We start from the raw sequence: 53,960 nt of genomic DNA, 5'->3' as shown, positions 1-53,960 counted from the left end.
AGCGGACGCCGTCGGGTGTCTCTTCGAGGGCTTTCCGGAGCATCTCGTGGGTCCCGACGATGGTCGTCCGGAGGCCACCCTGGTCGGTGTACTTCAGCGGCGTGTCGATGATGAGCGCGTACTTCTGGGCCAGTGCCATCAGGCCGCCCGCGGGCTGGCCCGGCGGGACGTGGAGGTAGAGATGGAACACGTCGTCTTGCACGTCCAGCACGTCCCAGGCGAGGACCTGGTTCGACTCGTCGATGACCGCCGTCAGCGACTCGGGGTGGCCGTAGATCCGGTAGAGGAGGACGCCCGTCCCGTCACCCAGCGAGTTGACGTGCATCAGCGCGTCCCGCGTCACGTCGGGCTGATCGGCGATCAGCTTGTCTGCGGGATGGATTGCCCCGTCTTCCGGCGAAATTGTGAAGTCGAAATACCTCATGTGAGGGTCCTGTTAACGAACGAATGTCATCGACCCTTTCGTACACGGCACATTATGTGTTTCGGCACACACCTCTTCGACGTGGATCGTCCATCCCGAAGCCGTCCCTCGAAACCTCAGTCGCACGTGACGGTCACTGTCCTGGTTCGGGGCCCGTCACACTCGACGAGCAGGACCGACTGCCAGGTGCCCAGAGCGAGTGTGCCGTCGACGACCGGCACCGTCACGTCCCGGCCCAGCAACATCGACCGGAGGTGCGCGTCAGCATTGCCATCTAACTGATCGTGATCCCAGCCCGTCTCGGGGACGATCGCTTCGAGCACGCGTTCGATGTCGTCCAGCAGGCGCGGCTCGGCCTCGTTGACGCTGATCCCCGCCGTCGTGTGCTCGACGAAGACGGTGCAGGTCCCGGTGGCGTCTGTCGGCAGTTGACTCGCTACCCGGTCGGTGATGTCGACGGTCGTCACGCGCTCGTCGGTCGAGACTTCCAGTGCCGTGTGGGTGCCCATGTTCGGACGGACGGCCGACGCCCGCTTGAAACCCCCTGTCAGGCGCGGAGTCCCTCGAAGAGATCGCGGTCCTGGGAACGGACGTGGAACGCGGCCGAGCCGGTCAGAATCAGCAGGTACGCGGCCGCGACCGTGGGGGTCCCGATGGCCCCGAGTAGTGGTGTGCCGATGCTCGCGGCTAGCACGGTCCCGAACCCGAGGATGCCGAGGACGAGGTAGTACTCCGCCCAGGTGATCCCGTAGCGGGGGACGACTTCCATGTACGTCGTGATCTCGGCCGCGCGGTCGCACAGCCGAACCTCCTTGGAGTCGGTGTCGTAGTCGACGATCCCGAGTTCGTCGAGTTTGGGGAGGTGGGTCTGGTGGAGCGAGACGTAAACGCTCCGACGCTTGTCCCGTGGCGCGGGCGACTCGCCTGTCTCGCGTGTCGCCACCTGCTCGGAGAGGTCACGCACGCTCAGCGCGTCGTCCCGTTCCCGGAGACACTTGATCGCCAGTCGCCGCCGATCGTTCCGTAGGATGTCGTGAATCTCACCCGCGTCGAGGGTCGCCCGTTCTTTCGTCTTCGCTCCCATGATCACCTCCTGGCTCCGTCCGCGTCCGCCGGGACGCGGCACCCGCCGTCTCTGTACGATAGCATTCTCGGTTCGAAGACCGTTCTCTTCGCTGTTAATGGCTCCTAACAACTCATTACGCTACACGAGGGGCAGATTAATATGTAGGAACCGACGCCCGTCCCGTCCCGGATTACACATATGATAATTGGGGGTAACGCACCCCGATCGCCGCTTCCATTCCCGAGAACGAGTCGCGAGGGAGCGCGCGATCAGGCCAGCCACTCGTCGGGTTTGGTGTCGTAGTCCACGTCGGTCGCGGCGAGGTGTTCGACCTCCTCCCAGTCCAGGTCGCGGGTCGTGATCTCTTCGCCGTCGTACCGGACGAGCTTGCCCTGTTCCTCGGGTTCGGGTTCGCGGTCCCGGCGCTTGGCGACCTCGATGTCGTGTTCGTCGAGTTCCTTGACGATGGTCTTGAGGTTGACTGGCCGACCCCACAGCTCGAACACCCGTTCGAGGGTGTCTTTGGCCTGCCCGAGGTCGAGCATCACGCCGTTGTACTTGTGGCTGAGGAGCAACTCGTTGCGGTTGTTGTAGTTGCCGTCTTCGACGACGATCGTCGGCTTCCCGAAGTTGGTGAACCGGAGCATCAGCTTCTTTTTCACGTCCTCGTAGTCCGTCGAGGTGACCCGGTAGTCACCCGTCGACTGGGTGTACTCGTACGTGAAGTAGTCGTTCTCGTCGACGAACTCCTGGGTGAGGAACTCGTCGAGGAAGGTCACGTCGTTGTGACTCTCCCGGATCTCGCGCATGCGGTCCCAGCCGCGGGTGTAGTCGATGTCCGCGAGCGCCTCGGCGACGCTCTCGTACCGGGCATCGTCGAACATGTACCGCGAGACGCGTTCGAGTTCCTCCTGGCCGACCCGGGAGACGAACCCGCGGTTCTGGGGCTCGACCAGCGAGTAGTGACGTTCGGCCAGTCCCTCGTAGGTCAGCACCTTCCAGGGGTACTTCGCCACGTCGAACTCACCGTTACGAGCGCGGTCGAGCGCGTCGGCGTCGACCCGCGGATCCTCGGGATCGAGGTCGTCGAGGTGGCTCGGAACGTCCGTCAGCGCCTCCTCGGGCGCGATCAGGTCCTGCACCTGCTCGAAGTCGACGCGGTCGTGGAGGTTGCGCCAGGTGATGTCCTCGACCCGGAGGAGGCGTTCGACGATCTCACGGCGGTTCTCCGTGTTCTCGACGTACTGCCACAGTTCCAGCCCGAGTTTGTACGGGTTGAAGCCGGGCGAGCCCAGCACCTGCGCCATGTGGTCGGCGTACTTGACGAACTCGTCGCTGTCGGCGAAGGCCTCCTTGGACATCATCGCCGACTCCCAGTAGGAGGCCCACCCCTCGTTCATTACCTTCGTCATCTTCTGGGGGGCGAAGTAGTAGGCCTCCCGGCGCAGGATCTCGAGGATCTCGCGCTGCCAGTCGGTCATCGCGACGGCCTTCTCGGCGTCGCGGTCGTAGGCCATCCCGTGCTGGCGGAGGAACCCGATCACGTCCTTCTCGGGTTCGTCCGGGAACGTGATCTCGCCGTCGTCGTCGCGCTGGGCCTCCAGCCAGTCCTCGTCGAACACCTGCCCGACGACCTCCTCCGAGAGGTCGAGTTCGTCGAGTTTCGCCTCGATGTCCTCGAAGTCCTCCTCGCGGTCGCGCAACTCGTCGCGACCGTCGGTCTCGACCGGCGCGAACGGGCGGTGCTGGTCGATGTTGTCCTCCAGACAGAGGACGTGGTCGATCCACTTCTCGACCGCGGCACGCTCGATGTCGGGGTCCTGCATGTACTCCTGGATCGTCTCGGAGTGCCGGGCCAGCATCGCGGCGGCGTCGGGGTCGTCCGCGAACATCCCGAACCACTCGTTGTTGGCGAAGAAGTCCGCGTGGGCCTCGACGTGGGTGATGACCGCCTTCTGGTCGGCCATGGAGTTGGACTCCTGCAGGAAGGCGTGGCTGGGGTTGTCGTTGTTGACGATCTCGAAGGCTTTCCCGCCGAGGAACTGGCTCTGTTTCTGTTGCTGGTCGTACTGCATGCCCCAGCGCCAGTGCGGGTAGCGCTGCTGGAACCCACCGTAGGCGATCAACTCGTTCATCTCGTCGTAGTCGACGATCCAGTAGTTGACCGCGTATGGGTGCAGGCCCAGTTTCTCGGCGAGGTTCGAGGCCTCGTCGACCGGTTCTTCGAGGTCCTCGGCGATGCGTTTGGCTTCGTAGCGATCCGAATTCATGCTTCTGCCTCCTCCGTGCTCAGGATCTCGTAGATGGCGTCGACCACGTCCTCCGGGCTCGAGACGTAGGCCACGGCCACGTTGTCGCTGCCCTCGAAGTGGCGCTCGACCTCCTCGGCGTGGGTCGCGTTGATCGCGTTCCCGCTGGGCTGAGTCTCCACGTACGCGTGGAGGTTCGCGGGAATCTCTTCCATCATCGGTATCACGCGCTCTTCGGTGTCGTTGCTGGAGTTCTCGGAGTCGCCGGCCGCGAACACGTACCGGTTCCACTCGTGCCAGGGGTACTCCTCTTCGAGGACTGCAGCGGCCAGTTCGTAGGCGCTGGAGATGCGCGTCCCGCCGCCGGACCGGATGCCGAAGAACTCGTCGCGGTCGACCTCCCAGGCCTCGGCGTCGTGGGCGATGTAGACGAACTCGGCGTTGTCGTACTTGCCCGTGAGATACCAGTCCAGCGGGGTGAACGTCCGCTCGACCAGCTCCCGCTTTTTCTCCCGCATCGACCCGGACACGTCGCGGATGTTGACGACGACGACGTTTTTCTCGCGCTCCTCGATGATCTCGGGGTAGCGGTAGCGCTCGTCCTCCCGGCGGTAGGGGATCTGGTCGACGCCCTCCCGGCGGATGCGCTCGGCGGTGGACTGGCGCTCGACGGTTTCGTCCATCTCCGCCATGGAGGCCCACTCGGTCTTCTCCTCGCTCGTCAATGCGTCGTACTCGTCCTCCAGCCAGGCCTTGGCGACGGGGATGTTCTCCCCGCGGGCCCACTCGAAGACCGACGCCGGCCCCATGCCGTCGACCTTGAGCGCTTCCCGGAGGTAGTTCCGGTCGAAGTCCATCGCCAGCTTGCGCTTGAGCCCCTTCTTGAACAGCGACTCGAAGTCCAGCGTCGAGGTGGGACCCGTCCGGGTGATGTCCGTGAAGTCACCCTCTTTCTCCTCGATGACCTGCTTGCCCTTGGGCTCCAGATCCAGGCCGAGTTCCTCGTCGAGTTCCTGGGCGAACTCCTCCGGATCCATCTCGTAGTACTCGTGCTCGCCGCCCTCTTCGCCGGGTTCGCCGTCCTCGTCGCCGTCGCCGGGCTCGGGCTGTGGCTGGCCGACGGGCTGGCCTTCCTCGGCGTCTTCGCCCTGGCCGACGCCGCCCATGTCGCGCTGGTCGTAGGCGAACTCGGGGAGGTCGACGATCTTGATGGGGATTTTCACTTCGTCCGGTCTGGACTGGCCCAGATCACCGTACTGAATGAAATCCGCGAGGTCCTGTCGGCGCTCTTCACCGACTTCCCGGTACCGGTCGAGGTCGTCTTTCAGTCCCATTTGTAACTCACCTGGCTCATGACGTGGCGGCTGGTCAACTCGGCGGAGGCCTCGGTGTAGTCGAACATCTCGGTCATGTTCTCCAGGGTGGCCTCCTTGACGGTCGCCGTCTCGGTGCCGCTCGGCGGATTGTCCCACTGCCTGGGGTCGAAGTCCTCGTAGGTCCGCCGCACGTCCTCCCAGTCGTGGGTGCCTAACACGGACTTGATGACGGGGATCTCCTTGGGGTTCACGTCGGAGATCTGGAATTCCTCGTCGCGGTTGTGCCAGGCGTGCCGATTGAGGGCGGTGATGATCTTGTTCGTCCGGAACTCCTCGACGGCGTCGTCGGGATCGTTGCCGTCGTAGTTGTCCTCGGAGAACCGCCCCAGATGCTCGATCTCGAAGATCTTCATCTTCAGTGGATCGGGGTCTTCGAGTTCGCCGCGGTCGTTCTCGATCTGTTCGTCGGCCTCCCAGGCGTAGACGTGTTCGATGTACTCCTCGACGGTCTGCTCGTCGACCCGCTTGTCACGCATGATCGCCCGGAGGACATCGTCTTCCTGCTGGCTGAACACGTGATTCTTGACGGCGACCACCTGGTTCTCGAACTCGACGCGTTCGCTCCCCGAGAACACGGGCGCGTCGACTAGCCCCTCGGCCATCGCGTTGAGGATGTCACGGGGCATGATGACGTGTTCGACGGGCAGGTCGGCGTGGTAGCGGTCCTGTTCCTCGTGGAGCAGGTCCGCGATCGCGTCCCGCGTGTAGGTGACGGGGATGCCGCCCTCACCGTCGTCGGCTTTACCGTCCCACTCGAAGTCGTCCATCTCGATGCGCTCGTCGCCCTCCTGCAGGTAGCCCCGGTCGAACAGCATGGCCTTGTCCACGAGGTCGAGTCCGCTGGGCACGTCCTCGTCGTCGAGCCGAGTGACGACGGCGTACAGCCCGGCGGCCTCGATGGCGTGGGGTGCCAGTTCCTTCTCGTTGACCTCGGAGTCGGAGTCGCGAACGTGGATGTGCAGGGGTTCGCGGATCCATGCCTCGAGTTCGTCCCAGGACTGGGCGGTCCAGACCGCCGTCTCGTTGGTGAGTTCACGGCGCAACAGCTGGGCCTCGAGCGAGAGATTCGTCAGGTACGTGAACTCGTGTTTGTCGAGGCGGCGCTTCAGCGCCTTCAGCGGGTCCTGGCCCTCCCGGTCGGCGTGCTGGTTGAGCCGCGCCTCCAGGTCGGGGTTCGAGATGATGATCATCTGGGTGTCGATGTCCATCCCGATGCCCTTGTCCAGTTTCACCTTCCCCTCGTCGGGGACGTTCAGGAGTTTCTGGAGCAGGTCGGCGTGCTGGGCGGCGTCCTCGACGATGGTCAGCAGGCCGTTGCCCTGTGAGAGGACACCGTCGTAACTGAACGCCTGCGGGTTCTTCCGGCCCCGCGAGTCGAGTTCCCGGAGCATGCCGGCCATCCAGGACCCGACGAGCCGTTCCTTGGGACTGCCGTCGTCCTCGCTGTGGAGGACGCCGATGCCCCGACCCACGTCGACGACGAAGTTCTTGATCCGGAGGTGTTTGGGGTCGGTCACCGCCGAGAACAGGTCCTCGATCTCCTGGCGGCGGTACTGTTCTTCGAGGAAGTCGTAGGCCTCCCGGCAGAACGGGTCGAGGTCGCCCTCGACCCGGATCTGGACGTGGTCGTCGAGGCGGTCGTTGATCTCCGCGATCAGGTCGGCCCGGACTTCCTGCGGGAAGACCGTCAGCGGGTGGGACTGGACGGGACTCTCGTACCAGTCGTCCTCGTCGCTGACGGGTTGATCGCCGTAGGTCATGCTCGAGGACCCCCCGCCGGCCCCGGCGACGTTCCACTCGACGGTGTAGCGCCGGCCGTCGTCGGTCTTCGAGAACTCCCGGAGTCCGTTGATGAGACACCGCTTGAGCTCCGATTTGCCCGTGGCGGTCGGCCCGTCGAGCCAGATTATCTTCTCGTCTTTACCACGCGACGCCGCGATGGAGCGGAGGTCGTCGACGAACTGGTTGAGCGTGTCCGTGTTGCCCAGGATGGCGTGTTCGCCGTCGTTGTGCGGGTCGTCGAAGAAGCGGTAGCGCTCCTTCTCCTCGCCCTCCTCGATCACCGTCCGCGTGCCGGCGGCCTCGATGGCCGACAGCAGGTACTTCGAGGCGTGAGAGGCCAGGTGGGGCTTCTCCAGTACCAGGTCCACGTACTCGCCGAGGCTCATCGGCTCCTGATAGGTCTCCTCGAGGGCGGTGTCCGCGGCGTCGATGTAGTCGTGTCCGGCCATTACTCTTCCATCTCGGCTTTGGCGACCTCGGCGCCGGCGAACTCCAGCACCTCCTTGGCCCCTTCGCGGGTGTAGCCCTGTTCGATCAGCGCGTCGACCCAGGCGTTGCGTTCGTCGTCGTCCATCTCGTTGCTGGAGACCAGTGCCGAGAAGTTGATGTTGTGTTTCTTGTCCTCCCAGAGCTTCCGTTCCAGGGCGCGGCGCAGGCGGTCGTTGTCCTGCGGGTTGAACGTGTCACCCTCGCGGGCGCGCCGGGAGACCCAGTTCGACACTTCCTGCCGGAAGTCGTCCTTGCGGTCTTCGGGGACGTTGAGTTTCTCCTCGACGCTCCGGAGGAAGGTTTCGTCGGGTTCCTGCTCGCGGCCCGTGATCTCGTCCTCGACGGTGTCGTCGTCGATGTAGGCCATGACGTGGTCCATGTACTTCTCGCCCTGGCGCTGGATCTCGTCGATGTCGTAGGCCAGCGCGTGGCGCACGTCCTCGATGGCCCGGTCCTTGTACTCCTCGCGGACGAGTTCGAGGTAGCGGTAGTAGGTGTCGAACCGGTCTTCCGGGATCGACCCGTGGTTCTCGAGGTTCTCCTCGAAGTGGTTGAACGTCGTCAGCGGCGAGAGGAAGTCACGGCTCCGGTGCATCGAGTCCATGATGGCCTCGGCGATCTCGTCGCCGATGAACCGGGGCGAGACGCCCTCCATACCCTCGCCGATCTCGGCCATCTCGGCGGCCTCTTCGCGGAGTTTCTTCACGTCGACGTCCTCGGCCTCGTCGACCTCGCCGTTGTAGGCCTTGGCCTTCTGGACGATGTCGACAGTCCCGGAGTCGGGTTCCTCGATCCGGGTGAGGACGCCGAAGAGGCCGGCCATCTCCAGGGTGTGGGGTTCGACCTGGATGTCCGGGAGGTCGGCGTTCCGGAGCATCTTCTCGTAGATGTGGGCCTCCTCTTCGTACTGGAGGACGTACGGGAAGTCGATCCGCTTGGTCCGGTCGTTGAACGCCTCCATCTTCTCGTCGCCCTTCTTGTCCTTGTACTCGGGCATGTTCGTCCGGCCGACGATCACCTGGTCGATGTCGATCCGGGGGTTGTTCTTGGGCTTGATCGTCTGTTCCTGCGTGGCGTGCAGGAAGTCGTAGAGGAACTCCCGCTGGAGTTTCAGCAACTCCTCGCCCGAGAAGATCCCCCGGTTGGCGTTACAGAACGCGCCGGAGTAGTCGAACGCCCGGGGGTCGGACTCGCCGTAGATGGCGATCTTCGAGTAGTTGACGTCGCCGGTCAGTTCCGTCTCGTCCTGATTTTTCTTGTCTTTGGGCTCGAAGGTCTCGATGGCGCGGCGCTGGTTCTCGTCGGCGACGATGCGGACGATCTCGACGTGGTTGTCCAGCACCGATTCGAGGTCGTCGTCGTAGTAGGCCAGCAGGCGGTCCATGTAGAATTCGCTGGCCGGATCGAGTGCCTGTTCGTTGCGGATGGTGTAGGGGGCGTCGAGTTCCTCGTTGAGGTCCTCGATGACCTGATCGCGCTGTTCCTGTGGGAGCAGGACCATCGGATCCTGGTTCATCGGCGACCGGACGGTGTCGTCGGCGGGGTCCTGGTCGCCGATGATGTCACAGAGGTTCGTCCACCGGAAGGTGTACATCCGCCCCTCGTCGGTGCGAGTGTAGTGTTCGTAGTACCGTCGGATCTGCCGGTCGAAGTCGGACTTCCCGGACCCGACCGGGCCCAGCAGGAGCTTGATCCGCTTTTCCGGGCCGAGACCGCGAGCGCCGGACTTGACCTTGTTGACGAACTCGTGGATGGCTTCGTGGATGACCCGGCCGTAGAACGTGTTCTCGCCGCCGTTCAGCGGGTCCTCGGCTGCCAGGGCGTACTCCACGACGCCGGCGTCCTCGTCGTAGTCGGTCCCGTAGTAGTCGAACATGTCGGCAACGCGCTGGTGGGCGTTGCGGGCGATCCGCGGGTCGTCGTACAGCTGGTCCAGATACCAGTCGAACGTCCGGGTCTCTCTGAGGTCCGCTGGAATCGAATCCTGGTACTCCCGACTCAGCTCTGCGAGGGTTTCCTTTGTATCGGTCATGCTATCACGGACAGGTTGTACGTGGGGTCGCCGCGGCGGTCGCGGCTACCCATGCTGCCACGGGTGTGAACCCGCAGGTCTCGGTGGCGTCCACCACAACAGCCCACACTCCGCCAGCGACTGACGAAAACGGACCACGCGCTCGCGCGACGCGAGCAACCGCGCGCCCGCCCGGCGACGGGTCGGATCCGTTTGCGTGTCATGTGCATTCATACCACTCCCACGGCCCAGAACGCCCGAAGTCGGAGATTCCCGAAAAATACCGGGGTGCCTGGGCGGCGAGAGCGGGGGCGGTGGTGGGGGTCGTGTATGGGTGGGCTTACCACCGATACTATTTATTTAATGAGAATCCCAGCGTCATAAGGCTTCTCCCCATCACGGCTTTCCCGCCCGTTTTTTCCAGCCGTGTGAGTGCCCGAAACTCGGACACGCAGGCCGGGGTGGCGGCTCAGTTCACCGCAGGTGCAAACTCACGTTTATATACGGGGTGGACAGATGGGCACGACTGGGGCCGCCGAGACCGCGTCACTCAAGACCGGCCGGCCGGAACGACGCGTATGGACTTCGCGGATCTCCCGGCCGGGTGGGAAATCTGGTCCGAGGGCGAGACGCGGTACGTGCTGGCGTACCGTTCCGACGTCTTCGACAGCAGCGAGTTCCCCGCGCCCTGTCTGCCGACGATCTACCTCACGAAGGGCCAGCGGGGCCGCCGACCGGGGCATCATCAGCCCGCGCCCGACGACCCCTGGCACGTGACGCTGTCACTGGAACCCGAGATCGAGGTCGCGTCGGCGCGATACGACGATTCCAACGAGGCCGTCGCCGGCGTCCACGACCTCGCCGCCCGGTTCGCCGACGGCGAGTTCGACCTGCGGGACGTCTACCAGGTGCCCCGCGAGGACTACCTCGACCAACTCGACGCGATGCTCGGCGACTGACGCGACGACCGACGAATCGGGGGCCGGCGGGTTGCGCTCGCACCCGCGAAAACGGTGGGACTTAACCGCCGGCCGGGACTATGGGCAACCATGACGACGGTCACGCTCGTCGGGACCCGGCTCGCCGAAGTCGGGACCGAGTTCGTCTATCACGGGGAAGCCGACGCCTGCGAGGGCTGTCCCTACCGGGACCAGTGTCTCAACCTCGCCGCCGGACAGAAGTACCGCGTGGCCACGGTTCGGGAGAACGCGTCGACGCTCGACTGTGCGGTCCACGATTCGGGCGTGACGGCCGTCGAGGTCGAACCGGCGCCCGTCCTCGCGAACGTCGACGCCCAGGGGGCGTACGCCGGGAGCAAGGCCGCGCTGGAGGGCCCCTGTCCACACACGGGCTGTCCCTCACACGAGTACTGCGAACCGGCCGGCGCGGAGTTCGACGTCGAGTACCAGATCAGCGAAGTGGTCGGCGAACCACCCCACGACTACTGCATGCTGGACCGGGACTTGACGCTGGTGGAGTTCGCGCCATCGACCGAAGAAGACTGACCCTCAGGATTCGAGCGTACCGACGTGGTCGGCGGCGTACCCGAACACGTCCTCGTAGCCGTACGGCGACATCAGGACGGGGTAGAAGTCGCTCTCGGCGACGTACTCCTGCCCGTCGGCCGCGGCGTACGTCTGCCCCGACTGGACCTGGCGGAAGTTCGTCGCGAACACGTCGTAGGCCTCCGCGGCGTCTTTGGGTACCGAGTGGGTGAGCCGGTAGACCGGCAACTGCTCGCGGTGTGGGGCCTCGTCGTCGGGGAACGCACCCACGGCGGCCAGGAACTCGCGGGTCACCTGCACGGCGTTCTCGGCCGCGGTGGCGGAGCCCTGGAAGCCACACTCGACCTCGATCAGCCGCCGCGTGACCTCGAACAGTCGGCCCTCCGTGAAGTCACAGGTCTCGACGACGGCGTCGACCGACAGGCGGGGACAGATCCGGCGTTCGTACTCCCGGACCTCGTCGACGAGCGCGAACAGTCCCTCGTAAGACTGGGTGGAGTGGAGCGCGAGGACCTGGCAGTCCGCCACTTCCATCGAGAGTTCGTGGGCGAGACGGGACTCGTGCGTGTCGCCGTCGGGGTCGCCCGGGAACGCCCGGTTGAGGTCTTCGTCGACGTAGCGGACGTCTCGCTCCTGGGCCCTCTCGTTTGCGATCACGAACGTGACGGGGCGCTGGAACTCGACGTCGGCGGACAGCAACGTCTCGACGGCGTGGACACCACAGGGTTCGTCGCCGTGGATGCCTCCGATGACGGCGATCTCGGCGGGGCCGTCGCCGACGGTCTCGACTCGCATCGATTCACAGCAACAGTCGCCTCGTCTTAGTACCCACGAAACCGTGACGGGTCACCGCCGAGAACGGTCAGTGCTCCAACGATTCGGCGTACGCGAAGTCGGTTTCGGTCGCCTCGGGTCGACGCTCGTCCAGCCGCACCTGCCACCCTTCGATGGCCGTGGGATCGGTGAGCGCGTTGTTCAGCACCGTCCGCACGTCGAGCAGGTCGACGCCGTAGTAGTCGTTGGGCACGTTCTGGAAATACTGCAGGGCAGTGCGAAAGAGCGAGCGCATCCCGTCATCGTCCTCGAAGTCGACGTGCTTGTACGCGCCGGCGGCGACCTGGACCATCCCGTGCAGGAACTTGCTCTCCGTCGACCCGCGACCGTAGTTGTACCACTCGTCCTCGAAGCAATCGTGTGATTCGTGGTACTCGCCGACGTTGTACAGGCGAACGCCGTGGACCGTCGCGCGCCGGAGCGTTCCGTGTTCCCACCGGCCTTCGGCGGGACGCCATCCCGTCGGCGACCCATGGATCGGCGGCCCCACCGAGTCGTCGCGCGTGTGTTCGTCCATTGACGCCACTTGCACCGACGCGTCCGTCAATCCGTCGGCTCGGGTCGACTCGGCACCGATCTCGTCCGGGCGTGTCCCCACGGCGAACGGACGGACGGGGGACAATCAGGGTACGGACGGCGTCGACGACCGAGACGGCAGTCGCGTGAGGCCCGGGATCGGGTCACTGATTGGCTGTGGACCGACGGCCGCGTGATTCAGTGATCTCCGAGTAGCCACACGCGGGACAGTTGAGGCGCTCGCGGTCGAACGACAGCGAGCAACCCCCACAGCGGTAAGTCGGGTCTGGGCGAAACCGTTCGCGGATCGATTCGATGATCTGTGGTGATCGGTCCATCGCTTCGACACCCGTAATTTGTGAATACACCACAATAAAACTTGTCCAGATAGTCACTTTCTGCCCGTAATTACGTTCAATAGATCGGCTATTCGGAGCAGAGTTAGAATATAGAGAAAAGAATGCCGAGATAGCTGGGTATACGGAACTTCGTCTGGGCCTGCCCGGTTCCGTGGAATCTTTATACCGGCGAGAGCCGAGTACAGGACGCGTGCGAGGGTAGCCAAGCCTGGAAACGGCGGCGGACTCAAGATCCGCTCCCGTAGGGGTCCAAGGGTTCAAATCCCTTCCCTCGCATGCCTGAGGGCGCCACGCCGGCGCGCTCGGCCTGCGACGAAGGGTTTGAACGCTGTCGGGCTGTGCCCGACCCAAGTTCAAATCCCTTCCCTCGCACTGTTGGCCACTACGGCCCCTCGCAAAACAGTGCAGGAAGATCCACTCGGCGAGGCCGCGATCGAGCGGCCTCGAAGCGAACGGGACGCGCCTGTCCCGTGAGCAGGAGCGATCTTCCCTCGCAAATCGTACTCCCGAACTACCGCCGGTCGAACTGGTGGCGTGACACCGACTGGAAATAAAAAGAACCGGCTCAAACCGGGACATTTTTAAATAGGATGAGGCCGGTTACTCTGGATTACTTTATGAGACGTCGCACATTCCTTGCGACGGCTGGCACGCTACTCACCGCAGGGTGTGGGGCACTGGAGAGCAGTGGGCGGGGGAACGGTCCTGGGGCGCACGTCGACGGGTTTCTGAACGAATCCGACGACGACGAGTTCAGCTTCGGCAACATGAGCGGCGAGCGGAACTTCTCCATGGGGGACTTCGAGGAGGTCGACTTCGAGTTCAACGAGAGTTCCTTCGAGGCGGACTTCGATTCAGGATTCGGCGAGGACTCGGGGCCGACACCGACACCGATCGAGACGGACCCGAAGGCGACCGAGCTGATGACCGAGGCGATGGACGGGATACGCAAGACCTACGCGACCTACGTCGGGTACGCCGGTCCCGACGCGACCCTGCTCGACGTGGACGCGACCATCGACTCGTTCCACGCGCCGAAGATACGGACGTCGGCACAGAACGCGCGCGAACCGCTGGAGGAGGCCACGCAGTACGCGCCCGAGGGGCAGAAGAACATCATCCTGTCGCTGGTACAGGTGACGGTCTTCCTGGAAGACCTGGCCCGTGTCCGGGAGAAGTTGATCGACGCCTACGACGAGTTCGAGTACGCGGTCGAACGACTCTACGCCGAGAGTACGCTCCGGGCCAAACAGACGACCTACAACATCGACGAGTATCGGAACGAGGCCCAGTCACTGTACCGTCCGTTGGAAAACGAGATCGACGAGGAGGCGGTCTCGGTGTTCGACCCTATCGGCAAGGTGTACGAGAAGAAGATGGATCAGATCCGATCCGAGTTACAGGCGTTCCGGGAGGTCCGGGGCGGCGTGAGAGAAGGCGCGAGGGGTATCAAAGCGTTCCAGAAGGGCGTTCCGGCGTTCTACGATCAGGAGTACGAACGAGCGCTCTCACCGCTCAGCACGGCCCAGTTCGGCTTCGGGTCCGCGAAGACGGGTTTCGGAATTATCGACGATTCGACCGGACTGCAGGAGAAGGGGAACGAAGTCGCCGGTGTCATGGAGGCACTGGAAGCCGCGGCGGATGCACTGCATCGGGCCGCCGAGGTAAAGGTCGACAACGAGACGCAGAAGAAATTCTTCGAGGGCCGGCGTGCGGCCGAACGGGCCGTCGAATCCAACGACATCGCGTCGGACATGCGGACCGCCGAACAGATCATCACCTAATTGTCCGCGGGCGGCGAGGACCCGGTATGGACGACCCGACAGCCCTCGCGACCCGTGCGGCCCGCGCCGGCGGGACGGTCGCGGCCGACCGATTCCGGACCGACGTACGGTTCGAGACGAAAGCACACAAGAACGACCTGGTGAGCGACGCCGACGCCGCGGCCCAGGACCGTGTCGTCGCGCACCTGGACGAGGAGAGCGGCGTGCCGGTCGTCGGTGAAGAGGCGGACACGCCGTCGACGGTCCCGGCGACGGGGCCCGCCTGGATCGTCGATCCCATCGACGGGACGGCCAACTACCTCCGGGGCCTGCGTCTGTGGGCGACGAGCGTCGCGAGAGTCGAGGACGGCGACCCGGTCGCCGCGGCGACGGTCATGCCGGCGATGGACGACGAGTTCGTGGCCGGCGACGAGACGCGACTGAACGGTGAGCTGGTCACGGTCAGCGACCGGACCGATCCGGAGACGTTCGCGGTCGCAGTCCTCGGGTGGGGGCCACACGGAGACCGGGAGGCCTACGCCACGCTCGCGGACGCGGTGGTGCGTGAGTGTGGCGATATGCGACGGCTCGGGAGTATGCAGTCGGCGCTCGCGTTCGTCGCCAGCGGTGGCCTCGACGCGGCGATCACGACGCGGCGGCCCAACCCTTGGGACTCGGTCGGCGGTGCCCACATGGTCCGGGCAGCCGGTGGGACCGTGACGGACCTCTCGGGTGATCGCTGGCGACACGACAGCCGGGGACTGGTCGCCTCGAACGGGCAAGATCACGAACGACTGGTGGAACTGGCTCGGGACGTGGCCGCACGCGTCGATGGTTGACGGGTAAGCACGCGCGATCGGCCGGACCGCCGGCCACGGTCGTGTTCGCCGGTCGCACAGGATCGGAACCCTGAAACGCTCGGCTCGCGCGGTGTCGAGCATGCAGGTGACCGAGCGGATCGACGCCGAACGCGCCTGGACGGCGACCGCCCTGGCCGGTGTCGCGGCGCTGGTCCTCGGCTCGCTGGCGTTCTCCGACGCCGTCTATCGCGGGTTCGTTTGGCACTACTTCTGGGGGCCGGTCTACGCCGACGCCAACAACGCGGTGTGTGCCGTTCACAGCGGTGGCTCCGTGGAACTGCTGTACAACCAGGTGGCGTGTCAGCAGGCCGTGACGAGCGGTGCCGTCGTCGCCGAGCCGGGATACACACTCGTGTCGGAGGTGGGGTACATGGTCGTCTTGCTGTTCGGACTGATCGGGGTCCTCCAGTTACTTCGCCGACTCGACGTGGGCCGGGACCGGGGCCTGTTCTTCGCGCTGGTGCCGTTCATGCTGTTCGGCGGCGCACTCCGTGTCGTCGAAGACGCCAACGACGCCGTCCCCGAGGGCGTGACACAGGCCATCGCGTACCCCTGGAACACGTTGATCATCAGCCCGATCATCTACTTCACCGTCTTCTTCGTGACGCTGGGCTCGCTGCTGGTGACCGTCTGGCTTCGCCGGGAGGGCTACGTCGAGACCTACATGTGGCCGATGGCGGCCGTCGGGAGCGCAGCCTTCCTCCTGACCTTCGGCTACCTGGTCTCGCTGGGGCTGACGGCCGATTACGTCGAGTTCTACCCGCAGGTACTCCTGAGCGTGGTCCTGATCGCGACGGCGCTGGCCGGTGGGATCTACCTCGGCGTCGACCGGTTCCGGCCCGAGATCAACGCCGGGACCGGCCTGATCGGCCTGGTCGTGCTGTGGGGCCACGCCATCGACGGCGTCGCAAACGTCATCGCCGCCGACTGGCTCGGCGCCCTCGGTGTCGACGCCGTCTACAGCCCGAAACATCCCGCCAACGCGTTCATCATCAGCACGGCCGAGACGATCCTCCCCACGTCGCTGTTGACCGCGCTGGGCTCGTCGTGGCCGTTCCTGCTCGTGAAACTGGTCGTCGCGCTGGCGGTCGTCTGGATCTTCGACCGGGAGATCTTCGAGGAGAGTCCCCGCTACGCCCTGCTCTTGCTGACTGCCATCGTCGCGGTCGGACTGGGGCCCGGGACCCGCGACATGATCCGCGCCACGTTTGGCATCTAGAGCTTCTGCAAGGCTGATTCCGGGTAGTACCGACCGCCGCAGTTCTGACACGCTGCCACGGTCACCGTCGCACCCGCGCGGTCGACCTGTCGCCGGACCAGTGCCTGGCCACAGTCCGCACACGGGAGGTCGAATTCGGTCGTCATGGATACACGGGCCGCTACCGGACGGTGCTGGCCTGTCCGCGAGCAACCCCGTGTGTGTATTTCACACACTGCGAGATAAAACTATCTCTCCCTAGGGATACGGGTGGTGGTCCCTGTCGAGTCGGGGCTCGAAGCCCATGCTCTCGGGGATCGACTCGGCACGCTCGCCGAAGTAGGCGTCGTCGAAGAACAGTGGCTGGGCGCTCGGGACGACGGCCCGGACGGCCTCGAACCCGAGCGCGTCCACGTCGCGGGGGGTGAGTCGCGAGCCGTACACGTCCAGATCGGCGTCCCGCAGGCGCTCCACGACGGCGTCGAGGTGGGCGCGGCCGTCGGGGACCGCCGCGGGGCCGACCTGTTCGGCGGGAACGCTACTGGAGACCGCGAGGAACGTCTGGGCCTCACCGGGGAAGTCCGCGAAGTGACCGATGGCACCGTTCTCCTCGGCGGCGTCCTCGGCCCCCATCCCGCGGAGTTCGAGCCAGTTCTGGAGTGCTTCGGCCAGGGCCGACCGCGCGGCGCGTGCGGGGTCGAGGTGGGCCGAGAGGCCGACGGCGAAGCGGGGCCACTCCTCGCGGTGGACCGCGGCGGCCACGACGGGCACGTCCACGTCCTGGGTGAGCAAGAGCGGTACCACGTCCAGTCCCTCCGACTTGGCCCGCCGCCGAAGGGTGCCGAACGTCTCGTCCTCGACCGAGAGGCCGAGCGGGTCGAACGTCGAGTACCACGAGAGCATCGCGGCGTCGCGCTCGATTATCTCGTACAGGCCCGACAGGAGCGCCTCGGTGGTGCTGTTTCCCAGTCCCAGTCCCGTGGTCACGGCCGGGCGGAACCGCTCGGTCGGCGGCGGGAACTGGACGAACTCCGCGGGGAGCCACACGGCGCCGTCGGTGTCGAGGTTCCGGCCGGGGACCCACTCGACCTCGGTGTGTTCGTCGGCGGTCGTCCAGTCGTCGCCGTCGGCACAGACGAACGTCGACGGTGGCACGGCGTCGTCGATCTCGGTGGCCGTCCCGGTCTCGAACTCGGCAGTGCGATAGATCCCGGCGCTGTAGCGCTCGTAGCCCTCCCCGAGTGCCTTCATGAACGCCGCGTTCCAGTCGGCGGCCACGCCGGCGGCCTGTCGGGGCGCCGTCGCGTCGCTGAACTCGCCCGTGTCCGCGACGCTCGCGAGGTAGTAGGGGGCCGGGAACGACTCGGCTTCGCCCACTTCGGCCACGACGCCGACCCGCTCGTCGAGACCCCGTTCGGCGCGGGTCAGCGCTTCCTCCAGGTCGCGGTCGACGTGGTCGTCGCCCAGCGTCCGGTCGCGCCCGCCGGCACAGACGCAGTTGGGGACCGGCAGGAACTGCCGCCGGGTGTGGGGGACTTCGATAACGCCGCCGACGATCGAGGACCGCTTGCCGGAGACGAGTTTCGCGGCTTCCCGGCCGGCGATGGCCCCGGCGAACCGGGCCGTCTCGGCGTCGGGTGCGGCCTGTGGCTCCTGGGCGGGGTCGGCGTTCGAGCGCACGCGGGACTGGAGACAGCGGTAACAGGCGGTTCCGGGGCCGAATCCGGACACGGCGGCCTCGACGACGGGGTAGCCGCCGACGCCGCCGATCTCGACCGCGAGCCACGGGATGCCCGACTCGCGGGCGCGCTCGTCGACCGTCTCGAAGGCAACGTCGCCGGCCTGTCCGACGACGATCGCCAGGTCGGCACCGCCGACGACCGTCGGATCGAGGTCCGTCACCTGCGCGTCGACGTCTCCCAGTGCGGCGGCGACCGCGTCACGTGCCGGTCCCGAACCGACGAGAGCGACTGTCATTGGTGGCCGAACGCGACCGGGGCTCAAAAAAGCGCAGGCCTCAACTCGACAGCAGGCTCTGGGCCACGTTGGCCAGCTGGTCCGAGTCGGCGTCTTCGAGGCGCTCGTCACCGAGCATCAGCCGGAGCCGCGGGCGGCCCACGTCGATGGGGACCTTCTCGGTGTCGATCAGGCCCATGTCTTCGAGCTTGGTCTTGGTGCGGGAGAAGGTTGCCTTCGAGGCGAGGCCGATGTCCTCGCCCCACTTGCTGATGTCGTACAGCAACTCGCCGTTTTTCGCGGCAACCAGGAGGCTGATCGTCACCTCGTCGAGGCCGTCCCCGTTGCCGCGTGCGGTCTGAAGAGAGGCGAGCACCTCGTCGAAGTCCGTCGCCGTGCCCTCGCTGATGTCGCTCGACAGCGTCTCCCGGACTTCCGTCAGCGGCGGGGTCCGGAGACCGAACTCGTCTGCGCTCTCCCAGATAGCGTCGTAGCGCTCACGGGCGCTCTCGACGAACTCGTCGTCGTCGGTCGTCAGCCCGGCCACCGTCTCGCCGGCCGCGACGAGGGCGACGACCTCGTCGTCGGTGACGAACAGGGCGTTCTCCGGGGGATTCTCGGCCGTCCGGATGGACAGCACGCCGTCGGCGACAAGGTTCGCCGCCCGGCTCGCGATGATGAAGTCGTCCATCACGTCCTTGAGCGGCCGTTCGGCCGCCAGCAGGTCGACGGCGGGTGGGGACTCCAGCGTACTCATTACCGATACCAGCTCTTCGATTGTCTCTCGCGAGGGGTTCACGAGATACGATTCGGTGGGGGCAGCCGACAACTCGGTCCTCAGTAGGTCCGCGATGCCGTCCGCAAGCAGGTTTTGGCTCATCGTCCTATGAATGTATATATTGTATTACGGTATTTAATTTTATCGTTGATAACGAGTTGAATTACGCGACCAACAATTATACATCTGAGTTTCGAGCCGGCTAATTATATGCCTTTGGTCTGAATATCAAAAGTGAATATCGAACTACTAGTTCGGGAGTAAAACCACCGGTAGACCTGCCGGCCGTGGGAAGATCGAGGTCCGGTGGGTCCTTTCGCCAGTGAAAACGGTCAGCGGCCCCGGCCGAGTTCCGTCGCCAGGTCGTCCGACCAGTGGAACTCGTTGTCGTATATGATGGGAAGCGGCGTCTCCGACAGGACCTCCACCAGTTCGCCGCGGTCGAGGACAGTCTCCGTCGCCGTCCCGTGGTAGGCCGACTCCTCGGTGAAGGCCGGCTGGAAGCAGTCGCCGATCCGGCGGCCGGTCACCGCCTCACAGGACAGCCGGAAACCGCCGTTTCCGTGTTCGAGCCAGCCAACGACCGGACTGTCGGGCGTCGGTGCGAGCGTGTACGTGCCGTCCCCGACGACGGCGTAGTCTTTCCCCATCATGATCCGCCGGCGCGACAACTGCATCGCCGGTTCGAGGCCGAACCCGTGGACGAGCAGGCGCGCGAAGGCGGTGCCGACCTTCGCAGCCTGCCGATCCAGCACCTTCGTCAGCGTGACCGCACCGCCGACGCTCCCCCGTTCGATCAACTCCAGGCCCTCGTGGTAGGAGCCACAGGCGTTGAGGAAGAACGTGCGCGTCTCACAGCGCTCCAGCGACGACGCCGTGAACCGCCCGTCGGGACACTCCAGCCCGTCGGCGTCGCAGTGGCCGATGTAGTGGACGAAGTCGTTGGGTGAGGCGAACACTTCGGCGAGTTCCGCGCTGCTGAGGTGTTCCTCGATGTCGACCGACAGCGGCAGGTCCGCCGATCGCTCCTCGTAGATGTCAGCGACCGCCGTGTGTTCGTCGTACATCTCCTCGTCGTTGAGCACGACCGTCACCGACAGCGGCGTCCCCCGACGGTCCTGATACTGTCGCCGGTTCTCGTAGGCCTGCGGCGAGGTCTTGAACGCGTCGATGGGTGCACCATTCGCCAGCCAGGCGTGGATGCGACCGGCCCGAAGCTCCGGGTCCACCCGGTCGACCGAGGCCACCGAACGCCGACCAGCGTGACTCCCCGACCGGTAGAAGTCGTCGAGCGTCCGTTCGAGCAACTCCGTCCCCCGCAGCTCGGAGGCCTCGGGCAGGTAGATCAGGCTCAACGCGTCCAGCAGGTACGGGAGCGACCGGACGTTGTCCCGTTCCGGCGCGGCGTACGTCGAGAAGTGCCACTCGGGCAGGTACTCCTCGAAGTCAGGCTCCGTGACACAGAAGTACCGCGCCAGCCGCTCGGCGGGCGTCCGGTTCCGCAACGCCGCCGGGTCGAGGCCGAACCGGTCCAGCAGTGCCTCGCGACAGGCCGGCGACTCTCCGTCCAGGTCCCGGACCAGCGTATCGTAGAAAAACACCTGTCTGAGCAGGCGCGCGACGCCGTGCTGGAAGGTCGGGAGTTCCCGGAACCGACACTCCACGTCCGTGCTCGGAGCGACCAGTTTCGGCGTCGCGCCGGCCTCGACGGTCACGGTCGCGCCCAGATAGTACGCCAGCGGCGCGCCGACGAACAGGTACTCCAGGTGCTCGGGCAACTGGAGTTCGATTCCCGTGTCGGGCGTCGCCGCCTCGACGGCGTCGGGAATCGACCGCTCGTCGCCCACCTCGACGACGGGCGGGTGATCCCGCATCGACGGATGTGACCGCGCCGGGCCGGTCGTCCGGAGCGCCGCCGACAGGTGACTGATCGCGTCCGCGACGCCCGCCGGCGTCGGCGGCACCGTGACCGTCGACGGGTCCTCGCAGTGTTCCCTGAACCCGAGTGTCACCGGTCGCTCCTCCCCGAGGCTGACCACGATCTGGTCGCCCACTCGACGGACGAACGCGGGCCCGTCGAACCGGCAGTACAGTTCCATCGCCGGCCCGCCTCGCGCCTCGCGCCCGGCGGACGCACCGACTGCCAGCCGACAGTCGAGCAGGAACTGTCCCCTGTCGAGCGCGACCGGCTCGGACAGATCGTACTGCCGTCCCCCGGACGCGTCGGTCAGCGTTGCGTTCTCAACGGGGACACGCAGTTCGGAGAGACTCCCGGTCACGCAGTCCTCGACCGGTTGTACGAGTTCCGGTCCGGATCGGCGATCCTCCCAGTCGACGGTCCGAACCGTCGTCTCTCCGGCGCCCCCGATGGCTCTAACCCCCCCATTGGCCGCCACCCAGGCCATCATGCTACGTTCAGTCGCACGTACTACTCACTCATTATTTTTCGGACGGGGTATGACCGGGTTATTAAATGACCCACGATTGACGGTCTTTCTTTACAGGGTTACTGTCGGTGGTGAAAAGCCCGGGCCGGAAAGGTAGATTATTGACGCGCCAGGACTGAGCCACGAGCATGAACTACGAACACGTCCGGGAGGTCGACCCGGCGGTCGCGGACGCCCTCGAGGGCGAAGTGCAGCGACAAAACGACACCCTGGCGATGATCGCGAGCGAGAACCACGTCAGCGAGGCGGTCCTGGAGGCACAGGGCAGTGCCCTCACCAACAAGTACGCCGAGGGCTACCCGGGCGAGCGCTACTACGCGGGCTGTGAGTACGCCGACGAGGTCGAGGAACTCGCCATCGAGCGCGCCAAAGAGCTGTGGGGCGCGGAACACGTCAACGTCCAGCCCCACTCGGGGACGCAGGCCAACCAGGGCGTCTACTACGCCATGCTGGAACCCGGCGACAAGATCCTCTCGCTGGATCTGAACCACGGCGGCCACCTCTCTCACGGCCACCCCGCGAACTTCACTGGCCAGCTCTACGAGGTCGAACAGTACGAGGTCGACCCGGAGACGGGCTACATCGACTACGAGGACCTCCACGCCCACGCCGAGGAGTTCGACCCGGACATCATCGTCTCGGGGTACTCCGCGTACCCGCGCGAGGTCGACTTCGAGTCCATCCAGGAGGCCGCCGACGCCGTCGACGCCTACCACCTCGCCGACATCGCGCACATCACCGGCCTCGTGGCCGCTGGCGTCCACCAGAACCCCGTCGGCACCGCCGACTTCGTCACCGGGTCGACGCACAAGACGATCCGCGCTGGTCGCGGCGGCATCATCATGTGCGACGAGGAGTACGCCGACGACATCGACCCCGCCGTCTTCCCCGGTGGCCAGGGTGGGCCCCTGATGCACAACGTCGCCGGGAAGGCCGTCGGGTTCGAGGAGGCGCTCCAGCCCGAGTTCGAGGACTACGCCGAACAGACCGTCGAGAACGCGAAGGCGCTGGGTGACCAGCTCCAGGAACGTGGCCTCTCGCTGGTCTCGGGCGGCACGGACAACCACCTCGTCCTCGTGGACCTGCGCGAGTCCCACCCCGACACGACCGGGAAGGACGCCGAGGAAGCCCTCGAAGACGTGGGCGTCGTCCTCAACGCCAACACCGTGCCGGGCGAGACGCGCTCTGCGTTCAACCCCTCGGGTATCCGCGCGGGTACCCCCGGCCTCACCACCCGCGGCTTCGACGAGGCCGACTGTCGCGAGGTCGCCGACATCATCGCCGACGTGGTCGACGACTACGACGACGAGGACGTGAAGGCCGAGGCCGCGGAACGCGTCCAGAAGCTCACCGACGCGCACCCGCTGTATCAGTAGACCGGTCCGACGGCCCGGTGTTCGTCCTCACGACCCTCGCCGGAGGAACTCTCCTGCCGGTTCTGTCGGCGTTGCTGGCGGTCAGGGTGGTCCAGTCGGTCGGGCCGAATTCGACAGCCCCGGAGTCCCGGGCCCTGTCGCTCACGCTGGGTCTGACCGCCGTCGTCGTACTGGCCGTCGTCGGGGCCTTCTGGGCGTTCGTCCTCGGCTGCTTGTTCGGCCCCGACGCAATCTCGGCGTCCGTATGCATCGTATCGAGCGGGCCGGCGTACCTGGCGGCGGCCGCCATCGCTAGCGTGAGCTACGAGCGGGTCCGGTCGGTGTGGGTTCCCGCGGCCGTCTTCGCCGTCTTCCTGTCCGCTACCAGCATCGGTCCGTATCTGACCCGGGCGATCTGAGTCGGCCGTGTCCTGGTCGTGCACCGGCCGCGCTCGCGGTCGTTCGCACGGGGGACACGCGCGGGCTACACTTTTCATTCCGGTGGTCGTCGACCGGACCGATGACTCACGATACGCCACCGTCGCGCCGCCGCGTCCTCGCCAGCGGCGCGTGCTGTTTCGCCGGCGCGCTCGCGGGGTGTGCGGGACCGAACGCTTCGACGGACGAGTCGGCCGATTCGACCGGCACCACGGCCGACCTCGACCTCCGTGAAGCCAACGTCGTCGGGGTCTCCGTGGAGCCCGTGGGTGGTGACTACCGCTTCGACGTGACGCTCCACCACGACGACGCGGGCGAGTCGGGGTACGCGAACTGGTGGCAGGTCGAACGCCTCGACGGTACTCGGCTGGGCCGGCGCGACCTCCTGCACCCACACGACGAGCAACCGTTCACCCGCTCCGAGACGATCAGCGTACCCGACGGCATCCCCTGCGTCGTCGTCCGCGGCCACGATCAGACTCACGCGTACGGCGGGCAGGCGATGCTCGTCACCCTCGACTCGGGCGCGACCCGAGCCGTCGCGCAGGGGAGCGACCCCGATTCGTTCGGGGGCGCGGACTGTCCCTGATCGGTCAGCCGGCTTTCGAGACGTTCAAGGGTCGCCCCACCGCCTGTTCGGACATGACCGAGATCATCGACGGGAACGCCGTCGCACAGGCGGTTCGCGACGGACTGGGCGACGCCATCGACACGCTCGCCGACGCCGGGACCACGCCGACGCTGGCGACCGTGCTGATGAGCGACGACCCCGCCAGCGAGACCTACGTCTCGATGAAACAGGACGACTGCGAGGAGGTCGGCATCGAGGCCCGGGACGTGGAGATCGACCCCGACGCGCCTGCCGACGAACTGTTCGACACCATCGACGAACTCAACGACGACCCCGAGGTCAACGGCATCCTCGTCCAGATGCCCGTGCCGGATCACGTCGACGACCGCGAGGTCCTCCGACGGATCGACCCGCTGAAAGACGTGGACGGGTTCCACCCCGAGAACGTTGGCCGTCTCGTCGCCGGCAACGCCCGCTACAAGCCCTGTACGCCCCACGGCATCCAGAAACTGCTGGCCGGGGCCGGCGTCGAGACCGAGGGGGCCGACGCGGTGGTCGTCGGCCGCTCGGACATCGTCGGCAAGCCGATGGCGAACCTCCTGCTCCAGAAGGCCGAGGGCGGCAACGCGACCGTCACCGTGTGTCACTCCCGGACCGAAGACCTCGCCGCGAGGACTCGCGCGGCCGACATCGTGATCGCCGCGGCGGGCGTCCCGGAGATGATCGACGGCGACATGCTCGGCGAGGGTGCCACGGTGATCGACGTGGGGATCAACCGCGTCGACGCCGACACCGAGAAGGGCTACGAACTGGTCGGCGACGTGGAGTACGAGAGCGCGAAAGAGGTGGCGGGCGCGATCACGCCCGTCCCCGGCGGCGTGGGCCCGATGACCCGCGCCATGCTCCTCTGGAACACCGTCAAGGCCGCGAGTCTCCAGACCGACACCGACGTGTCCCTCCCCTGAGGTCGCATGACCACGCCCGACCCTGCGTTCGCCGATCTGTCGGCCCGTGACGGCGTCCGCGAACGTCGGAAAGTCGAGACCGTCGACACCGGCCGCTTCGCCGAACTGGAACCGAAGGTCGGTCCGATGACCTGGGCGGTCGGCGCGGTCGTCACCGACGACGCGGGCCGTGTCCTGCTGGTCCGTGAGGACGGCGAGTGGCTCGCTCCCGGGGGTGAGGTCGAACCCGGCGAGACGCACGAGGAAGCACTGGTCCGGGAGGTCGAGGAAGAGACCGGCGTGACCGTCAGCGTCGGGCCGCTCGTGGCCGTCACCGAAGTCGCCTTCGAGTGTGGCGACGACAGCCTCGCCTTCTACTTCGCCCACTACACGGCCACACCGGCGGCGACCGAACTCACCAGCGCTCCGGGGGTCGACGGCGAGTCGATCGAGGCCGTCCGGTGGGTCGAGAACGTGCCGGAAAACACGGTCGACCGCGAGGTCGTGACTGGCGCGCGGTGAACGAAACGCTGAGGTTCTGACTCGAGCCGGCGGCGCGATATGTTCGGCGAGGACGAAGCCGGCTTATGAAGATTGACGTGGACCTGTGCGCATGCGGCTCGTGCAGGTGCTCGTCCCGGATGGTACGAGATCGGCCGTCCTCGACGAACTCGACGCGGAGGGGATCGACTACGCCGTCTTCGAGGAGACCGGTCGTGGCGAGTTCGAGGCGCTCGTGCAGTTTCCGGTGCCCGAAAACGGCGTCGAGACGGTGCTGGATCGGTTGCGGGCGGCCGGGATCAGGGAAGACGCCTACACGATCGTGCTGGCTCCGGAAACCGTCGTGTCGATGCGGTTGCCGGCCCTGCGAGCGAAGTACGCGGGCCACCGTATCTCTCGGGACGAACTGATCGCACGGGCACTCGACCTGGCACCGGCCAGTTCGACGTTTTTCGCGCTGATCCTGCTGAGTACGACCATCGCGACGACCGGTCTCCTGCTCGACTCGGCGGCGACGATCATCGGTGCGATGGTCGTCGCGCCGCTGATGGGCCCCGCCATCTCCGCCAGCGTCGGTGCAGTGCTCGACGACCGGTCGCTGGCCTCCCGGGGTGTTAGTTTGCAGGCGATTGGCCTCGCAGTGGCGATTCTCACCGGCGCGGTCGTCGGGGTCGTCGTTCGGGGGACGATCCTCGTCCCGCCGGGACTCGATCTGGAGTCCATCCCGCAGGTCGCCGAACGGACCAGCCCGAACTTCCTCTCGCTGTTTCTCGCGCTCGGTTCCGGAATCGCCGGGGCGATCAGCGTCGTGCGCGACGTAGGGTCCGCGCTGGTCGGCGTCGCAATCGCCGTGGCGCTGATCCCGCCGGCCGCCACGTCCGGCCTGGGCATCGCGTGGCTGGACTGGACAGTGGCGGTCGCTGCCGCCGTCCTCGTGCTAGTGAACCTGCTGGCGATCAACCTCTCGGCACTGCTCGTGCTGTGGATCGCCGGCTTTCGTCCCGAAGAAGCCGACCGCACGGCCCGCGCCCGATCGTCGGTCCGGGCGCGTGTCGCGTTGCTCGTGGCCGCGATCGCTGCGCTCTCGCTCGTCCTTGGGCTCGTGACGTACGCGTCCTTCAAGGCCTCGACGTTCGAGAGCGAGACCAACGACGAACTGGCGCAGATCTTCCGGACCGAGTACCCGGAGCGGCTCGACTTCGTGGACGTGACCGTCGAGTACGAACCGACGGACATCCTGCTGGGCAATCCCGCCGAAGTCAACGTGCTGGTGGGACGGCCAGCGACCGAGCCGCCACCACCCGACCTCGCCGCCCGACTCGACCGCCGACTGACGAACGCGACCGGCGAGGATGTCGTCGTTCGCGTCGGCTTCGTCACCGAACAACGAACCGGGTCGGTCGACGTGATCGACGGGGCCACCGGGAGCGCGAGCCGACGACGTGACCCACCAGCCGTCTCGTCACCGCATCCGACAGTTCGCTTAACCGGTGCGGTGTGGTACTTGTTCGAATGACTGAGGGAGATTCCCCGACGCGGGACGTTCGGGTCTGGATGGCTCGCGAGGACCTCGGCTGGTGGGTGCTCGGACTGGCGCTGGCGGCCGTGCTGGCGTTGATCGTGGAGCGGTACCTGGCGTGGCTGGTGTTCGGGCTGTTCGTCTACTACGTCGGCCGTCCGGTCTCCAGGCGACTGGAGCGGTACCTCCCCTCGAAGAGCATCGCGGCGACCGTCACGCTCTTAGTGATCGTCGTCCCGGTCGTGGCCCTGCTGGGGGTCGTCCTGTTGATCGCGCTGGGGCAACTCCTGGAGATCCTCGCGGACGCACCGGTCGAGGCCATCGTGTCACAACTGCCGGTCCAGATCCCGGCGATCCCGCAGACGTCGGACGCCATCGTTCGCACGACGACCGATCTGGTCCGGGACCCGTCGGTCCAGACCCTGCTCGGTGAGGTCGGCGGCGTCGTCGGTGCAGTGAGCGTGACGCTGTACAACCTCTTCATCGCCATCCTGCTCGCCTTCTTCCTGCTGGTCAGCGACCGGTCGATCGCCAGCTGGTTCGAGGACAACGTCTTCGGTACCGAGAGCCGAGCGGTGGAGTTCTTTCGGACCGTCGACGACGGGCTGGGATCGGTCTTTTTCGGGTACACGACGACGATCTTCGCGATCATGATCCTCTCGACGCTGATCTACGCGACGCTCAACGCCGTGGCACCCGCCGGACTGCTCATCCCGTCCGTGGTCCTGCTCGGCGTGGTGACTGGTGTCTTCACGCTGATTCCGATGGTGGGTCGGTCGATAATCTACCTCTTCATCGCCGCACTCCTCGCAGTCCAGGCCGCCCCGGTCGACCCACGACTGCTGTGGTACCCGGTCGCATTCTACGGGGTGATGGGCGTCGCCTTCGACTTCGTGGTCCGCACGTACATCCGGCCGTACCTCTCGGGCCGACAGTTACAGACCGGGCTCGTCATGTTCGCCTACCTGCTCGGCCCGCCCCTGTTCGGCTGGTACGGCATCTTCCTCGGCCCGCTCGTGCTGGTCCTGCTCGTGACCTTCCTGCGCCGAATCCTGCCCGCCCTCGTCGGCCCGGATCGGGACGAGCCCTCGACACCGACCCTCCACCGTCTCGACGAGTACCAGACTCAGGCGGAGTCGCCGACCCGGGAGGGGAAACGCGGCGGGGCCGAACCCGGGTGAGTCGGCCAGCGAGCGAGAACCGACTCGACGCTGTCCCCTGCTCACATCCGCTGGCCGGCTTCGTCGGTCGTCTCGACGGCCGCGGCGGGGCGGCGCTTTCTGCTGTGGAGGATCATCGAGACGCCGGTCACGAGGAAGTTTACGCCGAAGAGGACGCCCACGGCCCACAGCGCCGAGGCGGGGAAGTCGACCCACAGCAGGACGGCGAGCAACAGTCCGAGGACGCCGCTGACGGCGAGCCAGGTCCGGCTCCCCTCCCCACCGGTGACCGCCCACCCGAGCTGGAGGAAACCGCTACTCAGGAAGAAGCCGACGACCAGCAGCGTCAACGTGGTGAGTCCGAGCAGCGGGTTGACCAGCACCGCGATCCCGGCGATTCCGTAGACCAGACCGAGGAACACTTGCCAGCCGAGACCGAGGAGACTGCCCGCAGAGAAGGCGGCCGCGACGTGGACGAGCCCGCCGACGACGAGCAGTGCCCCGAGGACGATCGCCAGCGACAGGCCGATCACGAACGGCGCGAACAACGCGACGATGCCGAACAGCGCGAGCAGGACCCCGCCGAGCATACTCCCGCGGATCAGTTGATCCTGGTCGACGCGCCTCTCGGACGCTGTGTGCTGTGATACCATGAGAGAACCTTGGTCGCTGGCCGCGAAAAGCCTATTTTCGGGTTCGTGCGCTGGTTGTGGTGGGTCGCATGCACGATTCGCGCCGAACCCGTCGGTGTCCCGACGACGTCTCGCCTGGGCCGACTGGTCCGACAGCCGAGAAGCGGCGAGCGATTGATACCCGTTCGGCCTCTGGTGTGCGGTGGGATGACAGTCGACGAACTGGGGGCGTACGGACTCGAACAGCTGACCGACGACGAGATCAACGCCTTCCTCGCGAATCAGCGAATGGGGGTGCTGGGACTGCCGACCGGGAACGGGCCGTACATGCTCCCGCTGTCCTTCGGCTTCGACGGCGAGTCGCGACTCTACTTCACCTACGTCCTCGGCGGTGAGAGTCGGAAGGCGGACCTGAGCGAGCGGGCCGAGCACGCCACGTTCCTCGCGTACAGTGCCGAGTCGCCCTACAACTGGGAGAGCGTCTCGCTGACGGGCCGGCTCGAGGAGGTCCCGGAGTCGGAGTGGGACGAGATCGACGGCGTGTTGGCCGACGCCTGGCGACCGGGGCTGATCGAGGAGGCCGCGGCCAGTGCCGACGTCGCGGTCTACCGGTTCCTGGTCGAAGCGTGGAGCGGCGTCAAACACACCGGACTGCCGCCGGGGTTCGACTGATGTTCGATCCCTTCTCCGTCGTCGAGACGGAGGAGGTGGCGGAGCCACCGGAGGGGCTGAGCGAGTCGATCCAGCGCGCCGACGCGGCGACGTTCTGGGGCTTTCTCGCCGCCGTCGGCCTCGCACAGGCCGGGCTGTTCGCGGCCAGCCTCGGGCTCATGCTCGGTGGCTTTCGTGGGCAGTGGACGCTGGGCGGGCTCCTCGTCGGCGGTGGCCTCGTGGCGATGGCGCTCGCCGGCGGCATCGTCCGGTGGCACCGGCGGCGGTGAATCCGCCACGAAGGTTTTGACCCCTCCGGACGAACCCTCGCCGATGCACGAGGACACACGCCGTCCGTTCTGCGCCGCCGCTCCCGCCTACAGGGTCAGCCACGACTGTCACGGGGGTCGATGAGTCGGTGGCCGAACTCGTGTTCTGGGGTCTGGTCGTCTTCGCGACGCTCACGGGACTGGTCACGGCCTGGACGCTCGGAGCCAACAGTAACTCCCCGCCCTTCGCCCCCGCGATCGGTGCTAACGCAATCTCGACGATGCGGGCAGCCTTCCTCATCGGCATCCTCGCCGCGCTCGGGGCGCTCACCCAGGGGGGCAGCATCTCCGAGACCGTCGGCGCGGGGCTGATCGACGGGGTGGCGATCACCTCGCTGGCGGCGACCGCGGGGCTGCTGACCGCGACCGCGTTCATGGCCTTCGGGATCTACTCGGGCTATCCGGTGCCGGCCGCCTTCGCGACGACCGGGGCGATGGTCGGCGTCGGCCTCTCGCTAGGCGGTGCGCCCGCGTACGGCACCTACCAGCGGATCGCATTGTTCTGGGCGCTCGTGCCGCCGGTCTCCGGCGGACTGGCGTACCTCACCGCGACCATCCTGCGCCGCGACGACATCCCCGAGACGGTCGGCGTCCCGCTGCTGGCGGCGCTGGTCGGCGGCATCGTGGCGAACGTCCAGTTGAGCATCATTCCGTCCCCCACCGGCCAGCCCCAGGGCTCCATCGCCGGGTACGCCGGCGGGATGGCCGCCAAGACCGGCGTGACCGGCGCCGAACTCGCCGCGACGGCCGTCGCGACCGCCTTCCTGGCGGCCCTGAGCTTCCAGTTCATCCGGCGTGCGACCCAGCAGTCGGTGGACCGCGGAGTGAAAGTGTTCCTCGTCGCGCTGGGCAGTCTGGTGGCCTTCTCCAGCGGGGGGAGCCAGGTCGGCCTCGCCACCGGTCCGCTCGAAAACCTCTACCGGGCCGAACTCGGCCTGCCGGGGATCGCACTGCTGGCCATCGGTGCGGTGGGCATCCTCGGCGGGGCGTGGATGGGTGCGCCGCGACTCCTGCAGGCGACTTCGCGGGAGTACGCACAGCTCGGTGTCCGGCGCTCCATCGCCGCGCTGGTCCCGGGGTTCGTCATCGCACAGGCGGCCATCGCGCTGGGGATCCCGATTTCGTTCAACAACATCATCATCTCGGGCGTGATCGGGGGCGGCCTCGCGGGCGGGTCGGCGGGCGTCTCGCGGCGGAAGATCGGCGTGACGCTGACCTTCTGGATTCTGACGCTGGTCACGTCCGTCGGCGTCGGGTTCGGGCTCTACCGGGTGCTGGCCGTCCCGCTCGGCTAGCGGACGACGGTGACCGTGACGGGGGCCTCGCCGACGACGACCGTCGCCACGGTGCCGAGCAGGCGGCTGGCGAGGTCGCTTTTCGCCCCGCCGTGTCCGCCCATGACGACGTGATCGACGTCGTGGTCGTCGACGTACTCGAGGATGGTCTCGGCCGGGTCGCCCGTCTCGACGACGGTATCGAGGTCGCGGTCGACCGCCTCGGCCTGGCGGCGCGCCCGCTCGATCAGGGTCTCGGCGCGGTCTCGGGCCGCGTCCTCCCGTGACTCGTCGGTGTCGAGGATGCCACCCTCACTCATTCCCTCGTCCAGCGGCGTCACCACGTTCAGCACCGTCACCGGGCAGTCGAAGGTGTCCAGCGCGTGCGCGAGTGCGTCGTCGGCCAGCGGTGACCCGTCGAGCGGGACCAGCACGTGGGAGGCCATACTGGCCGTAGTCGCCCCGGGCACAAGTAGTCCGGCGGTGGGCCGCGACTCCGGAGCTGGAGCCTGGGTGAAATTTAACCTTCCGGGGAACGAACGTGACACAATCAGGCACCCGCATGGCAGAGACGTTCTACAGCGTCCTCGGTGTCGAATCCGACGCCGACACCGAGGCGATACGGGACGCCTACCGGGCCCAGGTCAAGGAGACCCACCCGGACGTGAGTGACGACGACGACGCCGCCGATAGTTTCAAGCGCCTCACCGCTGCCCGTGACGTGCTGGTCGACGAGGCGTCCCGCCGCCGGTACGACCGCGTCGGCCACACTGCCTACGTCCGCGACCACCTCGATAGCTCCGCCTGGTCGGTCGACGACACGGGAGCCACCGACCGTTCGGGCGGTTCGGAGTCGTCGGATCGGTCGAATCAGCGCGGTACCGACGCGGACGACAACGCCGAGAACTACCAGCGCTACCGCTCTAGCCACGCAGAGGCCGGTTCGAGCGGGCGGAACGGAAGCCGCCGGACCGGACGAACCGGGCGGCGGGGTCGGACCCGGCGGAACACGGGGACCGATACGGAGACCGGGAGTACTGGCGGAACCAGCACTAGCGGCGCGGACACGGGTGAGACCGGGGCTAGCGGGACCGAAGCCGACGAGTACGGGACGTGGTCGACCGACGCGGGCCAGGACTGGGCGTTCTCCAGTTCGTCGTCGGCTTCGACGGCGACCGGCGGCCACAGCGCGGACCCGCGCGAGAGAGCGCGAGCCGACGGCTGGCAGGCGGCCCACGCCTCGACGAACGGCTACACACCGTCCGGGTACGAACCGACCGCGACGGCGGCCAGCGACGTCGGTGTCGGGTCACTGCGGGACGCGCTCCGGCAGGTCGGCCCCTGGCTGGCCTTTCACTTCGTGTTCCTGATCAGCGCGTTCGTCACGATCTGGCTGATCATGTCCTGGATCCCGTCGGTGCCGATGCTGTTCGTCTCGCTGTTGTTGCTCGGAGCGACGGTCTTCTTCTCGATCCTCCACATGGTCTCGCAGGTGTACTCCTAGTCGGCTTCCATGCCCTCGGCGATCCGACGCGCCTCGACGACGCTCACCTCGCCGCTCTCGGACCAGTCGAGCTGGTTGTAGATCGTACAGTTGCGACACTGGTCGGAGAACACGTCCGTCTCCGTGGTGACGTTGCGGCTCTCACACACCTGACAGTGCCAGACTTTCGTCGCCCCCCAGACGAACTCCGAGCTCATACGCCCCTCGTCGACCTGTACGGTCAAAATTCCCCGGCAGACAGGTGTCTGACGCTCCCTACGTATAAAGACACGGACGTACGGTGCATAATTTATTTAGCATATCGTGCGATTCGAAAGGGTGGCACTATGGGACGTGGGGACGATTCGACGCGAGTCACGAGACGGGCGTATCTACGCACGGTGGGCACAGGGGCGGCAATCACGGTCGGACTGGGGGCCGCGGCAACCGGAACGGCAGGGGCCTTCGAGGGGTCGTACGCCGGCCGGATCACCACCCGCGGTCACCTGTCGGCGGGACTGTTCAGCGTCGACTACACGCCGCGACACGACCGCACCGACTACGACACCAGCGGCACGATACCGGGGTTCACCGACGACGCCTCGCCGTCGGAACTGGTCGTGTTCGTCCACCGATACGACAAGGATCTGACGGGTGCGCTGGACTCGTTGCGCGGGTTCAACGACGCGCTCCGGTCGGCGGGCTACGACGAGGCGCTGATCGGCTACGACTGGGACGCCGACGAGGGCCGCTGGGGTCAGACCGTGACCATCGCGGACTGGAACGCGGACAAACTCGGCACGTTCGTCCGGGACTACCAGGACGAACGGCCGGACACCGACGTCAGGCTGGTCGCACACGGCGGCGGGGCCAAGACCGTCGCGGAGTGTCTGGAGTTCTTCATGGATCGGGGGTACGACACGTCGGTCAAATCGGTCGACTTACTCGGGGGTGCCGTCGACAACGACTCGGTGGCGACCGACGGGCAGTACGGGCAGGCCATCGCGGACCACTGCGACACCTGCCGCAACTACTACAAGACCGACGACGACTTCCTCGGCTGGACGTACGCCTGGAAGGAGTGGGACAAGGCCGTCGGCGACACGGGCGCGGAGGGCGAACCGCCGGCCAACTACGAGGAGTACGACGTGACCGAGGACGTGAGCGACCACGACAGCTTCCCGCTGCCCGACGACGGCTGCGTGTCGACGGTCGTGGACAACTGGTCCTGACCGACCGAACGTTCGGTTCGAGAAACGTTTTTGAAACGCGGCGGGCTATCCTCTGGTATGCTCGGATTGCCCTCCATCGCGGTCGAGTACTTCGCTGCCGCCGCGCTCTTGCTCGTGTTCGGGTACCTGATCAGGTTCCGGGAGTGGACGTTCCTGCTCGCCGGGTACGACGAGACCTCGCCGGTCCCCGCGCACGTGGCCGCCAGCGTCGCCGGCAACACCGTCCTGCGGATCGGGGTCGCGGCGCTGGTCGTCGGCGGAGCCTACGCCGTCGCGGACCCGCCCGCCTACCTGTCGGGCGTTTTCGCCGCCGTCGTCTTCCTCGACGTGGCCCGGCTGCTCTACCGGTTGAACACGTACAGTCCCGACGGCACCGACCCGGCCGCCTGACGGCCCGAACTTCGACAACCGTTTTTTCCTGGCCCGACGAGGAGGCGTATGAACGTCCGGGAGATTTCGGAGTTGCGGCCCGACGAGCGGGCGGCGATCTTCGAGCGCGACGCCGGGGTCGAGGCAGTCCGCGACGACGTACGCGAGATCGTCGACCGCGTCCACGAGGAGGGTGACGTGGCGATCCGCGAGTACAGCGAGGAGTTCGACGACGTGTCGGTGGGCAACCTCGACGTGACCGACGCCGCCGAACGCGCCGTCGACGAGATCGACGACGACGTCCGCGAGGCCATCGAGACCGCCGCCGCCAACGTGCGTGCGTTCCACGAGCGACAGGTTCCCGACGACTGGCGCGAGGACTTCGACGGCCGGGACCTGGGCCGCCGGTTCACTGCCGTCGAGCGCGCCGGCGTCTACGTCCCCGGCGGTACCGCCGCCTACCCCTCCAGCGCGCTGATGGGCGTGATTCCCGCCAAAGTGGCGGGCGTCGATCACGTGGCCGTCGCGACGCCGCCGGCGGAGGAACTGAATGCGGTCACGCTCGCGGCCATCGAGATCGCCGGAGCCGACGCCGTCTACCAGGTCGGCGGCGCACAGGGTATCGCGGCGCTGGCCTACGGGACCGAGACGGTCGACCGCGTGCAGACGGTCGTCGGCCCGGGGAACCGGTGGGTGACGGCCGCCAAGGCGGAAGTGCGGGGCGACGTGGAGATCGACTTCCTGGCCGGCCCCAGCGAGGTCGCCGTGCTGGCCGACGGGACGGCCGACCCAGACCTCGTCGCCGCCGACCTCGTGGCACAGGCCGAACACGACACCCACGCCTCCGTCGTCGCGGTCACGGACGACCCGGACCTGGCCGAGGCGGTCGCCGAGGCCGTCGAGACCCAGGTTCCAGGTCGCGAGCGCGAGGAGACGATTCGGGGCGCGCTCGACACCGACGAGAGCGGCGTGTTCCTCGCCCGGTCGATGAGCGAAGCCGTCCTGTTCGTCGAGGAGTACGCGGCCGAGCACCTGACCATCGTCGCCGACGAGGACGAGGCTCTGCTCGACCGCATCGACAGCGCCGGCAGCGTCTTCCTGGGTCCGTACTCGCCCGTCGCGGCGGGCGACTACGCCAGCGGCCCCAACCACGTCCTCCCGACCGGCGGCGGTGCGCGCCGCTACGGCGGGCTCTCGGTCGACACGTTCCTGCGCTCGACGACCGTCCAGCGGCTGGACGAGAGCGCGCTCGGCGACCTCTCGGAGACGATCACGACGCTGGCCGAGGCCGAGGGACTGGAGGCACACGCCGAGAGCGTCCGGAAGCGCTTCGAGGACTGACCTGCGCCGGCAGTCCCGATGCCGGAGGTGGCGCTCAGAGCGGGAGGTGCGAGAGAACGTCGTCGCTCTGTCCGTCGAGGTGGTCGAGGCGTTCACCGAGGAGCTCCCGGAGCAGGACGACGAGCACGTCGTCTTCCCCGTTGCCCACGAGTGCTCGCTCTCTGCCTGCTTCGTCGATGGTGCCGAGCATGACCGCCTCGCGGTCCACGAGCACGAGCCGTCCGAGCCGGTCCCGGGTCGGTGGCAGGTCGAGCCAGTTGCGCTGGGGTTCCCAGATCGTTGCGCCCGGGACCTCCTCCCGGACCGTGTCCCGGACCGTCCGGGTCTGGGAGCCGACGTAAACCTCTACGCCCCGGTCCACGGCGTCCCGGAGCCGTTCGAGACACAGCGGGGCCAGCAACCCGTCCGTCGTGACCATCACGAACAGTTCCTCCTCGGCCCGGTCGAACAGCGCCTGCCCGTGGGCGACGATGTCGTCGCGTCCGTCGATGGACTGCACTTCGGTCTCCGTCGCCACTTCGTCAGCCTGTCCGGGGCGCGTTCCGGTGCCACCGTCGGGCAACAGTTCGCCGACGGCCGCGTCGTCGACGGGCAGTCCCTCGTAGACGACGCGGCGTTCGTCGCCGCGCTCTTCGTAGGAGATAGCGTCAGCGTCCGCGAGTTTGGGCAGGTGTCTGTGGACCAGCGAGACGTGGACGTCCTGCTCGTCGGCGCTGTCGTCCGTCGCCGCCGTGATCAGGTCGTCGACCGTCGTCTCGGTTTCGGCACGGAGGTGTTCGATCACCGTCCGCCGGCGCTCCGACGCGAGGAGGTCGAGCGCCGTCTCCGTGTCCGCAGGTGAGGCGTCGAGATCCAGTGCCGTGTCGAGGACGGCCGCACCGGTCAGGCTCGGAACCGACGGCTTGACGGTGTCGCCCTGGCGCTGGACGAGGCCGGCCGATTCGAGCGCCGGGAGGTAGTGGTGCTTGAGGCTGACGACGACGGCCTCGTGCCGTTCGTCGGAGACCGCACGCAGCGGCACACCGGACTCGGCGCTGACGACGAGGGTCGGGAGTTCCGACTCGGGGATTCCGTCTCGGCGCTCTCTGAGCAGGGACACGACTCGTCGTCCACGACTGTCCGCGAGCGCGGCCAACAGCCGCGAGACGGTACGCGGTTCGGCGTCGTCGGGGGCGGTCTTGTCTGGGGCCTTGCTGGACATGTACTCTCTCCTTTCTCGGAAGCGGGGTTGACTCTACTGCCAAAAGGATTAGGCCGTCCGAACTGGATCCGCTCCAGAGAAGGCGTTTTGCGGGGTAACAGGTTCTTACTTCGGGAAACCCCAGCTGAAGTCGTCAACGAGCGCAATCTTCGCGTCGGGGCCGGGGCTCTCCGCTGGCAACACAGTTAACACCGTTCGTCCAGTAACCCGAGCCATGAGCGGAACGTCTGCGACCGCCGAGACGGAAATCGAGGTCACCGAGCCCGCCGCAGAGGAGGCAGTCCGACTGCTGGAGAGCGAAGACATGGACACGGACGTGGCCGGGCTGCGATTGTTCGTCCAGCAGGGCGGCTGTGCCGGCCTCTCTTACGGCATGCGGTTCGATTACGAGCCCGAAGACGAAGACACGATCTTCGAACACAACGGTCTGCGCGTGTTCGTCGACGAGGCCAGCATGAACTACATCGAGGGTAGCGTACTCGACTTCGAGGACGGGCTGCAGGGCGAAGGGTTCCACGTCGAGAACCCCAACGTGGTCTCCGAGTGTGGCTGTGGCGAGAGCTTCCGGACCTAGTCGGCCAGCTCGAAGGCCACCTCCACCTCGGCCTGGTACTCCCGGTCCTCCGCGGCGGCGATTTCGACGCCCATCTCCTCCACTTCGACCCAGTAGACGTTGTCGAGCGTGTTCTCCGCCCGGTCGACCGCGTCGTCGACCGCGTCGTCGAAACTCTCCGAACTCGTACCGATCAGCGTGATTTTCTTGAAAACCATGGTTGTCGCTCCCCGGGTCCACACCTTCGTCGCTTGCCGTGTTAAAACTTAGCACGGGGCGAACGATTATGCCGGGAACCGCGGCCACCCCGGGCTATGCGCTGACGGTCGACCGGCACGGTCGAGGCGGGTGTGCGATCCGTCGTGTCGGACCGCTCGGGGATCGCCTGTTCGCCAGCGGAGCGGGACGGCTCAGAAGACGCCTTCGTCCCGGAGGTCGACCAGCGTCGCCTCGTCGATGCCCAGTTCCTCGACGTAGACCTCCGTGTTGTGTTCCCCGTGGCGCGGGCCGAGGTGGTCCACGGTGCCCGGCGTCCGTGAGAACTTCGGGTGGGTGTTCGCGGTCCGGGTCGGACCGATCTCCTCGTCCTCGACCTCGACGATGGCGTTTCGCGCCCGGTAGTGGTCGTCCGCGACGATGTCGCTCACGTCGTAGATAGGTGCGACGACGGCATCGCCGGCCCCCAACTCCTCGATAGCCTCGTCGGTGGACCGGTCGGCGATCCACGGCCCGATGTACTCGTCGAGTCCGTCGGCGTGATCGACGCGGACGGCGTCGTCCGCGAAGCGCGGATCGTCGACGAGTTCTGGATGCCCGACGATCTCGGCGAGGTTCTCGAAGATCGACTGGGCCGAGGCCGAGAGCGCGACGTAGCCGTCGGTCGTCTCGTAGACGTTCCGCGGCGCGGCGTTGGCGTGGTGGTTGCCCAGCCGTTCGGAGACCGCGCCCTATTCGTCGTATTTCTCGACCTCGCCAGGGACTCCAGCAGACTCACGTCGATCACCCGCGCCTCGCCGCTTCCGGTCACGTCGCGCTCGAACAGCGCCATCAGGAGTCCCTGCACGGCGGTCTGTCCGGCGACCATGTCGGCGAGGCTGATCGGCGGGAGGAGTGGCTCGCGGTCGGGGTAGCCGTTGACGTGGGCGAACCCGGACATGGCTTCGGCGGCGGTGCCGAAGCCCGGCTCCTCGGCTTTCGGCCCGGTCTGACCGTAGCCCGAGATCCGGACCACGACCAGTTCCTCGTTTGCTTCCTGGAGGCGCTCGGGGCCGAGGCTCCACCGTTCGAGCGTCCCGGGCGGAAGTTCTCGACCACCGCGTCGGCGTCGGCGACCAGTTCCAGCGCCAGCGCGCGCCCCTCGTCGGTACCGAGATCGCTCGTGACGGAGCGCTTGTTCCGGGCGAGTGACTTCCACCAGAGGGTCGTCCCGTCCTCCTCGGGTGGCCAGGATCGGGTCGGGACTGTCAGGGTGTTCGACGCAGATCACGTCGGCACCGAAATCGGCCAGCAGCATCGTCGCGTAGCCACCGCTGACCATTCCCGAGAAGTCTACCACGCGCAGGCCGTCGAGCGGACCCGACGGTCCGTCGGTCGCGTCCGTATCGGTGATACCAGGGTCTGGGCCAACCGGGTGGTTCCCGTTTGCGTTCCGACGTGATCGAGCCGACAGCCCACCGCCGGATCAGGGGCCCGGATCGAGGTTGTCGAGGTGGTGTCGCGCTTGTGCGAGCGCCCCCTCGTCGTCCTCGGCGAGGTAGTGGCCGACGGCCTGTGCGGCGCCGATCAGGGCCTCGCTGTCGGCCAGCGACACGTCGCCGTCGAGCGCGTCGACCCGTTTTCGGTGTTCGCTCAGTGAACTCAGGACGTCGCGCGCGAGTTCGTCCGGATCGTCGTCGAGGTACGTGCGCAACTCGTCGTGATAGTCGGCGACGGCGCTGGCGTATGCCAGTCCGCGCGCCGCACGCATCGACCCGGGAACGGTCGACGGGCCGGGGCGTTCGCCCTGATCGGTCCCGCCCAGGAGCTCGAGCACGTAGTACTCCTCGTCGTCCGCGATCCGCATGCTCCGGTCAACTTCGAGCGCGGCGTGGGCGAGTTCGAGCGCTGCGAGGTACGTGTCGTCCAACGGACGGAGGTCGCCGGCGTCGATGAATCCCTGTCGTCGGACGAACTCTCGACACTGGTCGGCGGCGTCGGTAGCCAGCTCGGACAGCGGGGCGTCGTCGATGCGGTCACGCACGTCGGTCAGGTCGAGCGACGCTGCGCTCGCGGTGTGTTCTTTCCGGTCGTCGACGCCGACACTCCGGAGGCTCCCGCACTCCGGACACTCTACACTGCCGGTGTCGTAGTACGACCAGCGCGTCCCACAGGACTTGCACTCCCGGTCCCCGCGGATCTTCATGCTCTGCTCTATCGGGGCCAGCCTCAAAACAGACCCGCTCGCCACCCGTTTTCGGCTCCCGTGAGTGTGAAAATACTTCACGCTCCCGTCCCTCACGGTGTATATGCGCGACGAAGAGGAAATCCGCGAGCAGTACGAGTTTCTGAAGGAACAACTCGACGACGAGAACATGAACCACCAGGGCGTTAGGCAGATGTTCACCTACTACAAGCGGGCCCTCGGGTGGGTGCTCGAAGAGGAGTATATCTGATCGGTCACTCTTCTCGGCCGAGAGTCGACAGCTGCGCACGACGCGCTCCCAGAAATTGAAAAGTAACAGCAAACTGCCCGACGGCGTATAGAATTGGCATGGCCGGTACATTTAAGTGATTATGGCTACTGCGTTCAGGTGACGCTTCGCTTGGAGGGCCGAAGCGTCAGCGGGGACCAATTCAGGGCGGCAAGCAACCACGCGGGGTCTTTTCACCCCCGCGTGGTTCGCTTTCCATTCGACGTGAACCACGAACTGAACAGCCGATAGACTGGGGTTACTTGATACTGAGCGATCCGTCGGAGCCGCTGGTGTCTTCGTCCCACTCGAGTTCGAGCTCGATGCTCAGCTCGCCGGGCGAGTCGGTCGGGCCTTCGCGCTCGGCTTTGACCTCGAATTCGACGTTCGCGGGCGGTTCCATCGTGACGGATTGGTCACCCGATTCGAGTGTGATCGGTCCGCCGTCGTCAAGTTTGTCGGCGACCGTCCGCAGGTATGTCGCGACGTCTTCACGGCGTTGTACACGCTCGGTCTCGAACAGCACTTTCTCGGGCATACATTATCCCTACGACGCCACGGAAGATAAACGTGGCAGTCGACGGGCAGTCGATCACGTCGTGACGCTTCGGTGAGAAATTGACCAGCGATAGGTTCGCCACTGTTTCCCCGATGTGATACGACGGAATCCGCACGAAGCAGTCCCACTGAGGCCCGCGGACGTATCGAGGTTCGACATATTTATCATATTCCGACAGTAATTGGGAAGTGGACATTACCGATGTACGACCTGACAGGATTCCAGCGTGACCTGCTGTACGTCATCGCCGGCCGGGAGGAGCCACACGGGCTGGCGATCAAGGAGGAACTCGAAGAGTACTACGAGAAAGAGATCCACCACGGTCGCCTCTACCCGAACCTCGACACCCTCGTCGACAAGGGCCTCGTCGAGAAGGGCCAGCGCGACAGGCGGACGAACTTCTACAGTCTGACCCGGCGTGGCCGACGGGAGATCGACGCCCGCCGCGAGTGGGAAGAACAGTACGTCGACCTCTGAGGCAACTGGCGTGGTGGCGGGTCACGGATCTGTCGGCAATCTGGGGCCGATCGACCTCTCGTTCTCGCAGTCGAACTTAGTCGTCTTCTCGCGTGTCGTCACCGTCTCCGTCAGTGGGCTCGTTCGCGGGTGATTCGCCCACCAGGGACTCGTCGGATCCGTCGTGTTGGCCGCCGTCGGCGACGCTGGGTTCGGGGTTGTCCGGTGGTGGGGTCGTCTCGGTACGCGTCAGGTACGTCGGATCGACGGCGACGGGGCGGATCGACGTCCCTGCGAGGAGCTCCGGGAGGACGATACGCGCGAAGTGGAAGACGAGGACGAGGATGATCGGGCCGAGGAAGATGCCGGGCCAGCCAAAGAGCAGGGGTCCGAGGATGTACGCGAACATCACGAGCCCGATGTGGAGGTTTCGGCCCGAGACGTACGGTCGGAGGATGAAATCGGGCAACAGGTCGACGATGACGATGGTCACGCCGGCCACGAGCGCGACGAAGCCGAAGCCACCGTCTTGCACGTACGCCGTGTAACCGAGATACCCCAGCATCGGCACGTAGACGATCTTCATGCCCACTACGGGGATGAGGCTCGCGACACCCGTCAGGACGCCGAGCAGTGCGGGGTAGGGGATCTGCAGACTCTGTGGGCCCAGCAGGTTGAGCAGGTTGAACGAGATCGCGCCGATCGCGCCGGTGACGATGGCGTTGAGGATGTTGCCGAAGAAGATGCTCGCGAAGTCCTGGTCGACGGCTCTGACATACGTTTCGAGGACACCGCGCTCGTCGCCGAACTGGATGAACCACCGCGACAGGCGACTGCCGTCCTTGAGCATGTAGTAGGCGAGCGCGAACATCACGAACAGGTGCAGCAGCCCGTTCCCGATGAAGCCGGCGTAGTCGAGCGCGGCGAAGAGGGTGGACTGTGCGGTCTCGACGCTCGCTTGATCGATCAGCGTCGAGGGATTCTCGACGATTCCCGAGACCGGAACGTACGGTTCGACCAGTTCCATCACGGGGCCGAGTTGCTGGCCGTTGAGCTTCGAGAGCTCCTGGAGGGCGATGGCGATGGTGTACGCGAGCAGTGCGACGGCCGGGAGTGCGAAGACGGCGAGCGAGAGGGCCGCAGCGACACTGCGTCGCCGGATGCGGCGCTGGATCCGCGTGTACGCCGGCCGGGTCGCGTAGTAGATGAAGATGGCAAACACGAACGTGCCGACGAACGTGTGAACGACGTAGGCGACGATCAGTCCGAACACGGCCGCGAGCCCCCACCAGAACGCTCGCGCCCGGTCGAGGTCGATATCGACCATAGCCTCCCGTTTTTCAGCTTACCTAATAAGAACCCCGAACGTCTCGGGTCCGACCACCGTGCTACTTAATGGGGTCAAGGGCGTACGTCTGTGGGTGAGTCCACTCCTGCAGACGATCCCCGCGCCGCTGGACGCCGAGGTGACTCGGTTAGTGCTGGCCGCGGCGCTGGGGATGTTCCTCGGACTGGAACGGGAGTGGGCACAGAAGACGGCCGGTATCCGGACGTTCGCCCTCATCAGCCTGCTCGGAGCCGTCTTCACCGTCGTCGGTGCGGAGCTCCTGCTGGTCGTGGGAGCCGTGCTGGTGGTCGTCCAGGGAGTCGTCCTCGCAGTCGAGGGACTGGTGTCTAAAGAACGGGGGCTCTCGCTGACGACGTCGGTCTCGATGCTCGTCGCGTACGGCGTAGGTGCGCTGGTCGCCGAGGGCTACGTCGTCGAGGGCGTCACGGTGGCCGTGGTATCGTCGCTGTTGCTGGTCCTCAAGCGGGAACCTCACAGCTTCGCCTGGGGCCTGTCCCGCCAGGAGTTGCGCTCGGCGACGGAGTTCGCCATCCTCGCGTTCGTGGTCTACCCGCTCTTGCCGGCAGGGTCACGCAGCGTGTCGGTAGCGGGTCTCTCCGTCTCGCTGGAACCGCGCGTCGTCTGGCTGATGGTGGTGACCGTGGCTGGCATCGGGATCGTCAACTACGCCATCGTGCAGACGTACGGTGGTCGCGGCATCGCGGTGACGGGGTTTTTCGGCGGACTGGCCTCCTCGACGGCCGTCGTGGGGACGATGCTCGATCACGTCCGCCAGCACGACCGGGCGACGTCCTACGCGGTCGCCGCCGTGTTGCTGGCCGACGCGGCGATGGCCCTCCGGAACCTCGTCATCGCCTTGGTGTTCACGATCAAGTCGGGCGTGCTGGTGGGTGCGGTCGTTCCGCTGGGGGCCGTGATCGTCGGGAGCGTCGCGGTCGCCGCCTACTCCGCCGACTGGCGCGAATCCGTCGACATCGACCTCCAGAGTCCCTTCTCCCTGCGTCGGGCGCTGGGCTTCGGCGTCGTGTTCCTGCTGATCGTGCTGGCCGGGAGCGTCGCCCGCCAGCTGTTCGGCACCGCCGGGTTCTACGTGACCGCGGCCATGTCGGGGCTCGTTTCGAGCGCCGGCGCGACGACCTCGGCCGTCCTGCTGTACCGGGGTGGCTCGATCACGGGGCCCGAGGCCGTGTTCGCGATACTGCTGGCGACCGCCGCGAGCATCCTCGTCAAGGCGGGCCTGACCGTCGCCAGCCCGAACCGCCGGTTCGCCTACCGGGTCGCCGCGTGGAGCCTCGCGCTCATGGTCGGGGCTACCGCCGTCACGGTCGCGATGACGGCCTGAGGATCACGTGACGGAACGACGGGAGCAGTAAATATTGTCGAAACCCGACGAATTATTTATCGGATTGGCAACCGAATTGCGGGCATGGACCGGGACAGCGTCGAGCCGCGGGTCGACGAGTTGCCTGGTGAGCACGCGCGGGAGCAGGTGGACTACCACCACGAGCCGGCCGCGCCGAGCACCTACGTCTACGAGTTCGTCTGGGACCACACGGCACCGGCGGCCGGCCCCTTCTGTACGGACGTGGACGGGAACGTCCTCATGGATTTCACGGCCCACGTCGGTGCGGCCCCGCTGGGGTACGACAACCCGACCCTGCGCGAGCGCCTCGACGAGTTCGACCTGACCGACCCCACGAAGATCGCCGGGCAGGACTTCTACGCGGCCAGCGGCCCGCCGGGCGACGCGCCGATCCCGGGACCGGCCGATCTGATGGACCGTCTCGTCGACGTGTCCGACCACTACGGCATGGACACGGTCTTCCTCTCGAACAGCGGCGCGGAGGCCGTCGAGAACGCCATCAAGATCTGTTACGACCACACCGCCGGCAAGTACGCGATCACGTTCGAGGGGGCCTTCCACGGCCGGACCCTCGGCGCGCTCTCGCTCAACCGGTCGAAGGGGGTGTACCGTCGCCGGTTTCCGGAGATCTCGACCGTCCACGACGTGCCCTTCTGTACCGACCGGACCTGCGATCCGGGGAGTTGCGGGTGTGGGTTCTTCGTCGAGGACGGGTCGCGTCTCCGGCGGATGCTCGGGTCGGGCGGGTTCGTCGATCCGGACGAAGTGGCCTACGTCGTCGTCGAACCGGTACAGGGCGAGGGCGGCTATCGGTTCCCCAGCGACGCGTTCGTCGCGGAACTGGCGGCGGTCGTCGACGAACACGACCTCCTGCTGGTCGCCGACGAGATCCAGTCGGGCATGGGGCGAACGGGGGAGTTCTGGGCGTCGGACCACTATCCGATCGAACCGGACGTGATCGCTGGCGCGAAAGCGCTTCGCGTGGGCGCGACCATCGCAAGCGAGGACGTGTTCCCCGACGAGGAGAGCCGGCTCTCCTCCACCTGGGGCGCGGGCGATCTGCTGGCCTGCGCACAGGGGGCGATCACTATCGACGTGATCCGGGAGCAGGGGTTGATGGACAACGCCCGCGAGCGCGGCCGACAGTTCCGGGAGACGTTCGACGCTGGGCCGGCCGTGACCGACGTGCGCGGGAAAGGACTCATGCTCGCCGTCGAATTCGACACGAAAGCGCGTCGCGACGACGTGATGGACGCGGCCTTCGCCCGCGGCCTGCTCACGCTGGGCTGTGGCCGGAAGACGCTCCGAATCCTCCCGCCGCTGGACGCGACCGAACGGGAGATCGACCTCGGCGCGAGCCTGCTGGCCGACGCCGTCGACGCGGCCAGCTGATCCGGCAACACCGACTGGTTCGCGCTCGATGTCTGACGAAGGTTTACATACTGTGATGTGGTATCACTTACCATGTCTTCGGAGCCGGCCGGAACGGACGACGATGTCACGCCGCGGGTACAGGAGTTCACGGTCACACAGAACAACACCTTCGAGTTCATGCCTGGGCCGCTGACCGGGATCTCCTGTCCCTGCTGTTTCAAGGACATGTTGTTGCGAGACGTGATCCGACGCGGCGCGTGCAACAGTTGCGGGGCGGACCTGGAGTTGACGCTGACGGCCGAAACAGACGGGTCGAACTAGCTGGCGGTCCGCGCCGAGCGGAGGCACTCAGAACTGGTACCGTCGGTCGTCTTTCTGCTGTTGCTGGGGGAACTGACCGCCGGTCATCTCCTCGAAGGTCATCCCGGAGAGGTACTCGTCGTAGGTCACGTCGTAGGCGTTCCGGAGGTGGAAATCGAGGTTGCCGGTCTCGACGGCGGTCTGGAACTGCATGTGGACGGCCCGGCGGAGCAGTTCGCCCACGTCGTCGGGCTCCATCGCCGCGACGAGCATCGCCAACTCGTTGCGTGTCTCCCGATCCAGGTCCACGTCGACTGACTCGCCAAGCTCCGAGTACGTCTCTTCCACGTCGTCTTTGAGATCGTCGAGACTCATGCCGGGGACGTGGCGCCGGCCGAGGAAACAGCTTTCGGCTGGTCACGCTCGCCGACCCTCCAACCAAAGTGTTAATTCAGATACCCATATCACCTTACGGCTATGACAGGTAACCGAACGGAGGAGTCTCGACGGGGCGGACCGATCACGCGACGCCGAGTGCTCGCGACGGCGGGGGTCGCGACTGGGGGCGCGCTCGCGGGCTGTACCGGCGACTCCGGCGGTGGAACACCGACCGACGACGGGGACGACGGGAACGACGACAGCGATGACGACGGTGGCACGCCCACGGATACGGGCCCACAGATGAGCGGCGGCATCGAAGTCGCCGGCGAGAGCACCGTCGACCCGCTCGTCGTCGACGGCCTGGAGCGACAGGGTGGGAACGAGAACAAGGTGGTCATCGTGACGACCGTCAGGAACGCAGGTGAGCAGACGACGGACATCGTCGAGTACAGCTACGATCTGGTCCTGTTCGACGCCGACGGGGCCGAGATGGGAACGAATACGGGATTCGGCACGACGGGTGACACCGAGGTCGCGCCCGGCGAAGCGGCGACGATCAACGTCAGCAAGTCGGTCGAGGGCGACGTCTCGGCGGTCGCTCGCGCCGAGGTCACGCTCAGTTGCGAGGGGATGTTCGCCGAGGGCGTCTACTGCGAGTCCTGATCAGACCGGCCACTCCTCCTCTCGCCAGGCCGCGTCCCAGAACAGGTACTCGTACCGCGAGGACGTGACGAACAGGTCGCGGTAGCGGTCTCGCGCGGCGGCGGAGGCGTCACTGGCGACGTCGTCCAGCAGGCTCCGGCACCAGTCGGCCAACTCCGCGAACTCCTCGCTCGTGTACATCTCGATCCAGGCGGCGTACTGTTCGTGGTCCGGTTTGCCGCGCTCGGCCAGCCGTTCCCCCGTCTCGTTGAATCCCCACATGCAGGGGAGGAGGGCGGCGACGAGGTCACCGAACGTCCCCGTGGCGGCGGTCCGGACGAGGAAGTCGGTGTAGGCCTGGGTGGTCGGCGAGGGCTCGGTTCGTTCGAGTTCACGCTCGGAGATCCCAAGCTCGGCGGCGTAGGAGCGGTGCAGATCCATCTCCGTGTTGATCGTCTCGTGAAGTAACTCGGCGAACGTGCCCATCCGGTCCAGCGACGGGGCTCCGGCCGCACCGTGGGCGAACACCCGGCTGTACTCGATCAGGTACAGGTAGTCCTGTTTCACCCAGTAGCGAAACGGCCCCTCGTCGAGCGTCCCCGCGCCGAGTCCCCGGACCATCTCGTGGTCGTGGATCGCCTCCCAGACCGGATCGGCCGCCGCCCGGAGTTCGTCGGTAATGGCCATGTGATCGTGCAGGCGACCCGTGATGATAACTGTTGGTTGTACCACGCGGTGGTCACTCTCGAACCGCCACGCGTAAGCAGTGGTCGTCCCTACGCCGCGTCGATGAGTGAGGACGCTGCCACGGCGCTGTCCGGAGTCGACGAGGACACCGTCAGGACGGCGCTGATCGAGTGGTACGAGGCGGACCACCGGGACTACCCCTGGCGGCGGACCGACGACGCCTACGAGATTCTGGTCTCGGAGGTGATGAGCCAGCAGACCCAGCTCGACCGGGTGGTCGACGCCTGGCAGGCCTTCCTGGACCGCTGGCCGACCGTCGCGGACCTGGCCGCGGCCGACCGCGCGGAGGTCGTGGGGTTCTGGACCAGTCACAGCCTCGGCTACAACAACCGCGCGAAGTACCTCCACGAGGCAGCCAACCAGGTCGTCTCGGAGTACGATGGCACCTTCCCCCGCGACCCGGACGAACTCTCCGAGTTGATGGGCGTCGGTCCCTACACCGCCAACGCAGTGGCCTCGTTCGCGTTCGACAACGGCGACGCGGTGGTCGACACGAACGTCAAACGCGTCCTCCACCGCGCCTTCGACGTGGCCGACGACGACAGCGAGTTCGAGCGGGCGGCCCAGGAGCTCATGCCCGAAGGCGAGTCCCGGATCTGGAACAACGCCATCATGGAACTGGGCGGGGTCGCCTGCGAGAAGACCCCCTCGTGTGACGCGGCGGGCTGTCCCTGGCGGGAGTTCTGTCACGCCTACCAGACGGCCGATTTCACCGCGCCGGACGTGCCGACCCAGCCCGAGTTCGAGGGCAGCCGCCGGCAGATGCGCGGGCGGGTCGTGAGTGCGCTCGAGGGCGACCGGGAACTCGCGCTCGACGAACTCGGACCGAAAGTTCGCGTCGATTACGTCCCTGGTGGGGAGTACGGCCGGGATTGGTTGCGCGGTCTCCTGTCGGATCTGTCCGACGACGGACTGGTGTCGGTCGACGAGCGCGACGGCGACACCGTCGCTCGCCTCCGGGAGTAACCGGCTCGCCGCTCACGCCTCGGTGACGCCGACGACCCACTGCCAGCGCTGTTCGACGGTCCCGTCCAACTCGGCCAGCAGATCGGTGGCCTTCTCGACCCGTTCGTCGGGTGATAGTCCGGGGTAGAGCCGGGCCGCCATCGCCGGGATGCAGTGGAACTGCCGCACGTCCGCGGCGGTCGTCGCGAACCGCCATACGCCAGTCTCGACCACGAAGGTGTCTTCCAACGCCGTCCGGACGGTACCCACGTCGGCCGGTGACCGGGACTCCCGGTCGAGGTCGGCGAACACGTCCGTCCCGTCGGCTCGCACCCAGCCCAGCGGGGCGACGGCCCCGACCACTCCGCCCGGACGGAGGACCCGCGCGGCCTCGCGGGCCGCGGCTCCGGGCTCGGGCGTGAGGAAGAGCGAGGCCGTGAAGGCCACGGCGTCGAACGCCCTGTCGGCGAACGGGAGGGCGTCGAAGTCGCCCTGGACCCGTTCACTCTCTCCGACCTGCCGCAGCATCTCGTGGCTGAGATCGAGGGCGACCGTCCGCGCGCCGCCGTCGGCGAACACGCGGGTGCTGATACCCGTGCCGGCTCCGGCGTCGAGGATCGAGTCGAACGCGTCGGTCCGCTGTCGCATCTCCGCCTGGAGGAGTCGCGCGAGCGCAGTGAATCGCCTGGTTCGACGCTCGTAGGCGTCGTACGCGGAGACGCTGGCGTCGAAGTTCGCGCGGACGGCCCGTTTCATACCCCGGTCCAGGGGCAGCGCCGAAATAGTGTTTCCGTCAGCCGTCGCTCTGTGGTCCGCCGCCGACCCGTGCTTCCTGACTCTCGCTCCAGCCGCCGGCGTCGACGACCTCGAACAGGTTCCCCCAGTTCTCGGTCTCCTCGCTCTCGGGCAACTGGTCGCGCAGTTGCTGGAAGTCGGACTCCGGGATCACCTCGGCGACGAGGTCGACGACGACCCGGGCGTGGTACGCGGCGTCCGCCCTGTCCCGCCCTTCGATCTCGCTCACGCGGTCGAGGAACTCGGTCCAGTCGAACCGCTCGCCGTGGTCGTCGACTCCGCCCGTCGGGTACCACTTGATCTCGAGCGGGAGCGAGGCCGCGAAATCCTCGGCGGCGTCGGCCGGAACGCGCCGTCCCAGCGTCGACAGCGTCGCACGGATCGCACGGACCGCTTCGCCCGTCCCTGGGAGTTCGAGTCGGTGCTGTACCTGACCGGTGAACTCGTCGAAGTCCATGCCACGGCCGACGCCGACGCGGGTAATAAACGCAGGTCGTCGTTCTCGTCGGTACGGGACCGTTACTGGTCCGCCGACCGACGGCGCCCGAAGTACCCGGCGCCTTCCCGACGGTAACGCTGACGTACTGATCAGTCGAGTCGCCGCCAGCGGTCCGACGCCTCCAGCGCCGGCAGCGCGTTCGCGAAGTCCGTCTCCGCGGCCCCGTAGAACCGGCCGCGGCCGACGGGGGTCCGGACCCGCAGGACGACGGTCCCGTCGGTCACCGCGAAGACGGCGAGTCGCCACTGGCTCTCCGTGTCGGTCCAGCGGCTCCGGAGCGTCGCCGCCTCGTCGTCGACGGTTCTGGACCCGAGTTTCCAGCTCAACCGGTTCAACTGTGGGATGTCGAACGGGACGACGGTCGGTAACTCGACGCGGACGGAGTGATTCCGAGAGCCACGTGCAGCCATACCACAGGGCCCGCCCGTCGCCAGTAAAAACGTGACTATTTCGCGCCGTGCGTTCACGGATCCCGACCGCGTCCGCCCCGGTCGGTGTTTAAGCCCGCTCGGTGCGACAGGGTCGGTATGTCACGACCACGCGTCGTCGCGATCTGTGGGAGTCTTCGTGACGAGAGCCACACCCGCAAAGGCCTCGAACACGCCCTCGACGCGGCCGCCGAGACCGGCGGCGAGACGGAACTGCTCGACCTCCGGGAGTGGGACCTGCCGGTCTACGACGCCGACGCCGGCGACGCCGGTGACGCCGCGGCGTTCACCGCCCAGGTGCGCGGGGCCGACGCGATCTTGCTCGGGACGCCGGTCTATCACGGCTCCTACGCCACGCCGCTGAAGAACGCCCTCGATTACTGCGGGTTCGACGAGTTCGAGAACAAGACCGTGGGTCTGCTCGCTGTCGCCGGCGGGAGCTTTCCGATTACCGCGCTGGAACACCTGCGCTCGGTCTGTCGCGCCCTGAACGCCTGGGTCATCCCCCACCAGGCAGCGATCCCGAAGGCCAGTGACGCCTTCGAGGGGACTGCCGCCGACTGGCGGTTCGTCGACGAGGGCGCGGCCGACCGGGTGGCGGTGCTGGGCGAACGCGCCGTGGAGTACGCGACCATCGAACCCGACCCGCCGTGTATGGAGAGCACGGAGAACGTCGGCGCGGACGACTGAGCCCTCTTATTCGAGGTACTCGACGTTCTCGACCCGCGTACCGTAGACGCGCCACTCGCCCTGGTAGGTGCGCAGGGTGCCGACGGCGGTGAGTCGATTGTCGGTGAAGACGTCGCTGTTTGGCCCGGTTGCCCGCGTCACCTGTTCGTATTCGACGGTCGCCTCGTTCCCGGAGACGCTGATCGACTGAACGGTCAGCGAGTACTCGAGTTCGTACTGGTCCCAGATCTGTCGAGTCTGTTCGATCGTCCGGTCGTAGGACGGCGCATCCGGGTGCAGCGTCGCCCGAAGCAACTCCGGTCGGTGCTCTTCGGTGGCCCGCAGGTTCTGCCTGACGACGCGTTCGACCGCTCGCCGCTCGGCGCCGGTCGCGTTCCCCGACACCGTCTCCACGTCCGTGTCTGTCGCAGCGTCCGTCGCTGTCCTCTCTCCCTCTTCGTCGTCTTCGTCGTCTTCGGCTCCACCGGTACTCCCCTGACCGTCGTCTTCCGACAGCAGGCCCGTACAACCGCTCGTCAGCGTCGCCACGGCCCCACCACACCCTGCGATCACCGCTCGTCTACGCATATTTGCACTCTGAACTGCAAGGCGATATAACTGTTCGGACCGAGCTACACGTCGGCTGGAACCCGCAACCGTCAAGCCCGAACGCCCCGTAGCGGCGATCGTGACCCAGTGGGTCGAGAATCCGACAGGTGGGCGTGACCGCGGCCCGGTCGCGCTCGCGCGAGCGTGGGTCGAAGTACTGGTTCGCCCCCGCCGGTTCTTTCGGGCGGGCGTCGCCCCCGGCGACCAGGCGCCCGGGCTGATCTTCGCGGCCGTCGTCGTCCTGGTCGAGGAACTGACGCGACTGGCCCTGATCCCGGACGTCTATCCGGTGGTGGCCGGACAGCCCGTCGCCTCGCGCGTCCTGTTTCTCGCGCTCGCCGTCGTCCTGGTAATGCCGGCCGCCCTGCACCTGACGGCGGCGCTCCAGACGTTGATCCTGATGGCGACGGCGCCGGACCGCGGTGGCGTCAGCGAGACGGTACAGGTCCTCGCGTACTCGACGGCCCCCTGCGTGTTCGCCGGCCCGGCGATTCCGGGGCTGCGGGTGGCCTGTACCGCCCTCGGTGCCGTCCTGCTCGTCGTCGGGACGGCCGAGGTCCACGACCTGCCCTACTGGAAGGCGGTCCCCATCGTCGCGGTGCCGGCGGCCATCGTCTTCGGCTACGGCTTCCGCGGGTTCGGGGCCGCGAGTGCGGTGCTGACCGAAGTCGGTGTCCCCCTACCGTTTTAATCGTCGGCGGGCGAAGCCCCGGTATGCTCAGCCTGCAACTCGACGAGTTCATGATCGAACTCAAAGAGGGGTCGATCAAGAACGTGGGCCCGGCGAACAAGGAGGCGACTGCGAAGCTGTACGACGTCGACAGCGTGGACGTGCGCGAGTTCGGTGACAAGCGCGTGAAACTGGCCTTCGAGGACGACGAGGGCAACGAGGTAGAGGTCGCACTCTTTCCCGAGGCGGCTCGCGAGGTCGCCCGCGGGGTCGAGATGTTAGAAGACGAGAGCGACGTGTTCGAGTGAACGGGTCGGCCGGCGTCGTCGCGGTGTCGTCGGCGGTTCCGGACGGAGTGGGCGTGCCGTCGTGGGAGATGAAATCTCCGGCGCGATTCGACAACAGTTTTAGGCCGGGTCTGTTTGCTTCCGGTAATGGGAAGCTGTATCATTTGCGGAACGTCTGTCGAAGGTCACATCTGCGAGACACACCAGCAGGACGTGGTCTTCGAGTTCCGCGGTACGAACGCAGACCAGCTGACGCCGGGGCGGTTCTACCGAGGGACGGTCGACGGGTACGCCGAATTCGGCGTGTTCGTCGACATCGCCGACCGGGTGACCGGTCTCCTCCACCGGAGTGAACTCGACCAGCGACTCGAGAGCCTCGAGTGGGAGCCGGGAGACACCGTCTACGTCCAGGTAAAGAACGTCCGTGACAACGGAAACATCGATCTCGGGTGGTCGATCCGCCAGTCCGAACGCGAGTTCCGTGGCACGCTGATCGACGACCCCGACGAGGACTTCGCCCTGCTGAAAGAGAACGTCGAAGACGACGACGAGGACGACGACGATGGCCCCGTCCGCCACACCGTGGGCCAGGTCTCCGACGACACGGGGAGCGACGACACGCGGCAGACCGGTCAGACCGGTGCCCCCGCGACCGACGACGACACGGAGTCCGACGACGAGACTGAGACCGAGGCCGCCGACGCCGGTGGTTCGGGTGGCGCGGCCGTCGTCGAGACGGAACCGCAGGCAGACGGCGAGCAGTCCGCCGTCGAACTGACACAGGTCGCGGTCGAGACGCTCGACGACCGCGTCGGCGACGACGTGCGCATCGAGGGCGAGATCGCCGACATCCGACAGACCAGCGGCCCGACGGTCTTCGAGCTCCGCGACGAGACCGGCGTCGTCGACTGCGCCGCGTTCGAGGAAGCCGGCGTGCGCGCCTACCCCGAAGTCGAGGAGGGCGACCTCGTCAGACTCGACGGCGAAGTCCGCCGTCGCCGCGGCGAACTGCAGGTCGAGACCGAGGCGCTGGTCGTCCTCGAAGACGACGAACACGCCGCCGTCTCCGAGCGGATGGCCGACGCGCTGACCGAGCAGGCTCGCCCCGACGACGTGGAACCGCTGGCCGAGGATCCAGCGGTCGACGCCGTCATCGACGGCGTGCGCGAGGCCGCGACCGCGATCCGGCGTGCCGTCCTCGAAGACCGACCGGTCGTCGTCCGGCACAACGCCACCGTCGACGGCTACGTCGGCGGCGTCGCCATCGAGCGCGCGACGCTCCCGCTGGTCCGGGACCAGCACGGTGCGGCCGACGCCGAGTACCACTACTTCGACCGCCGCCCCCTCGAAGACGGCGTCTACGACATGCAGGACGCCACCCAGGACGTCACGGGGATGCTCGACAACCGCGAGCGCCACGACGAGAAGCTGCCCCTGTTCGTGTTCGTCGCCGCGGGCGCGACCCGCGAATCGATGGACGGCTTCGACCTGCTGTCGGTGTACGACGCAGATCGCGTGGTGCTGGACGCCGCCGAGGCCGACCCCGAGGTCGGCGACGCCGTCGACACGCTGGTCTCCCCGTCACTGACCGACACCGCGGACGCGACGACCGCGAGCGCCATCGCCGCGACCGTCGCCGCCCACGTCGACGACGACGTGCGCGCGGAGATCGGCCACCTGCCCGCCGTGAGCTTCTGGGAGGAGGCACCCGAGTCCTACGTCGAACTGGCCGTGGAGGCCGGCTACGACGGAGACGACACGCGCGAGATCCGCGAGGCTATCGCGCTGGAGGCGTACTACCAGTCCTACGAGGACAAGCGCGAACTGATCGCCGATCTCCTCTTCCCGGAAACGGACGACGAGCGCGGGCTGGCGAGCCACGTCAGCGAGCAGTTCCGGACGAAGATGGACGCGGAAATCGAGACCGCGGAGGCGAACCTCGAATACCGTGACGCGGACGGAATCGAGGTCGCCGTCCTCGACACGGACGCGTTCGCCCACCGCTACGAGTTCCCGCCGACGAACCTCCTGCTGGACGCACTCTTCCGCCAGC

The 53,960-nt window shown here is 66.7% G+C and carries 59 protein-coding genes, 1 tRNA gene and 1 pseudogene (2 of these 61 only partly in view); 32 read left to right on the top strand and 29 right to left on the bottom strand.

Annotated elements, in window-relative coordinates; all coding sequences use genetic code 11:
• The 7 genes from EAF64_RS01600 to EAF64_RS01570 form a co-directional block, all read right to left on the bottom strand.
• Positions 1–424, bottom strand: partial view of a helix-turn-helix domain-containing protein gene (locus EAF64_RS01600; protein ID WP_129067228.1) — the 5' portion only. The gene continues 230 nt to the left of window position 1, outside the view; the window shows 424 of its 654 coding nt (coding positions 1–424); its start codon is at positions 422–424; the stop codon falls past the left edge of the window.
• A 116-nt stretch (positions 425–540) separates the two neighbouring features.
• Positions 541–933 carry a secondary thiamine-phosphate synthase enzyme YjbQ gene (locus EAF64_RS01595; RefSeq protein WP_129067227.1) on the bottom strand — a complete coding sequence of 131 codons (393 nt, stop codon included), beginning with the start codon at positions 931–933 and terminating at the stop codon, positions 541–543.
• Between the two features lie 38 nt (positions 934–971).
• Positions 972–1,508, bottom strand: a complete 537-nt coding sequence (locus EAF64_RS01590; RefSeq protein ID WP_129067226.1) for a DUF7344 domain-containing protein — start codon at positions 1,506–1,508, stop codon at positions 972–974.
• Between the two features lie 251 nt (positions 1,509–1,759).
• Entirely contained in the window at positions 1,760–3,760 is a 2,001-nt protein-coding gene (locus EAF64_RS01585) for a SpoVR family protein (protein WP_129067225.1), read from the bottom strand.
• On the bottom strand, positions 3,757–5,073 hold the full coding sequence (locus EAF64_RS01580; protein WP_129067224.1) for a YeaH/YhbH family protein: 1,317 nt from the start codon (positions 5,071–5,073) through the stop codon (positions 3,757–3,759). Before EAF64_RS01580 ends, EAF64_RS01585 begins: the two co-directional genes overlap by 4 nt.
• Positions 5,064–7,346: a PrkA family serine protein kinase gene (locus EAF64_RS01575; RefSeq protein WP_129067223.1), complete on the bottom strand. Its 2,283-nt coding sequence runs from the start codon at positions 7,344–7,346 to the stop codon at positions 5,064–5,066. Before EAF64_RS01575 ends, EAF64_RS01580 begins: the two co-directional genes overlap by 10 nt.
• Complete coding sequence (locus EAF64_RS01570; RefSeq protein ID WP_129067222.1) at positions 7,346–9,418, bottom strand: PrkA family serine protein kinase; 2,073 nt, start codon at positions 9,416–9,418, stop codon at positions 7,346–7,348. The genes EAF64_RS01575 and EAF64_RS01570 overlap by 1 nt, the downstream gene beginning before the upstream one ends.
• Positions 9,419–9,975: 557 nt before the next feature.
• Here EAF64_RS01570 and EAF64_RS01565 point away from each other — a divergent pair.
• Together EAF64_RS01565 and EAF64_RS01560 are read left to right on the top strand one after the other, a co-directional pair.
• Positions 9,976–10,356: a DUF5820 family protein gene (locus tag EAF64_RS01565; protein WP_129067221.1), complete on the top strand. Its 381-nt coding sequence runs from the start codon at positions 9,976–9,978 to the stop codon at positions 10,354–10,356.
• A gap of 90 nt (positions 10,357–10,446) precedes the next feature.
• On the top strand, positions 10,447–10,902 hold the full coding sequence (locus tag EAF64_RS01560; protein WP_129067220.1) for a UPF0179 family protein: 456 nt from the start codon (positions 10,447–10,449) through the stop codon (positions 10,900–10,902).
• A 3-nt stretch (positions 10,903–10,905) separates the two neighbouring features.
• On the opposite strand, the gene EAF64_RS01555 is transcribed toward EAF64_RS01560, so the two are convergent.
• The gene (locus tag EAF64_RS01555; protein ID WP_129067219.1) at positions 10,906–11,697 is read right to left on the bottom strand and encodes a succinylglutamate desuccinylase/aspartoacylase domain-containing protein; all 792 of its coding nucleotides are present in this window, start codon (positions 11,695–11,697) and stop codon (positions 10,906–10,908) included.
• 67 nt (positions 11,698–11,764) lie between these two features.
• Positions 11,765–12,253: a DUF309 domain-containing protein gene (locus tag EAF64_RS01550; protein ID WP_129067218.1), complete on the bottom strand. Its 489-nt coding sequence runs from the start codon at positions 12,251–12,253 to the stop codon at positions 11,765–11,767.
• 550 nt (positions 12,254–12,803) lie between these two features.
• Between EAF64_RS01550 and EAF64_RS01545 the strand changes: the two genes are divergently transcribed.
• The 4 genes from EAF64_RS01545 to EAF64_RS01530 all read left to right on the top strand — a co-directional run bounded on the left by EAF64_RS01545 (position 12,804) and on the right by EAF64_RS01530 (position 16,453).
• Positions 12,804–12,887: transfer RNA gene (locus EAF64_RS01545), tRNA-Leu, on the top strand.
• A gap of 341 nt (positions 12,888–13,228) precedes the next feature.
• Positions 13,229–14,395 carry a hypothetical protein gene (locus EAF64_RS01540; protein ID WP_129067217.1) on the top strand — a complete coding sequence of 389 codons (1,167 nt, stop codon included), beginning with the start codon at positions 13,229–13,231 and terminating at the stop codon, positions 14,393–14,395.
• Between the two features lie 26 nt (positions 14,396–14,421).
• Positions 14,422–15,213: an inositol monophosphatase family protein gene (locus tag EAF64_RS01535; RefSeq protein ID WP_129067216.1), complete on the top strand. Its 792-nt coding sequence runs from the start codon at positions 14,422–14,424 to the stop codon at positions 15,211–15,213.
• Positions 15,214–15,313: 100 nt separating this feature from the next.
• A complete protein-coding gene (locus EAF64_RS01530; protein WP_129067215.1) occupies positions 15,314–16,453 on the top strand; it encodes a DUF63 family protein in 1,140 nt (379 codons plus the stop codon).
• Here EAF64_RS01530 and EAF64_RS20705 read toward each other — a convergent pair.
• The 4 genes from EAF64_RS20705 to EAF64_RS01515 form a co-directional block, all read right to left on the bottom strand.
• Positions 16,450–16,599: a hypothetical protein gene (locus EAF64_RS20705; protein ID WP_193767535.1), complete on the bottom strand. Its 150-nt coding sequence runs from the start codon at positions 16,597–16,599 to the stop codon at positions 16,450–16,452. The genes EAF64_RS01530 and EAF64_RS20705 overlap by 4 nt on opposite strands.
• A 91-nt stretch (positions 16,600–16,690) precedes the next feature.
• Positions 16,691–18,409: a YcaO-like family protein gene (locus EAF64_RS01525; protein ID WP_129067214.1), complete on the bottom strand. Its 1,719-nt coding sequence runs from the start codon at positions 18,407–18,409 to the stop codon at positions 16,691–16,693.
• Between the two features lie 40 nt (positions 18,410–18,449).
• On the bottom strand, positions 18,450–19,268 hold the full coding sequence (gene tbsP / locus EAF64_RS01520) for a transcriptional regulator TbsP (protein ID WP_129067213.1): 819 nt from the start codon (positions 19,266–19,268) through the stop codon (positions 18,450–18,452).
• Between the two features lie 230 nt (positions 19,269–19,498).
• The gene (locus EAF64_RS01515; RefSeq protein WP_129067212.1) at positions 19,499–21,574 is read right to left on the bottom strand and encodes a hypothetical protein; all 2,076 of its coding nucleotides are present in this window, start codon (positions 21,572–21,574) and stop codon (positions 19,499–19,501) included.
• Between the two features lie 167 nt (positions 21,575–21,741).
• Between EAF64_RS01515 and glyA the strand changes: the two genes are divergently transcribed.
• The 7 genes from glyA to EAF64_RS01480 all read left to right on the top strand — a co-directional run bounded on the left by glyA (position 21,742) and on the right by EAF64_RS01480 (position 28,122).
• Positions 21,742–22,989, top strand: a complete 1,248-nt coding sequence (gene glyA / locus EAF64_RS01510) for a serine hydroxymethyltransferase (RefSeq protein WP_129067211.1) — start codon at positions 21,742–21,744, stop codon at positions 22,987–22,989.
• Between the two features lie 17 nt (positions 22,990–23,006).
• Positions 23,007–23,387: a hypothetical protein gene (locus tag EAF64_RS01505; protein ID WP_129067210.1), complete on the top strand. Its 381-nt coding sequence runs from the start codon at positions 23,007–23,009 to the stop codon at positions 23,385–23,387.
• Positions 23,388–23,488: 101 nt separating this feature from the next.
• Positions 23,489–23,995 carry a hypothetical protein gene (locus EAF64_RS01500; protein WP_129067209.1) on the top strand — a complete coding sequence of 169 codons (507 nt, stop codon included), beginning with the start codon at positions 23,489–23,491 and terminating at the stop codon, positions 23,993–23,995.
• A 53-nt stretch (positions 23,996–24,048) separates the two neighbouring features.
• The gene (locus EAF64_RS01495; protein ID WP_129067208.1) at positions 24,049–24,942 is read left to right on the top strand and encodes a bifunctional methylenetetrahydrofolate dehydrogenase/methenyltetrahydrofolate cyclohydrolase; all 894 of its coding nucleotides are present in this window, start codon (positions 24,049–24,051) and stop codon (positions 24,940–24,942) included.
• A gap of 6 nt (positions 24,943–24,948) precedes the next feature.
• Complete coding sequence (locus tag EAF64_RS01490) at positions 24,949–25,443, top strand: NUDIX hydrolase (RefSeq protein ID WP_325051198.1); 495 nt, start codon at positions 24,949–24,951, stop codon at positions 25,441–25,443.
• Between the two features lie 91 nt (positions 25,444–25,534).
• The gene (locus EAF64_RS01485) at positions 25,535–26,938 is read left to right on the top strand and encodes a TIGR00341 family protein (RefSeq protein WP_129067207.1); all 1,404 of its coding nucleotides are present in this window, start codon (positions 25,535–25,537) and stop codon (positions 26,936–26,938) included.
• Complete coding sequence (locus tag EAF64_RS01480) at positions 26,935–28,122, top strand: AI-2E family transporter (RefSeq protein WP_129067206.1); 1,188 nt, start codon at positions 26,935–26,937, stop codon at positions 28,120–28,122. Before EAF64_RS01485 ends, EAF64_RS01480 begins: the two co-directional genes overlap by 4 nt.
• 41 nt (positions 28,123–28,163) lie before the next feature.
• Here the strand turns inward: EAF64_RS01480 and EAF64_RS01475 are convergent, their stop codons facing one another.
• A complete protein-coding gene (locus tag EAF64_RS01475; protein ID WP_227738852.1) occupies positions 28,164–28,754 on the bottom strand; it encodes an HdeD family acid-resistance protein in 591 nt (196 codons plus the stop codon).
• A gap of 186 nt (positions 28,755–28,940) precedes the next feature.
• Here EAF64_RS01475 and EAF64_RS01470 point away from each other — a divergent pair, with 186 nt between their 5' ends.
• From EAF64_RS01470 to EAF64_RS01460, 3 genes are all read left to right on the top strand, one after another.
• A complete protein-coding gene (locus EAF64_RS01470; RefSeq protein WP_129067205.1) occupies positions 28,941–29,405 on the top strand; it encodes a pyridoxamine 5'-phosphate oxidase family protein in 465 nt (154 codons plus the stop codon).
• A complete protein-coding gene (locus EAF64_RS01465; RefSeq protein ID WP_129067204.1) occupies positions 29,405–29,674 on the top strand; it encodes a DUF7322 domain-containing protein in 270 nt (89 codons plus the stop codon). Before EAF64_RS01470 ends, EAF64_RS01465 begins: the two co-directional genes overlap by 1 nt.
• A gap of 128 nt (positions 29,675–29,802) precedes the next feature.
• Positions 29,803–31,008 carry an inorganic phosphate transporter gene (locus tag EAF64_RS01460; protein ID WP_129067203.1) on the top strand — a complete coding sequence of 402 codons (1,206 nt, stop codon included), beginning with the start codon at positions 29,803–29,805 and terminating at the stop codon, positions 31,006–31,008.
• On the opposite strand, the gene EAF64_RS01455 is transcribed toward EAF64_RS01460, so the two are convergent.
• Positions 31,005–31,433, bottom strand: a complete 429-nt coding sequence (locus EAF64_RS01455; protein WP_129067202.1) for a universal stress protein — start codon at positions 31,431–31,433, stop codon at positions 31,005–31,007. The genes EAF64_RS01460 and EAF64_RS01455 overlap by 4 nt on opposite strands.
• A gap of 116 nt (positions 31,434–31,549) precedes the next feature.
• Here EAF64_RS01455 and EAF64_RS01450 point away from each other — a divergent pair, with 116 nt between their 5' ends.
• Positions 31,550–32,491, top strand: a complete 942-nt coding sequence (locus EAF64_RS01450) for a J domain-containing protein (protein WP_129067201.1) — start codon at positions 31,550–31,552, stop codon at positions 32,489–32,491.
• On the opposite strand, the gene EAF64_RS01445 is transcribed toward EAF64_RS01450, so the two are convergent.
• The gene (locus EAF64_RS01445) at positions 32,488–32,688 is read right to left on the bottom strand and encodes a hypothetical protein (protein WP_129067200.1); all 201 of its coding nucleotides are present in this window, start codon (positions 32,686–32,688) and stop codon (positions 32,488–32,490) included. The genes EAF64_RS01450 and EAF64_RS01445 overlap by 4 nt on opposite strands.
• 129 nt (positions 32,689–32,817) lie before the next feature.
• Between EAF64_RS01445 and EAF64_RS01440 the strand changes: the two genes are divergently transcribed.
• The 3 genes from EAF64_RS01440 to hisD are packed head-to-tail and all read left to right on the top strand — an operon-like array spanning position 32,818 to position 35,412.
• The gene (locus tag EAF64_RS01440) at positions 32,818–33,702 is read left to right on the top strand and encodes an alpha/beta hydrolase (protein ID WP_129067199.1); all 885 of its coding nucleotides are present in this window, start codon (positions 32,818–32,820) and stop codon (positions 33,700–33,702) included.
• Between the two features lie 57 nt (positions 33,703–33,759).
• Complete coding sequence (locus tag EAF64_RS01435) at positions 33,760–34,092, top strand: hypothetical protein (RefSeq protein ID WP_129067198.1); 333 nt, start codon at positions 33,760–33,762, stop codon at positions 34,090–34,092.
• Positions 34,093–34,140: 48 nt separating this feature from the next.
• Positions 34,141–35,412 (top strand): histidinol dehydrogenase, encoded by a 1,272-nt coding sequence (hisD, locus tag EAF64_RS01430; RefSeq protein WP_129067197.1) that lies wholly within the window; start codon positions 34,141–34,143, stop codon positions 35,410–35,412.
• 34 nt (positions 35,413–35,446) lie between these two features.
• On the opposite strand, the gene EAF64_RS01425 is transcribed toward hisD, so the two are convergent.
• On the bottom strand, positions 35,447–36,613 hold the full coding sequence (locus tag EAF64_RS01425) for a DUF7344 domain-containing protein (protein WP_129067196.1): 1,167 nt from the start codon (positions 36,611–36,613) through the stop codon (positions 35,447–35,449).
• 214 nt (positions 36,614–36,827) lie between these two features.
• Here EAF64_RS01425 and EAF64_RS01420 point away from each other — a divergent pair, with 214 nt between their 5' ends.
• A complete protein-coding gene (locus EAF64_RS01420; protein WP_129067195.1) occupies positions 36,828–37,187 on the top strand; it encodes a HesB/IscA family protein in 360 nt (119 codons plus the stop codon).
• Here the strand turns inward: EAF64_RS01420 and EAF64_RS01415 are convergent.
• The 4 genes and pseudogenes from EAF64_RS01415 to EAF64_RS01405 all read right to left on the bottom strand — a co-directional run bounded on the left by EAF64_RS01415 (position 37,184) and on the right by EAF64_RS01405 (position 39,567).
• Positions 37,184–37,384 carry a dodecin gene (locus EAF64_RS01415; protein WP_129067194.1) on the bottom strand — a complete coding sequence of 67 codons (201 nt, stop codon included), beginning with the start codon at positions 37,382–37,384 and terminating at the stop codon, positions 37,184–37,186. The genes EAF64_RS01420 and EAF64_RS01415 overlap by 4 nt on opposite strands.
• Positions 37,385–37,576: 192 nt before the next feature.
• On the bottom strand, positions 37,577–38,095 hold the full coding sequence (locus EAF64_RS21545) for a CoA transferase (protein ID WP_267899423.1): 519 nt from the start codon (positions 38,093–38,095) through the stop codon (positions 37,577–37,579).
• Between the two features lie 92 nt (positions 38,096–38,187).
• Positions 38,188–38,679, bottom strand: a pseudogene (locus EAF64_RS21540) (CoA transferase); the annotation flags it as partial.
• Between the two features lie 168 nt (positions 38,680–38,847).
• A complete protein-coding gene (locus EAF64_RS01405; protein ID WP_129067193.1) occupies positions 38,848–39,567 on the bottom strand; it encodes a DUF7117 family protein in 720 nt (239 codons plus the stop codon).
• A gap of 103 nt (positions 39,568–39,670) precedes the next feature.
• Between EAF64_RS01405 and EAF64_RS20700 the strand changes: the two genes are divergently transcribed.
• A complete protein-coding gene (locus EAF64_RS20700; RefSeq protein ID WP_169302358.1) occupies positions 39,671–39,817 on the top strand; it encodes a hypothetical protein in 147 nt (48 codons plus the stop codon).
• A 277-nt stretch (positions 39,818–40,094) separates the two neighbouring features.
• Here the strand turns inward: EAF64_RS20700 and EAF64_RS01400 are convergent, their stop codons facing one another.
• On the bottom strand, positions 40,095–40,373 hold the full coding sequence (locus EAF64_RS01400; RefSeq protein ID WP_129067192.1) for an amphi-Trp domain-containing protein: 279 nt from the start codon (positions 40,371–40,373) through the stop codon (positions 40,095–40,097).
• Between the two features lie 222 nt (positions 40,374–40,595).
• Between EAF64_RS01400 and EAF64_RS01395 the strand changes: the two genes are divergently transcribed.
• Complete coding sequence (locus tag EAF64_RS01395; protein WP_077207569.1) at positions 40,596–40,871, top strand: PadR family transcriptional regulator; 276 nt, start codon at positions 40,596–40,598, stop codon at positions 40,869–40,871.
• A gap of 76 nt (positions 40,872–40,947) precedes the next feature.
• On the opposite strand, the gene EAF64_RS01390 is transcribed toward EAF64_RS01395, so the two are convergent.
• On the bottom strand, positions 40,948–42,177 hold the full coding sequence (locus tag EAF64_RS01390; protein WP_129067191.1) for an AI-2E family transporter: 1,230 nt from the start codon (positions 42,175–42,177) through the stop codon (positions 40,948–40,950).
• 94 nt (positions 42,178–42,271) lie between these two features.
• Here EAF64_RS01390 and EAF64_RS01385 point away from each other — a divergent pair, with 94 nt between their 5' ends.
• The 3 genes from EAF64_RS01385 to EAF64_RS01375 all read left to right on the top strand — a co-directional run bounded on the left by EAF64_RS01385 (position 42,272) and on the right by EAF64_RS01375 (position 45,256).
• The gene (locus EAF64_RS01385) at positions 42,272–43,540 is read left to right on the top strand and encodes an MgtC/SapB family protein (RefSeq protein ID WP_129067190.1); all 1,269 of its coding nucleotides are present in this window, start codon (positions 42,272–42,274) and stop codon (positions 43,538–43,540) included.
• 84 nt (positions 43,541–43,624) lie between these two features.
• On the top strand, positions 43,625–44,953 hold the full coding sequence (locus EAF64_RS01380) for an aminotransferase class III-fold pyridoxal phosphate-dependent enzyme (protein WP_129067189.1): 1,329 nt from the start codon (positions 43,625–43,627) through the stop codon (positions 44,951–44,953).
• Positions 44,954–45,025: 72 nt separating this feature from the next.
• Complete coding sequence (locus EAF64_RS01375) at positions 45,026–45,256, top strand: hypothetical protein (protein WP_129067188.1); 231 nt, start codon at positions 45,026–45,028, stop codon at positions 45,254–45,256.
• A gap of 27 nt (positions 45,257–45,283) precedes the next feature.
• On the opposite strand, the gene EAF64_RS01370 is transcribed toward EAF64_RS01375, so the two are convergent.
• Positions 45,284–45,610 carry a hypothetical protein gene (locus EAF64_RS01370; protein ID WP_129067187.1) on the bottom strand — a complete coding sequence of 109 codons (327 nt, stop codon included), beginning with the start codon at positions 45,608–45,610 and terminating at the stop codon, positions 45,284–45,286.
• Positions 45,611–45,712: 102 nt separating this feature from the next.
• On the opposite strand from EAF64_RS01370, the gene EAF64_RS01365 reads away from it, so the two are divergent.
• Positions 45,713–46,279: a hypothetical protein gene (locus tag EAF64_RS01365; RefSeq protein WP_129067186.1), complete on the top strand. Its 567-nt coding sequence runs from the start codon at positions 45,713–45,715 to the stop codon at positions 46,277–46,279.
• Here the strand turns inward: EAF64_RS01365 and tenA are convergent, their stop codons facing one another.
• Positions 46,280–46,945 (bottom strand): thiaminase II, encoded by a 666-nt coding sequence (tenA, locus tag EAF64_RS01360; protein WP_129067185.1) that lies wholly within the window; start codon positions 46,943–46,945, stop codon positions 46,280–46,282.
• A gap of 102 nt (positions 46,946–47,047) precedes the next feature.
• On the opposite strand from tenA, the gene EAF64_RS01355 reads away from it, so the two are divergent.
• A complete protein-coding gene (locus EAF64_RS01355; protein WP_129067184.1) occupies positions 47,048–47,971 on the top strand; it encodes an A/G-specific adenine glycosylase in 924 nt (307 codons plus the stop codon).
• A gap of 12 nt (positions 47,972–47,983) precedes the next feature.
• On the opposite strand, the gene EAF64_RS01350 is transcribed toward EAF64_RS01355, so the two are convergent.
• From EAF64_RS01350 to EAF64_RS01340, 3 genes are all read right to left on the bottom strand, one after another.
• Positions 47,984–48,706 (bottom strand): class I SAM-dependent methyltransferase, encoded by a 723-nt coding sequence (locus tag EAF64_RS01350; protein ID WP_129067183.1) that lies wholly within the window; start codon positions 48,704–48,706, stop codon positions 47,984–47,986.
• A 37-nt stretch (positions 48,707–48,743) separates the two neighbouring features.
• Entirely contained in the window at positions 48,744–49,202 is a 459-nt protein-coding gene (locus EAF64_RS01345) for a DUF2267 domain-containing protein (protein WP_129067182.1), read from the bottom strand.
• 131 nt (positions 49,203–49,333) lie between these two features.
• Entirely contained in the window at positions 49,334–49,654 is a 321-nt protein-coding gene (locus EAF64_RS01340; protein ID WP_129067181.1) for a hypothetical protein, read from the bottom strand.
• Between the two features lie 117 nt (positions 49,655–49,771).
• Between EAF64_RS01340 and EAF64_RS01335 the strand changes: the two genes are divergently transcribed.
• Complete coding sequence (locus EAF64_RS01335) at positions 49,772–50,362, top strand: NADPH-dependent FMN reductase (protein ID WP_129067180.1); 591 nt, start codon at positions 49,772–49,774, stop codon at positions 50,360–50,362.
• Positions 50,363–50,368: 6 nt separating this feature from the next.
• Here EAF64_RS01335 and EAF64_RS01330 read toward each other — a convergent pair whose 3' ends face one another.
• Positions 50,369–50,929, bottom strand: a complete 561-nt coding sequence (locus tag EAF64_RS01330; RefSeq protein WP_129067179.1) for a hypothetical protein — start codon at positions 50,927–50,929, stop codon at positions 50,369–50,371.
• 100 nt (positions 50,930–51,029) lie between these two features.
• Between EAF64_RS01330 and EAF64_RS01325 the strand changes: the two genes are divergently transcribed.
• From EAF64_RS01325 to EAF64_RS01315, 3 genes are all read left to right on the top strand, one after another.
• A complete protein-coding gene (locus tag EAF64_RS01325; protein ID WP_129067178.1) occupies positions 51,030–51,641 on the top strand; it encodes a YIP1 family protein in 612 nt (203 codons plus the stop codon).
• Between the two features lie 23 nt (positions 51,642–51,664).
• A complete protein-coding gene (locus EAF64_RS01320; protein WP_129067177.1) occupies positions 51,665–51,928 on the top strand; it encodes a hypothetical protein in 264 nt (87 codons plus the stop codon).
• Between the two features lie 126 nt (positions 51,929–52,054).
• Positions 52,055–53,960, top strand: the 5' portion of a protein-coding gene (locus EAF64_RS01315) for a DHH family phosphoesterase (protein WP_129067176.1). 224 nt of this gene lie beyond the right edge of the window; only the first 1,906 of its 2,130 coding nucleotides appear in the window; it begins with the start codon at positions 52,055–52,057; its stop codon lies off the right edge, out of view.

The sequence above is a fragment of the Halorientalis pallida genome (assembly GCF_004118325.1).
Taxonomy (GTDB): Archaea; Halobacteriota; Halobacteria; order Halobacteriales; family Haloarculaceae; genus Halorientalis; species Halorientalis pallida.
Note: the sequence above shows the minus strand (reverse complement) of the source record. Positions and strands in the feature narration are given on the sequence as shown.

What these genes read in the sequence shown, in the direction of transcription:
- glyA (WP_129067211.1), top strand. Translation starts at nt 21,742, where the DNA reads ATGAACTACGAACACGTCCGGGAGGTCGACCCGGCGGTCGCGGACGCC.
- EAF64_RS01400 (WP_129067192.1), bottom strand. Translation starts at nt 40,373, where the DNA reads ATGCCCGAGAAAGTGCTGTTCGAGACCGAGCGTGTACAACGCCGTGAA.
- EAF64_RS01435 (WP_129067198.1), top strand. Translation starts at nt 33,760, where the DNA reads ATGCTCGGATTGCCCTCCATCGCGGTCGAGTACTTCGCTGCCGCCGCG.
- EAF64_RS01585 (WP_129067225.1), bottom strand. Translation starts at nt 3,760, where the DNA reads ATGAATTCGGATCGCTACGAAGCCAAACGCATCGCCGAGGACCTCGAA.
- EAF64_RS01355 (WP_129067184.1), top strand. Translation starts at nt 47,048, where the DNA reads ATGAGTGAGGACGCTGCCACGGCGCTGTCCGGAGTCGACGAGGACACC.
- EAF64_RS01485 (WP_129067207.1), top strand. Translation starts at nt 25,535, where the DNA reads ATGCGGCTCGTGCAGGTGCTCGTCCCGGATGGTACGAGATCGGCCGTC.
- tbsP (WP_129067213.1), bottom strand. Translation starts at nt 19,268, where the DNA reads ATGAGCCAAAACCTGCTTGCGGACGGCATCGCGGACCTACTGAGGACC.
- EAF64_RS01425 (WP_129067196.1), bottom strand. Translation starts at nt 36,613, where the DNA reads ATGTCCAGCAAGGCCCCAGACAAGACCGCCCCCGACGACGCCGAACCG.
- EAF64_RS01390 (WP_129067191.1), bottom strand. Translation starts at nt 42,177, where the DNA reads ATGGTCGATATCGACCTCGACCGGGCGCGAGCGTTCTGGTGGGGGCTC.
- EAF64_RS01370 (WP_129067187.1), bottom strand. Translation starts at nt 45,610, where the DNA reads ATGAGTCTCGACGATCTCAAAGACGACGTGGAAGAGACGTACTCGGAG.
- EAF64_RS01470 (WP_129067205.1), top strand. Translation starts at nt 28,941, where the DNA reads ATGACAGTCGACGAACTGGGGGCGTACGGACTCGAACAGCTGACCGAC.
- EAF64_RS01350 (WP_129067183.1), bottom strand. Translation starts at nt 48,706, where the DNA reads ATGAAACGGGCCGTCCGCGCGAACTTCGACGCCAGCGTCTCCGCGTAC.
- EAF64_RS01565 (WP_129067221.1), top strand. Translation starts at nt 9,976, where the DNA reads ATGGACTTCGCGGATCTCCCGGCCGGGTGGGAAATCTGGTCCGAGGGC.
- EAF64_RS01455 (WP_129067202.1), bottom strand. Translation starts at nt 31,433, where the DNA reads ATGGCCTCCCACGTGCTGGTCCCGCTCGACGGGTCACCGCTGGCCGAC.
- EAF64_RS01530 (WP_129067215.1), top strand. Translation starts at nt 15,314, where the DNA reads ATGCAGGTGACCGAGCGGATCGACGCCGAACGCGCCTGGACGGCGACC.
- EAF64_RS01580 (WP_129067224.1), bottom strand. Translation starts at nt 5,073, where the DNA reads ATGGGACTGAAAGACGACCTCGACCGGTACCGGGAAGTCGGTGAAGAG.
- EAF64_RS01440 (WP_129067199.1), top strand. Translation starts at nt 32,818, where the DNA reads ATGGGACGTGGGGACGATTCGACGCGAGTCACGAGACGGGCGTATCTA.
- EAF64_RS01540 (WP_129067217.1), top strand. Translation starts at nt 13,229, where the DNA reads ATGAGACGTCGCACATTCCTTGCGACGGCTGGCACGCTACTCACCGCA.
- EAF64_RS01450 (WP_129067201.1), top strand. Translation starts at nt 31,550, where the DNA reads ATGGCAGAGACGTTCTACAGCGTCCTCGGTGTCGAATCCGACGCCGAC.
- EAF64_RS01395 (WP_077207569.1), top strand. Translation starts at nt 40,596, where the DNA reads ATGTACGACCTGACAGGATTCCAGCGTGACCTGCTGTACGTCATCGCC.
- EAF64_RS01340 (WP_129067181.1), bottom strand. Translation starts at nt 49,654, where the DNA reads ATGGCTGCACGTGGCTCTCGGAATCACTCCGTCCGCGTCGAGTTACCG.
- EAF64_RS01595 (WP_129067227.1), bottom strand. Translation starts at nt 933, where the DNA reads ATGGGCACCCACACGGCACTGGAAGTCTCGACCGACGAGCGCGTGACG.
- EAF64_RS01490 (WP_325051198.1), top strand. Translation starts at nt 24,949, where the DNA reads ATGACCACGCCCGACCCTGCGTTCGCCGATCTGTCGGCCCGTGACGGC.
- EAF64_RS01570 (WP_129067222.1), bottom strand. Translation starts at nt 9,418, where the DNA reads ATGACCGATACAAAGGAAACCCTCGCAGAGCTGAGTCGGGAGTACCAG.
- EAF64_RS01420 (WP_129067195.1), top strand. Translation starts at nt 36,828, where the DNA reads ATGAGCGGAACGTCTGCGACCGCCGAGACGGAAATCGAGGTCACCGAG.
- EAF64_RS01445 (WP_129067200.1), bottom strand. Translation starts at nt 32,688, where the DNA reads ATGAGCTCGGAGTTCGTCTGGGGGGCGACGAAAGTCTGGCACTGTCAG.
- EAF64_RS01575 (WP_129067223.1), bottom strand. Translation starts at nt 7,346, where the DNA reads ATGGCCGGACACGACTACATCGACGCCGCGGACACCGCCCTCGAGGAG.
- EAF64_RS01345 (WP_129067182.1), bottom strand. Translation starts at nt 49,202, where the DNA reads ATGGACTTCGACGAGTTCACCGGTCAGGTACAGCACCGACTCGAACTC.
- EAF64_RS01365 (WP_129067186.1), top strand. Translation starts at nt 45,713, where the DNA reads ATGACAGGTAACCGAACGGAGGAGTCTCGACGGGGCGGACCGATCACG.
- EAF64_RS01320 (WP_129067177.1), top strand. Translation starts at nt 51,665, where the DNA reads ATGCTCAGCCTGCAACTCGACGAGTTCATGATCGAACTCAAAGAGGGG.
- tenA (WP_129067185.1), bottom strand. Translation starts at nt 46,945, where the DNA reads ATGGCCATTACCGACGAACTCCGGGCGGCGGCCGATCCGGTCTGGGAG.
- EAF64_RS01475 (WP_227738852.1), bottom strand. Translation starts at nt 28,754, where the DNA reads ATGGTATCACAGCACACAGCGTCCGAGAGGCGCGTCGACCAGGATCAA.
- EAF64_RS01500 (WP_129067209.1), top strand. Translation starts at nt 23,489, where the DNA reads ATGACTCACGATACGCCACCGTCGCGCCGCCGCGTCCTCGCCAGCGGC.
- EAF64_RS01555 (WP_129067219.1), bottom strand. Translation starts at nt 11,697, where the DNA reads ATGCGAGTCGAGACCGTCGGCGACGGCCCCGCCGAGATCGCCGTCATC.
- EAF64_RS01495 (WP_129067208.1), top strand. Translation starts at nt 24,049, where the DNA reads ATGACCGAGATCATCGACGGGAACGCCGTCGCACAGGCGGTTCGCGAC.
- EAF64_RS01590 (WP_129067226.1), bottom strand. Translation starts at nt 1,508, where the DNA reads ATGGGAGCGAAGACGAAAGAACGGGCGACCCTCGACGCGGGTGAGATT.
- EAF64_RS01525 (WP_129067214.1), bottom strand. Translation starts at nt 18,409, where the DNA reads ATGACAGTCGCTCTCGTCGGTTCGGGACCGGCACGTGACGCGGTCGCC.
- EAF64_RS20700 (WP_169302358.1), top strand. Translation starts at nt 39,671, where the DNA reads ATGCGCGACGAAGAGGAAATCCGCGAGCAGTACGAGTTTCTGAAGGAA.
- EAF64_RS01415 (WP_129067194.1), bottom strand. Translation starts at nt 37,384, where the DNA reads ATGGTTTTCAAGAAAATCACGCTGATCGGTACGAGTTCGGAGAGTTTC.
- EAF64_RS01380 (WP_129067189.1), top strand. Translation starts at nt 43,625, where the DNA reads ATGGACCGGGACAGCGTCGAGCCGCGGGTCGACGAGTTGCCTGGTGAG.
- EAF64_RS01535 (WP_129067216.1), top strand. Translation starts at nt 14,422, where the DNA reads ATGGACGACCCGACAGCCCTCGCGACCCGTGCGGCCCGCGCCGGCGGG.
- EAF64_RS01335 (WP_129067180.1), top strand. Translation starts at nt 49,772, where the DNA reads ATGTCACGACCACGCGTCGTCGCGATCTGTGGGAGTCTTCGTGACGAG.
- EAF64_RS01480 (WP_129067206.1), top strand. Translation starts at nt 26,935, where the DNA reads ATGACTGAGGGAGATTCCCCGACGCGGGACGTTCGGGTCTGGATGGCT.
- EAF64_RS20705 (WP_193767535.1), bottom strand. Translation starts at nt 16,599, where the DNA reads ATGACGACCGAATTCGACCTCCCGTGTGCGGACTGTGGCCAGGCACTG.
- EAF64_RS01550 (WP_129067218.1), bottom strand. Translation starts at nt 12,253, where the DNA reads ATGGACGAACACACGCGCGACGACTCGGTGGGGCCGCCGATCCATGGG.
- EAF64_RS01515 (WP_129067212.1), bottom strand. Translation starts at nt 21,574, where the DNA reads ATGATGGCCTGGGTGGCGGCCAATGGGGGGGTTAGAGCCATCGGGGGC.
- hisD (WP_129067197.1), top strand. Translation starts at nt 34,141, where the DNA reads ATGAACGTCCGGGAGATTTCGGAGTTGCGGCCCGACGAGCGGGCGGCG.
- EAF64_RS01560 (WP_129067220.1), top strand. Translation starts at nt 10,447, where the DNA reads ATGACGACGGTCACGCTCGTCGGGACCCGGCTCGCCGAAGTCGGGACC.
- EAF64_RS01405 (WP_129067193.1), bottom strand. Translation starts at nt 39,567, where the DNA reads ATGAAGATCCGCGGGGACCGGGAGTGCAAGTCCTGTGGGACGCGCTGG.
- EAF64_RS01465 (WP_129067204.1), top strand. Translation starts at nt 29,405, where the DNA reads ATGTTCGATCCCTTCTCCGTCGTCGAGACGGAGGAGGTGGCGGAGCCA.
- EAF64_RS01375 (WP_129067188.1), top strand. Translation starts at nt 45,026, where the DNA reads ATGTCTTCGGAGCCGGCCGGAACGGACGACGATGTCACGCCGCGGGTA.
- EAF64_RS01330 (WP_129067179.1), bottom strand. Translation starts at nt 50,929, where the DNA reads ATGCGTAGACGAGCGGTGATCGCAGGGTGTGGTGGGGCCGTGGCGACG.